This window comes from Myxococcus sp. AB025B, from assembly GCF_006518215.1.
In the GTDB taxonomy this organism is placed as follows: Bacteria; Myxococcota; Myxococcia; order Myxococcales; family Myxococcaceae; genus Myxococcus; species Myxococcus fulvus.
The window spans coordinates 1-41134 of sequence record NZ_SRLW01000053.1 but is presented as its reverse complement, the minus strand read 5'-3'; the positions used below and the strand labels follow the sequence as shown (position 1 = coordinate 41134).

General features: G+C 70.5%; 38 protein-coding genes. 21 read left to right on the top strand and 17 right to left on the bottom strand.

Translation table 11 applies throughout. The annotated features are described in order from the left end of the window. Positions 1–262: 262 nt before the first annotated feature. Both mutM and FL311_RS11575 read right to left on the bottom strand, forming a co-directional pair. A complete protein-coding gene (mutM, locus tag FL311_RS11580; protein ID WP_141325098.1) occupies positions 263–1084 on the bottom strand; it encodes a bifunctional DNA-formamidopyrimidine glycosylase/DNA-(apurinic or apyrimidinic site) lyase in 822 nt (273 codons plus the stop codon). Positions 1085–1153: 69 nt separating this feature from the next. After that, positions 1154–2161 carry a Ku protein gene (locus tag FL311_RS11575; protein ID WP_141325097.1) on the bottom strand — a complete coding sequence of 336 codons (1008 nt, stop codon included), beginning with the start codon at positions 2159–2161 and terminating at the stop codon, positions 1154–1156. 249 nt (positions 2162–2410) lie between these two features. Here FL311_RS11575 and FL311_RS11570 point away from each other — a divergent pair, with 249 nt between their 5' ends. Next, the gene (locus tag FL311_RS11570; protein ID WP_141325096.1) at positions 2411–3235 is read left to right on the top strand and encodes a M48 family metallopeptidase; all 825 of its coding nucleotides are present in this window, start codon (positions 2411–2413) and stop codon (positions 3233–3235) included. Between the two features lie 12 nt (positions 3236–3247). On the opposite strand, the gene FL311_RS11565 is transcribed toward FL311_RS11570, so the two are convergent. After that, positions 3248–4294: a YihY/virulence factor BrkB family protein gene (locus FL311_RS11565; RefSeq protein ID WP_141325095.1), complete on the bottom strand. Its 1047-nt coding sequence runs from the start codon at positions 4292–4294 to the stop codon at positions 3248–3250. Positions 4295–4384: 90 nt separating this feature from the next. Then, on the bottom strand, positions 4385–5272 hold the full coding sequence (locus FL311_RS11560; protein ID WP_141325094.1) for an MTAP family purine nucleoside phosphorylase: 888 nt from the start codon (positions 5270–5272) through the stop codon (positions 4385–4387). Positions 5273–5365: 93 nt separating this feature from the next. Between FL311_RS11560 and FL311_RS11555 the strand changes: the two genes are divergently transcribed. Then, a complete protein-coding gene (locus FL311_RS11555; protein WP_141325093.1) occupies positions 5366–6178 on the top strand; it encodes a hypothetical protein in 813 nt (270 codons plus the stop codon). A 163-nt stretch (positions 6179–6341) separates the two neighbouring features. Then, entirely contained in the window at positions 6342–7844 is a 1503-nt protein-coding gene (locus tag FL311_RS11550; RefSeq protein ID WP_141325092.1) for an endo alpha-1,4 polygalactosaminidase, read from the top strand. A gap of 58 nt (positions 7845–7902) precedes the next feature. On the opposite strand, the gene FL311_RS11545 is transcribed toward FL311_RS11550, so the two are convergent. From FL311_RS11545 to FL311_RS11525, 5 genes are all read right to left on the bottom strand, one after another. Then, positions 7903–8100 (bottom strand): helix-turn-helix transcriptional regulator, encoded by a 198-nt coding sequence (locus FL311_RS11545; protein ID WP_255653279.1) that lies wholly within the window; start codon positions 8098–8100, stop codon positions 7903–7905. Positions 8101–8107: 7 nt separating this feature from the next. Beyond that, positions 8108–8548, bottom strand: a complete 441-nt coding sequence (locus FL311_RS11540) for a hypothetical protein (protein WP_141325091.1) — start codon at positions 8546–8548, stop codon at positions 8108–8110. Positions 8549–8669: 121 nt separating this feature from the next. Next, positions 8670–9626: a DMT family transporter gene (locus tag FL311_RS11535; RefSeq protein ID WP_141325090.1), complete on the bottom strand. Its 957-nt coding sequence runs from the start codon at positions 9624–9626 to the stop codon at positions 8670–8672. Continuing rightward, positions 9599–10612 (bottom strand): tRNA epoxyqueuosine(34) reductase QueG, encoded by a 1014-nt coding sequence (queG, locus tag FL311_RS11530; RefSeq protein ID WP_141325089.1) that lies wholly within the window; start codon positions 10610–10612, stop codon positions 9599–9601. Before queG ends, FL311_RS11535 begins: the two co-directional genes overlap by 28 nt. Positions 10613–10630: 18 nt before the next feature. Further along, complete coding sequence (locus FL311_RS11525) at positions 10631–11194, bottom strand: cob(I)yrinic acid a,c-diamide adenosyltransferase (RefSeq protein ID WP_141325088.1); 564 nt, start codon at positions 11192–11194, stop codon at positions 10631–10633. A 140-nt stretch (positions 11195–11334) separates the two neighbouring features. Between FL311_RS11525 and FL311_RS11520 the strand changes: the two genes are divergently transcribed. From FL311_RS11520 to FL311_RS11500, 5 genes are all read left to right on the top strand, one after another. Further along, positions 11335–12129: a thymidylate synthase gene (locus FL311_RS11520; RefSeq protein WP_141325087.1), complete on the top strand. Its 795-nt coding sequence runs from the start codon at positions 11335–11337 to the stop codon at positions 12127–12129. Continuing rightward, positions 12126–12605, top strand: a complete 480-nt coding sequence (locus FL311_RS11515) for a dihydrofolate reductase (protein WP_141325086.1) — start codon at positions 12126–12128, stop codon at positions 12603–12605. The genes FL311_RS11520 and FL311_RS11515 overlap by 4 nt, the downstream gene beginning before the upstream one ends. A gap of 80 nt (positions 12606–12685) precedes the next feature. Beyond that, entirely contained in the window at positions 12686–13093 is a 408-nt protein-coding gene (locus FL311_RS11510) for a hypothetical protein (RefSeq protein WP_141325085.1), read from the top strand. A 63-nt stretch (positions 13094–13156) separates the two neighbouring features. Continuing rightward, the gene (locus FL311_RS11505) at positions 13157–15010 is read left to right on the top strand and encodes an FTR1 family protein (RefSeq protein WP_141325084.1); all 1854 of its coding nucleotides are present in this window, start codon (positions 13157–13159) and stop codon (positions 15008–15010) included. 37 nt (positions 15011–15047) lie between these two features. Continuing rightward, complete coding sequence (locus tag FL311_RS11500) at positions 15048–15818, top strand: GlsB/YeaQ/YmgE family stress response membrane protein (protein ID WP_228556819.1); 771 nt, start codon at positions 15048–15050, stop codon at positions 15816–15818. Here FL311_RS11500 and FL311_RS11495 read toward each other — a convergent pair. Beyond that, on the bottom strand, positions 15815–17347 hold the full coding sequence (locus FL311_RS11495; RefSeq protein ID WP_141325082.1) for an MBL fold metallo-hydrolase: 1533 nt from the start codon (positions 17345–17347) through the stop codon (positions 15815–15817). The genes FL311_RS11500 and FL311_RS11495 overlap by 4 nt on opposite strands. Next, positions 17344–18639 (bottom strand): HD domain-containing protein, encoded by a 1296-nt coding sequence (locus FL311_RS11490; RefSeq protein ID WP_141325081.1) that lies wholly within the window; start codon positions 18637–18639, stop codon positions 17344–17346. The genes FL311_RS11495 and FL311_RS11490 overlap by 4 nt, the downstream gene beginning before the upstream one ends. Before the next feature lie 147 nt (positions 18640–18786). On the opposite strand from FL311_RS11490, the gene FL311_RS11485 reads away from it, so the two are divergent. The 3 genes from FL311_RS11485 to FL311_RS11475 all read left to right on the top strand — a co-directional run bounded on the left by FL311_RS11485 (position 18787) and on the right by FL311_RS11475 (position 21826). Continuing rightward, entirely contained in the window at positions 18787–19866 is a 1080-nt protein-coding gene (locus FL311_RS11485) for a D-alanine--D-alanine ligase (RefSeq protein ID WP_141325080.1), read from the top strand. Then, entirely contained in the window at positions 19778–20245 is a 468-nt protein-coding gene (locus FL311_RS11480; protein ID WP_046718419.1) for a GNAT family N-acetyltransferase, read from the top strand. Before FL311_RS11485 ends, FL311_RS11480 begins: the two co-directional genes overlap by 89 nt. A 63-nt stretch (positions 20246–20308) precedes the next feature. After that, positions 20309–21826: a transglutaminase family protein gene (locus FL311_RS11475; protein WP_194869167.1), complete on the top strand. Its 1518-nt coding sequence runs from the start codon at positions 20309–20311 to the stop codon at positions 21824–21826. A 25-nt stretch (positions 21827–21851) separates the two neighbouring features. On the opposite strand, the gene FL311_RS11470 is transcribed toward FL311_RS11475, so the two are convergent. Beyond that, entirely contained in the window at positions 21852–23945 is a 2094-nt protein-coding gene (locus FL311_RS11470; protein WP_141325078.1) for a thioredoxin domain-containing protein, read from the bottom strand. 124 nt (positions 23946–24069) lie between these two features. On the opposite strand from FL311_RS11470, the gene FL311_RS11465 reads away from it, so the two are divergent. The 4 genes from FL311_RS11465 (at position 24070) to FL311_RS11450 (ending at position 27731) form a co-directional block, all read left to right on the top strand. Next, positions 24070–25440 (top strand): glycosyltransferase family 39 protein, encoded by a 1371-nt coding sequence (locus tag FL311_RS11465; RefSeq protein WP_194869166.1) that lies wholly within the window; start codon positions 24070–24072, stop codon positions 25438–25440. An 84-nt stretch (positions 25441–25524) separates the two neighbouring features. After that, complete coding sequence (locus tag FL311_RS11460) at positions 25525–26223, top strand: peptidoglycan-binding protein (RefSeq protein ID WP_141325077.1); 699 nt, start codon at positions 25525–25527, stop codon at positions 26221–26223. A gap of 69 nt (positions 26224–26292) precedes the next feature. Next, entirely contained in the window at positions 26293–26835 is a 543-nt protein-coding gene (locus tag FL311_RS11455) for a DUF350 domain-containing protein (protein WP_046715833.1), read from the top strand. A 23-nt stretch (positions 26836–26858) separates the two neighbouring features. Beyond that, on the top strand, positions 26859–27731 hold the full coding sequence (locus FL311_RS11450; protein ID WP_228556818.1) for a transglutaminase-like domain-containing protein: 873 nt from the start codon (positions 26859–26861) through the stop codon (positions 27729–27731). Here FL311_RS11450 and FL311_RS11445 read toward each other — a convergent pair. Further along, positions 27728–28498, bottom strand: a complete 771-nt coding sequence (locus FL311_RS11445; protein WP_305036146.1) for a tRNA(His) guanylyltransferase Thg1 family protein — start codon at positions 28496–28498, stop codon at positions 27728–27730. The two genes, FL311_RS11450 and FL311_RS11445, sit on opposite strands and share 4 nt — an antisense overlap. Further along, the gene (locus tag FL311_RS11440) at positions 28485–28958 is read right to left on the bottom strand and encodes an ATP-binding protein (RefSeq protein ID WP_141325076.1); all 474 of its coding nucleotides are present in this window, start codon (positions 28956–28958) and stop codon (positions 28485–28487) included. The genes FL311_RS11445 and FL311_RS11440 overlap by 14 nt, the downstream gene beginning before the upstream one ends. 315 nt (positions 28959–29273) lie before the next feature. Between FL311_RS11440 and FL311_RS11435 the strand changes: the two genes are divergently transcribed. The 6 genes from FL311_RS11435 (at position 29274) to FL311_RS11410 (ending at position 39765) form a co-directional block, all read left to right on the top strand. Beyond that, on the top strand, positions 29274–31586 hold the full coding sequence (locus tag FL311_RS11435) for a S8 family serine peptidase (protein WP_141325075.1): 2313 nt from the start codon (positions 29274–29276) through the stop codon (positions 31584–31586). Positions 31587–31805: 219 nt separating this feature from the next. Then, entirely contained in the window at positions 31806–33719 is a 1914-nt protein-coding gene (locus FL311_RS11430; RefSeq protein ID WP_141325074.1) for an AAA domain-containing protein, read from the top strand. Between the two features lie 218 nt (positions 33720–33937). Continuing rightward, positions 33938–34117 (top strand): hypothetical protein, encoded by a 180-nt coding sequence (locus FL311_RS11425; RefSeq protein ID WP_223748455.1) that lies wholly within the window; start codon positions 33938–33940, stop codon positions 34115–34117. Positions 34118–34154: 37 nt separating this feature from the next. Next, complete coding sequence (locus FL311_RS11420; RefSeq protein ID WP_141325072.1) at positions 34155–35015, top strand: alpha/beta fold hydrolase; 861 nt, start codon at positions 34155–34157, stop codon at positions 35013–35015. A gap of 220 nt (positions 35016–35235) precedes the next feature. Next, complete coding sequence (locus FL311_RS11415; RefSeq protein ID WP_141325099.1) at positions 35236–38244, top strand: choice-of-anchor D domain-containing protein; 3009 nt, start codon at positions 35236–35238, stop codon at positions 38242–38244. Between the two features lie 108 nt (positions 38245–38352). Then, a complete protein-coding gene (locus FL311_RS11410) occupies positions 38353–39765 on the top strand; it encodes a serine/threonine-protein kinase (RefSeq protein WP_228556817.1) in 1413 nt (470 codons plus the stop codon). Positions 39766–39793: 28 nt separating this feature from the next. On the opposite strand, the gene FL311_RS11405 is transcribed toward FL311_RS11410, so the two are convergent. The 3 genes from FL311_RS11405 to FL311_RS11395 form a co-directional block, all read right to left on the bottom strand. Next, entirely contained in the window at positions 39794–40048 is a 255-nt protein-coding gene (locus FL311_RS11405; RefSeq protein ID WP_141325071.1) for a hypothetical protein, read from the bottom strand. A 139-nt stretch (positions 40049–40187) separates the two neighbouring features. After that, a complete protein-coding gene (locus FL311_RS11400) occupies positions 40188–40550 on the bottom strand; it encodes a GFA family protein (protein WP_141325070.1) in 363 nt (120 codons plus the stop codon). A gap of 85 nt (positions 40551–40635) precedes the next feature. Continuing rightward, a partial coding sequence (locus FL311_RS11395) for a phosphate/phosphite/phosphonate ABC transporter substrate-binding protein (protein ID WP_141325069.1) occupies positions 40636–41134 on the bottom strand: 499 nt, incomplete at its 5' end.

The following is a 41134-nucleotide window of genomic DNA, read 5'->3' as shown; positions in this document are numbered from 1 at the left end:
CTCCACGGCCACCGCCCAGGTGCCCGCCGGGGGCACGCCTCCGCGGGCGCGGGCGGAGGCGTGCCCCCGGCGGGCACCTGGGCGGTGGCCGTGGAGGAAGCGACGAGCAGCGCCGCCAGCAGGACGTGAGACATGGGCAACGATCTCCAGGGCCGCTCGGGGCGGCCGGGTCGGAAAGGCGGGCGATTCAAGCCATGGGACAGGGGGGTGTCAACGCCAACCGGGACGTCGGTTCGCGCCGTTGACGACAGGACGCCCGGGGTCATTTCCCTGCCCTCCCCCGGGGTTGGCACTTCGGACAGGCGTAGGTGGTGCGCCCCGCCTGGGTGAAGGACTCCACCAGCGAGCCACACCTGGAGCACGGGCCCTCACCGCGGCCGTACACCAGGAACGGGTTCTCCGAGCCACCCTCCTCCAGGTACACGGGCTCCTCGCCCTGCTGCTCCTCGAGGCCGAAGTCGATGCTCTCCCGGATGGCCTGGACCAGGCGCTTCCAGTCCTCCGGAGTGAGGGTGGAGGGCTTGCGCGCGGGGTGCAGGCCCGCTCGGAACAGGGCCTCCGCGGCGTGGATGTTGCCCAGGCCGGCGATGCGCCCCTGGTCCATCAGCGCCACCTTCAGGTCCTGCTTCGAGGACGCCACGGCCTGCTCCAGCTGGCCGGCGGTGAGGCCGTCCGCCAGCGGGTCCCTCCCCAGGGCCTTCACCACGTCGAGCGAGCGCAGGCCCGCGGCGGGGGTCGGCTCCATGCGCCCGAACATGCGCGCGTCGGCGAAGTGCAGCACCTGGCCGTCGTCGAGGTGGAAGCGGGCGCGGCTGTAGGGGACGACGTCGGTGGGGGCGCGGCGCACGAACTTGCCCGTCATGCCCAGGTGGCCCAACAGGCCCCGGCCTTCCTCGAAGGAGAAGAGCAGGTACTTGCCCCGGCGCACGAGCGACTCCAGCCGCCCCTGCAGCTGCGCGAAACGCGCGCGCTCTGCGCCGCGGAAGACGCGGGTGTCATCCGCCTCCGCGCGCACGAGTCGACGGCCCGTGAACCAGCGCACCAGATTGCGCCGGGCGATCTCCACTTCGGGTAACTCGGGCATCCGCCCGGGCACATAGCACCGGCCCCAAGCCCGGCCCACGCATTAATTGCGGAGGGCCGATGGACGCGCTCAGCCGCGAGGCTTCTTCGGATCCGGCGCCCCCAGGCCACCACTGCCCTCCGGTGTCGCATAGGGCGTCGCCGGCCCGGGCGACTCGTGGGGCCAGGGCGTCGAGGCCACTGGTGGATCATCCAGCGCCCCACCCTCCCCTGGCTCCACCCGGAACGGCTTCGAGCCGAGCCCTCCCGAGTCCTCCCGAACCTCCCGCGCCGCCAGCCGTGGACGCAGCCGCAGCGAGCCTTCCACCGGCGTCGCCTCCAAGCCTCGTACCTTGGCGCCTGCTGGAGCACCCACCTCCGGCGCCGTCCGGGGTACACGCTTCGACTTCGCCTGCGCGCGCGCCCTTCGCTCCAGGAAGGCCATCACCCGCTGGCGGTGCTCATCCGGATGGCGCCGGGGATCGAACGTGGTGGAGCGGGACTCGATGAGCCTGAGCGCGGCCTCCAGCTCGGCCGGTGCCACGCTCGCGCCCGTCAGCTCCAGCTCGGAGAGCTGCTCCTGTGAGACCACCTCGTCCACGGCGTGCAGGGTGGACAGCACAAGCCCCCGCGCGTGGGGCCGAACCAGACACAGGTGGCCCTTCTGATACAGCACCACCCGCCCCACGCCCACGCGTCCCGACACGCGCAGCGCCTCCGTCATCAACGCATACGCCTGCTCCACGCCGCGCGCCGGCACCAGGTGGTACGACGTGTCCAGCAGCAGGGGGTCCACCTCCGCCGGGTCCACGAACTCCTCCAGTGCGATGACCCGGCTCGACACCGGGTCCAGCGCGTCCAGCTCGCCGCTCGTCACGGTGACCTGCCGGCCGTCCTCCAGCGTGTACCCCCGCACCACGTGCTCGAGCGGCACCTCCTCGCCATCGGCGGAGCACACCCGCTTGTTCTGGATGCGGGCGCCGTCCGCGTCGTGAATCAGGTGGAAGCGGGCCTGCCGGGAAGAGACGGCGCCGTGCAGCCGTACCGGGAGCGTCACCAGCCCGAAGCTCAGCGAGCCCACCCAGACCGGACGAGCCATGACGACCTCCTCGCGGTGTCACCCACGACCGACACCGCACGCTTCAAACGTCGATGGCCCCCGGCACCGCCGCAAGGCTCGCACGCACCACCGGAGGGCACGCGAGCCGCGCGACGCCCGAGCGACGCGGGTCCGCTGTCGGTCGGAAGCGTCACGAGGGGCTTGCCGTGGAGGCGGACGCTGCCCAAGAGTCCGGGCAGTCAGTCGCTCTCTCAACGCATCAACCGGTCAAGAAAGGCGCATTCGGTCATGCAGCGGATTCTCTCGGCGGTATGGAGCCTCGCCCTCGTCATGGGCGTGACGGCGGGCTGCACCACGCAGCGCGTCCAGGCGGAGAAGGCTCTCGCGAAGACCTTCATCTCGGATGAGCAGGAGGAGGAGATCGGTCAGCAGGTGAAGAAGGAGCTCGAGCAGAAGGAGAAGATCAAATACGTCGAGGACCCAACCATCGTCGAGTACGTGCGGGGCCTGTCCGCGCCCATCCTCAAGCAGGCCACCAAGGACCGGCCTGGGGTGAAGTGGAAGATCAACGTCATCGACGACCCGAAGATGGTCAACGCCTTCGCCACGCCCGGCGGCTACCTCTACGTCTACACGGGCCTCATCCTCGCCTCGGACACGGAGGCGGAGCTGGCGGGCGTCATGGCCCATGAGGCCGGCCACGTCGTCGGCCGCCACTCGGCGCGAGCCATGGTCAACCAGATGGGCATCCAGACCGTCACCCAGCTCGCCCTGGGGCAGAACCCCGGCGCCGCCGCGCAGGTGGCCGCGCAGCTGGTGGGCGGTGGCGCGATGCTCGCGCACAGCCGCAGCGAGGAGCTGGAGGCGGACGAGTTCGGCGCGCGCTACTCCTCCGGCGCCGGCTTCGACCCCAAGGGCCTCATCACCTTCTTCCAGAAGCTCCAGGCGCAGGGCGGTGACACGCCGGGCGTCATGAAGTGGCTGAGCACCCACCCCACCAACCGGCAGCGCATCAGCGACCTGGAGAAGTACATCAAGGAGAAGAACCTGCGCGGAACCAACAACAGCCCGGGCCAGCTGCCCGCCATCAAGCAGAAGCTGGGCGCGCGCTAGCCCCGGGCGTCGTCAGTGCAGCGTGGAGGGCGGAGGCTGCTGCTCCGCCGCGGAGGGCTCGGGGGACTTCCCCCGGGCCACGCGCCGACGCCAGCGCCAGAAGGCCATCTTCGAGCGCTTCGCGCTGGCGGCGCTCTTGGCGGCCCCCGGCGTCTTGATGGGCGGCTCGGCGGGCGCGGGCTCGTCGAAGTCGCGCGCGCCCTTCTCCTTCCCCTCCGCGGAGGCGTGCTCGAGGATGGCGTTGATCTCCCCGCCCAGGATGAACACCAGCCCGGAGATGTAGAGCCACAGCAGCAGCACCACCACGCCACCGATGGAGCCGTAGGTGACGTTGTACTTGCCGAAGTGCTCCACGTACTGCGTGAACCCCCACGTGCTCCCCATCCACGCCAGCGTGCCCAGGGTGGAGCCGGGGGTGATGTACTTGAAGCGCTGCTTCACGTCCGGCAGCAGGTAGTAGCAGATGGACACCACCAGCATCACCAGGCCCGCGGTGAAGGGCCAGCGCGCCCAGGACCAGACCAGGTGGAACGCCTCCTCCACCTGCAGCCGCGTCGCGAGCCACGCCCCCAGCCGCCCGCCCAGCAGGAACACGGCGAAGGACAGGGGAATCAGCAGCGTGCCCACCAGCGTGACCACCACCGCCAGGCCCTGCGTCTTCCACACGGGCCTGGACTCGGGCACGTCGTAGGCCAGGTTGAGCGCCTTGCGCAGCGCGTCCGCGCCGCGTGACGCCGACCAGAGGGCGAGCACGAGGCCCACCGTGAGCAGCCTGGGCCGGGGCTGGTCCACCAGCGACGTCAGGTGCTGCGTCACCAGGCTGAGCGCGTCGCCAGGCACCAGCGGCTGGATGCGCGCCAGCATCGCGTCCACCGCGCCGGGCGCGAACGGCAGGTACGCCACCAGCGTGACGAGGAAGAACAGGAAGGGGAACAGCGAGAACAGCAGGTAGTAGGAGAGCTGCGCCGCGATGTCCGTGACGGTGTCTTCCTGGAACTCCTTCACGAAGCGCCGCGCGAACTCGCGCCACGTGAGGTACTTGAGCCGTGGCAGCCGCATCCTTCCCTCCTCGCTCCCCACTCTCGGGTAACGGAAGGTGGGGTGCGTGACGCCTTTCGGCAGCAGGCGGCCGGCCGAGCCCTCGCCCTGCTAGACGACGTTCGGCGGGAGGTATCTGCCCAACAGTGGACGAAGCCGCGCGCGGACCTCGTCGGGGATGCGGGAGCGCTCGGTCCACAGCGCCATGGCCAGCGCGGAGTCACACCGGCAGGTGACGGGCGTCTCGGCGATGCGTGAGAGCGCGCGGCGGATGAGGGCGGCGCCCTTGGAGGTGACGGCCTGCACGTTGTGCGACAGCCGCGCCAGGAGGGCCTCGTGCTCCTGGCCCTCTGGAGGGGACTGCCAGGAGTCGTAGTCGGTGGGCAGCGCCACCAGGGCGTAGTGCAGCTCCGCCTCCCGGGCGAGCCGCGCCTCGGGCATGGCCGTCATGCCCACCAGGTCCCCGCCCCAGGTGCGGTACAGCAGGCTCTCCGCGCGCGTGCTGAGTGAAGGTCCCTCGATGCAGACATAGGTGGCCTGGGTGGCCACCACGGCCTGGGTGGCGAGGGCGGCGTTGGACAACGCCTGGCGCAGCGTCGCGCAGAAGGGCTGGCCCAATTCCACGTGCACGGCCACGTCGTCGTAGAAGGTGCAGGGGCGCCGGTAGGTCCGGTCGATGACCTGGTCGGGCACGACGAGCTGCATCGGCGGCAGGTGCTCCTGGAGGCTGCCCACGGTGCTGGTGGAGAGCACGTGGGTGACGCCCAGCTGCTTCAGCGCGAACAGGTTGGCGCGGTAGGGGGCGCGGGTGGCGTTGAACAGGTGGCCCTGGCCGTGGCGTGGAACGTAGACGACGGAGACGCCGTCCAACTCCCCGGAGAACAGCGGCCCCGCATGGGGACCGAAGGGCGTTTCGAGGGTGTGGGTCTCCAGACGACCATTGAACCCCAGGAGGTGTTCCAGACCATGGCTCCCGATGATGCCCACCCTGACAGCCATGTTCCTCCTTGGGCGCTCCGGCCGCGCTCCCCGGACCATACCGCGCCCCCCTGGCGCCGGGAGGCACGAAGACTGGTAGTTTTCGCAATTGCCATGCGTTCCCTTCCCGTCCTGCTCCTGGTGCTCGCCGCCAGCCCCGTCAGCGCCCAGCGCGGCACCGTCCCCTCCGGCTGTCAGGAGGACTACGCCACCTGCAAGGAGGACTGCTCCATCGAGTACGGCGGCAGCGGCCGCACGCTCAAGAAGCTCACCCAGTGCCTCTCCATCTGCACGGAGAACCGGGAGGAGTGCAGCGACCGGCACTCGGCGATTCGAGGGCTGCCGTCGGGCGTGGTGGCGGACGAGCCGCGTCGCCCGTCGCGCCGTCCGGGCAAGCCGGTGAACCGCGACGAGGACCCGTTCGGTGACGCCAACTCCAGCTCGGAGCCGCGGCGCACCACCAACCGCGAGGAGGACCCGTTCGGCGACGCGCGTCCGGAGCGTCCGCCCGGGCCGCGAGGCGCGTACCGCTCGCCCGACGAGATTCCCGCCGAGGACACGAGCCCGCCCAAGGAGGCGACGCCCGCGCCGCTCGACACGTCGCCGCCTCCGCCGCCCGTGTCGCGGCAGGGGGTCTATCGCGCGTCGGACTCCGGGCCGAAGCCCGCGCCGGAGCCCTCGGCGAACATCCCCGATGACCTGGAGCCGCTGGACACGCCGCCCGCGCCCACGCCCACCGCCGCGAACAAGCCGTCGCCGCGCTCGGAGCCCGCCCGGACCGAGGAGAAGAAGGACCCACCGCTCGACGACGCGCCCGCGCCCACCGCGAAGAAGGCACCGCCTCCCGCGCCCGCGGCGCCTCCGCGCCCCAAGCCACCGCCGGAGCCCAAGTACGACATCTCCGAGTGGGACCCGAACGGGGACTGATTCAGACCTCGGGTTCGTGTCCACGTCCAGGCTCGGACGAATGTTCCAGCGATGAAGGGGAGTCCGTGCGCATCGACGACGTGCGCACAGACTTCACGTTGCTCGCACACGTCGCGCGGCGTTAAGGCCGGCTCGCTACTCCACACCCCTGAGGAGCCGTTGCATGCGAGTCGCGATGAAGTGGTTGTTGGCTTGGACCTGGATGGCCCTGCTGGCCGCGTGTGGCGACAAGGCCACGCACGATGATTTCGACACGGGACAGGACGCCATCCTGCCCGACGCGCGGACCCTGCCCTGCGCCACGCTCCAGTTCGAGCGCGGCGCCCTCCCCTCGGGCCAGAGCGTCCAGGGGCTCAACACCCAGACGTTGTCCGGAACGCAGGACCGCTGGGCCGAGTACGTCGAGTTCGCGCCGAACAGCTCCGCCACGTGCACCTATCCGCTGCCCACGGGCGTGAGCGCGGACAGCGTCGTCGCGGCCGAGGTCGGCGTGAACTACCGGGGCCCCGCGAAGGCGCAGATGCGGTGGCTCATCGAGGCGTGGGACTACTCGACGAACAGCTGGGCCCTGGTGGGTGACAATGCCTTCGCGCAGTCATGGCGCTGGACGGCCACGTCGCTGGCCCTGCCCACACCCGCGCGCTTCCTGTCCGGCGGTCCGGTGAAGCTGCGCTACCGCACGGACTCCACCGCGGATGCGTCGCTGCTGGACCTGCTCGTCGTGCGCGTGCAGGTGGCGGCGAGCGACGCGGGCACGCCCACCGACGCGGGGACTCCGACGGACGCGGGCACTCCCACCGACGCCGGCACGCCCACCGACGCGGGCACTCCGACGGACGCGGGCACGCAGGTGCCCTGGTCGAACGTGAAGAGCTTCACGTACCAGCTCACCAACTATCCGCAGGGCAAGCTCGACGCGATTGCCGCGTCGAAGTTCGACCTGGCCATCATCGAGCTCGTGCGCGACGGCTCCAGCGGCTACTTCACCGCGGCGGAGATTTCGGCGCTCAAGGCCCGGGGCAAGCAGGTGCTCGCCTACTTCGAGATTGGCGCCATCGAGGAGTACCGCCCCGAGTGGAGCCAGGTGCCCGCGGACCTGAAGCTCGGTCCCGTGTCCGGCTGGCCCGACGAGCAGTACGTGAAGTACTGGGACGAGCGCTGGTGGCCCATCGTCCAGGGCCGCATCGACCGCGCGCTCGCCGCGGGCTTCAACGGCTGCTACCTCGACATGGTCGTCACGTACGAGGAGATTCCCGCCAACTCCGCCGGCACCAACCGCGCCGACCTCGCGCGGAAGATGGTGGCCCTCATCGCGCGCATCAACACGTACGCGAAGGCGCGCAACCCGGACTTCAAGGTGGTGCCGCAGAACTCACCGGAGCTCGTCGATGACCCGGCCTACCTGCCCGCCATCGACGGGCTGGGCATGGAGGACATGTACTGGTCCGACGACGTGGCCTGCGACGAGGGCTGGTGCGAGGAGAACCGCACCAACGCCGCTCGCGTGCGCGCCGCGGGCAAGCTGGTGCTGTCCACCGACTACGCCACGCAGTCCGCCCACATCGCGGATGCATACACCCGCTCGCGCGCCGCGGGCTTCGTGCCCTACGTCACCGTGCGCGCGCTGGACCGCGTGACGGTGAACGCAGGCTGGGACCCGCAGTAGCCCGCCCCAGTGGGAACACCGCGCCTCGGGAAGTGCCCACGAGGCGCGGTGCCCTGCTTCAGCGCTCCCAGCGGAACACCGCCTCGAGCGGCTTGCCGAAGACCTCCGCGATGCGGAACGCCGTCTCCAGGCTGGGCGAGTACTTGCCCGCTTCAATCGCGGCAATCGTCTGACGCGTGAGGCCCACCTTCTCGCCCAGCGCGGCCTGCGTCATCTCGCCCGCGAGGAAGCGCAGCGTGCGGATTTCGTTGGTCAGCCGAGGCTCAGGCACGCAAGCCCCTGCGGTAGCCCGACACAGTCAGGCCCGTGTGCACCAGCTCCGCGATGACGATGGCGAGAATCGCCGCGTTCGCCACCTTCCAGCCACTGGCGCCGAACGGCATGATGCAGCCGACGAGAATCATCCCGCCCATCAGCACGTAGTACGCGACGGACGCGGAGCGATGCGCGATGGCCCGGTCGCGCTCGTCGGGCTCGGTCCTCTCGCCCGGTGCCCGACGCATCCGGCCGACAATCGCCGAGACACCGAGCACCACGCCCTGGAACACCGCCGACGCGGTCAGCATGATGATCTGCGACCAGAACGTGAGCTCACCCCGCGCGTCCAGCACCGCGACCGCGGTGAAGTACGTCCCGTAGCTGACGACGAGCAACACCAGGAACACCCACGCGAACCGCTCCCGGGACGACATCTGCGTCTCCATGAACCGCTCCCTTCACGTACCGCACAATGTTAAGCATGCCCGACTCCATGTCAAGAATGCTTAACATTCCTCCAAAGGCCCCGTCGGCACCGCGAAAGCGAGGCACGAAAGAAAAAGGTCCTCAGGTCGCGGGACGGTCCGCCGTGGGAGCGAGGACCGGCGGCTTCGTCACCACGGTCTGCGTGAGCCGCACGCCCGCGAGCACCAGCACGCCGCCCACGGCGATCTCCCAGTGCAGGGCCTCATCCAGCAGCGCCCACGCGGCCAGCGCCGTGGCGGCGGGCTGGAGGTTGGAGAAGATGGCCACCTTCGACGCCGACACCTTCGACAGCGCGTAGTACCAGAGCACGTACGCGACCACCGACGTCAGCAGGCCCAGGTACACGATGCAGCCCTTCGCGAGCGTGCTCGTGGCCACGAGCGCCTGCGGGTTCGCGACGAACGGCGCGAACGGCAGCATCATCACCGTGGCCATCGTCATGCACCACGCGGTGGCGCGCAGCGGCCCATGGATGGCGACGAAGGGCTTGCCCTCCGTCGTGTAGACCACCCACGCCATCACCGCGCAGAGGATGAGCAGGTCGCCCGTGAGCGAGCCGCGCGCCTCCGCGAGCCCTCGGCCGAGCAGCAGCACCACCACGCCCACGAAGGCCACGGCGATGCCCGCGAGCGTCCGCGTCGAGGCACGCTCCTGTCCTCGCGCGAGGCTGAGCACGTACACGCCCAGCGGCATGAGCGAATACAGGAGCGCGCCGTGCGCGGCTGTGGAGCGCGACAGCCCCGTGAAGAAGAACAGCTGGTTCACCGGGCCCGCCATCAGCCCGAGGAACAGGATGCGGCCCCAAGCGTTTCGCGGAGGAAGCTTGGGCCCGGGCACCAGCGCCAGCAGCGCGACGAACACGAGCCCGCTGAGCATGAAGCGCCAGAACACCACCGTGAGCGGCGGCAGCTCCGCCATGGCGCGCTTCGCGGCGAGGTACGTCCCCGCGCTGATGAGCACCTGGATGAGGAGCGCGGCATAGACGCCGCGCAGCGAAGGCGTGGAGGAGTTCAGGGGACCAGCTGGCGCAGTGCCCATTGCGCCGCGCTACGTACCAATTCGCTCGAATCGTCGCTGAGCTTTTCGAGCAGGTGCCGCGCGTCCGCCTGCCTGGCCACCCCCAGCGCGTACACGGCGTTGCGGCGCAGCACGTCGTAGCGTGCGCGCGCCAGCGCCGTCCCCGGGATGAGCTGCTCGTACTGCTCCGTCGTCAGCCCCGCCAGCTCCAGCGTGCCCAGCTCCGCCACCGCGCGAGGCGCGAAGCGTGGGTGCTCCGCGAACACGGGCTTGCGGTTCAACGGACACACCTGCTGACAGATGTCGCACCCGAAGATGAGGTTGTTGAACTTGAAACGAAATGGCTCGGGCACCTCGCGCTCGCGGTTCTCGATGGTCTGGTAGGACAGACACGCTCCCGCATTCACCTGGCTGTTGCCCACCAGCGCGCCCGTGGGACACGACACGAGACACCGACGACACGCGCCGCACCGGTCCGCCGTGGGGCCGTCCGCGTACTCGTCCACCTCCGCGTCGATGACGAGCGTGGCCAGCAGCACCCACGAGCCGAAGGGCTCGGTGATGAAGCATCCGTTCTTGCCCACGTAGCCCAGGCCCGCGCGCGCGGCCCACACCTTCTCCATCAGCGGGCCGCTGTCCACGCTCCCGTACGTGCCCAGCCCCGGGGCCCTCTGGATGATGGCCTTGCGGAACGCCTTCATCCGGTCGCGCAGCGTGGAGTGGTAGTCGCGCCCCCGCGCGTACCGGGCGATGGGCGAGCCCTTCGAGGGCTCCTCGTCGCGGTAGTAGTTGTTGACGAACGAGATGACCGTCTTCGCGCCCGGCAGGAGACGGCCGACGTCCAGGCGTTCCTCCGCCCGCTCGCCCATCCAGTCCATGTCCGCCGCGTAGCCCGCCTCCAGCCAGTTCAGGAGGAAGCGCGGCTCGATGGGCTCCGCGCGGGCGAAGCCCACCAGGTCGAAGCCCACCGAGCGGGCGAGGTCACGAAGCGGAGCGGTGGGGAGCAAGAAGACGCCTTGAAGAGACTAGGGCTCGGACGGCTTCTCCGGAATCCACTTCACGTCCTGCACATTCGCGCGGTGGTTCGCCACGCGCGCCATGACGAAGAGCAGGTCGGAGAGCCGGTTGAGGAAGATGACCACGTCCTTGGGAATCGTCCCCTCGCGCAGCAGCGGGACGGCGCGGCGCTCGGCGCGACGGCACACCGTGCGAGCCAGGTGCAGCGCGGCCGCGGCCTGCGTGCCTCCGGGCAGGATGAAGTGCGTCATCTTCGGCAGCTCGCTGTCGAAGCGGTCCATGGCGTTCTCCATGTCCGTCACCCAGCTCTCCTTCAGCGGAGGCAGGTGCGAGGCGGCCTTCGCGTCCATGGGCGTCGCCATCACCGCGCCCACGGTGAAGAGCTGGTCCTGCAGCCGGTGGAGCATCGCGTCCAGCTCCGGCGGCGGGGAGAAGCCGCGCACCAGGCCCAGCGTCGCGTTCAGCTCGTCCACCTCGCCGTAGGCATCCACGCGCACGTCATCCTTCGGGACTCGGCCGCCCCCGAATAGACCGGTATCTCCGGCGTCTCCGCGCTTCGTGTAGATTTTCATGTCCCGGCTTCTACCGGCGGGACGCGCCGCGCGTCCAATCCGAAGGACGTGTGTGGACCCAAGTGAGATTGCAGGGTTGCGGGCACTGCGTTTCTTCGTGCTTGCCACAGGGGGCAACGACGCCTAGACGGCTGGGCCCCATGCAGCCCTACCTGAACCTGCTGGACCACGTGCTGAAGCACGGGACGAAGAAGGGCGACCGCACCGGCACGGGCACGCTGAGTGTCTTCGGCCCCCAGCTGCGGTTCGATTTGACGCAGGGGTTTCCGCTCGTCACCACGAAGAAGCTGCACGTGAAGTCCATCCTTCACGAGCTGCTGTGGATTCTCGCGGGTGACACCAACGTGCGCACGCTGCAGGCGCAGGGTGTCACCATCTGGGATGAGTGGGCCGACGCGGAGGGGAAGCTCGGCCCCGTGTATGGACACCAGTGGCGCTCGTGGAGCGCGCCGGACGGGGGCCACATCGACCAGATGAAGGCGCTGGTCGACGGGCTGAAGAAGAACCCGGACTCGCGCCGACACATCGTCAGCGCGTGGAACGTGGCGGACCTGCCGGGCATGAAGCTGCCGCCGTGCCACGTGCTCTTCCAGTTCTACGTGGCCGACGGGAAGCTGTCCTGCCAGTTGTACCAGCGCAGCGCGGACCTGTTTCTCGGGCTGCCCTTCAACATCGCCTCGTACTCGGCGCTGACGATGATGGTGGCGCAGGCGACGGAACTGGTCGCGCACGAGTTCATCCACACGATTGGCGACGCGCACCTGTACCTCAACCACGTGGAGCAGGCCCGCGAGCAGCTCTCGCGCGCGCCGCGTGCGCTGCCGCGCCTGAAGCTCAACCCCGAGGTAAAGGACCTCTTCGCGTTCCGGTACGAGGACTTCACGCTCGAAGGCTACGAGCCCCACCCCGCCATCAAGGCGCCCGTCGCCGTATGAAGCTGTCGGCCATCGTCGCGCTGGCGTCGAACCGGGTCATCGGCGCGGACAATCAACTCCCGTGGCGACTGCCCGCGGACCTGGCGCGCTTCAAGCGGCTCACCATGGGCCACACGCTCGTGATGGGCCGCAAGACCTACGACTCCATCGGCCGTCCGCTGCCGGGGCGTACGTTCATCGTCGTCACGCGGCGGAAGGACTTCGCGCCGCCGGGAGTCACGGTGGCGCACTCAGTGGAGGAGGCGCTCCAAATTGCCGAGGCCCGAGGCGACGACGAGGTCTTCATCGCGGGAGGCGCGGACCTGTACGCACAGACGATGGACCGCATCCAGCGGCTCTACCTCACGCGAATCGCGCGCGACTACCCGGGTGACACATTCTTCCCCGAGGTGGACCTGTCCGGCTGGCGGCTCATCGAAGAGGAGCCGCATCCGGAGTCCGAGCCTCCGTACGCGTGCCTCACCTACGAGCGCTGACGCCGCTGCTCCCTCGTCGAGCAGCGCGGCGTTCCACGTCGGCTTTGTCTCGCCCCCGCGCCGTGCGCACCTGGAACGGCATGCGCCTCCCTCTCATCCCCGGACTCACGCCGAGCCCCTGGCTCCCCGCGCCCCGCCTGCCCTGGCGCGCCGCCTCCCTGCTCGGCGCCACGCTCACCCTCGCCAACACCACCACGCTCGCTCGCCTCTCACGGCAGCTCGAGGCCCAGCAGCGTCAGCGTCGCTTCCGCCCACGCGCCCTGCGCGCGCTTGCCGTCGGAGCCACCGCCATCGGCGCCACCGGCCTGGGCGCGCTCGCCATCGGCGCCGTCTCCATCGGCGCGCTCACCGTGGCCTCGCTCGCCCTCGGCCACCTGCGCGGCGGCGACTGGCGCATCGCCCGGCTCCGCATCCACTCGCTGGAGGTCGAACGGTGGACAGCCCTGGGCAACCCCGCCCCCATTCCGGGCCTTCCGACTCCCGCCTGAAGCCCCATCTTGAGATTGAGTCGCAGAATTGAAACGACCGGGCCCCGCTGGTAGACGGGACGCATGAATCATGTGGTCCGCGTCGTCCTCGTCCTGCTCTTCATGGTGCCTGGGTCGGCCTTCGCCGCCGAGAGCGGCGCGGAGGAGCGGACCTGGCATCGGCTGGTGGGAATCCTCCAGTACCTGGAGGCGGACTACCCGGCCGCCATCGAGTCCCAGTCCGCGTTCGAGCTGGAGGAGCAGAAGAGCTTCGCGGCGGAGGCGGTGTCCGCGGCGCAGGAGCTGGGCGCGCAGGCCTCGGTCTTCGTCCCCCGCGTGAAGGCCATCCAGGCGCGCGTGGACCAGTCGCAGGACCCCGAGGGCGTCAGCCGCGACTGCGGCGCGCTGGTGCAGGACCTGGTGCTCGTCGGTGGGCTCGCGCGCAGCCCCCGTCACCCGCCGGACCTCCAGCGCGGCGCCGAGCTCTTCCAGACGAACTGCGCGGCCTGCCACGCCGCGGACGGCAGCGCCAACCTGCCCATCGCCGCGACGATGGAGCCCGCGCCCGCCAACTTCCAGGACGCGGAGCTGATGGGCGGCCTCACGCCCTACAAGGCGTTCAACACCACCAGCTTCGGCGTGCCGGGCACCGCCATGCCCGCCTTCCCCACGCTGACCGAGGACGAGCGCTGGTCGCTCGCGTTCTTCGCCTTCACCCTGCGCCTGCCCCCGTGCGAGGGGACGCCTCCGCGCGCGTCGCTGGAGCGGCTGGCGAACGCCACCGACGACGAGCTGGTGAAGGACTTCGGCGCCGACAAGCTCGCGTGCCTGCGTCGGAAGCTGCCCCAGGTGGACGAGGAGCGCTCGCTGATGGCGGCGCGCGACGGCGTGCAGGAGGCCATGCGCCAGGGCGCCGCGGGCAACCCGTCCGCCGCGAAGGCCGCGCTCCTGGATGCGTACCTGAACGGGCTGGAGCCGGTGGAGCCCAAGCTGACCTCGCGCGACTCCGCGCTGGTGCTCAAGCTGGAGCAGGGCTTCCTCAAGGCGCGACTGGCGGCGGAGACCAGCAGCCCCAGGTTGCAGGACGAGGGGCGCGAGCTGATTGCGCTGCTCGACCAGGCGCGCCGGGACAGCGGCAGCGCGGCGGACCTGGTGTCCACGCTGTGGCTCACCGTGTTCATCCTGCTGCGCGAGGGCTTCGAGGCGGCCATCATCGTCGCCGCGCTGCTGGCGGCCCTGAAGAAGATGAAGGCCACCGAGCACGTGCGCGTGGTGCACGCCGGCTGGATGTCCGCGCTGGTGGTGGGCGCCGTCGCCTATGTGCTGGGCCGCCACCTGCTGGCCGGCGCCGAGCGCGAGTGGATGGAGGGCGTGGCCGCGCTCGTGGCCGTGGGCATGCTGCTGTACGCGGCGCTGTGGCTCAACGCGCGCTCCAACATGAGCCAGTTCATGGGGGAGCTGCGCGAGAAGATGAAGGGCGCGCTGGGGCGAGGCAGCCTGTTCGGCCTGTTCCTCATCGCCTTCACGGCCGTGCTGCGCGAGAGCTTCGAGACCGCCATCTTCCTCCAGGGCCTGGCGCTGGACTCGCCCGCGGGCGTGGCGTGGGGCGCGCTGGTGGGCTCGGTGGCGCTGGTCATCCTGGTGCTCTTCATCAACCGGCTCGGCTTCCGGCTGCCCATGAAGACGCTCTTCAACCTCTCCACGGTGGTGCTCGTCGTCACCGCGGTGATGCTGCTGGGCAAGGGCCTGCACTCGCTGCAGGAGGTGGGCGCGCTGCCGCTCTATCCGGTGAGCTTCGTCACCGTCGATTTGTTGGGCATCTATCCGGACCTGCTCTCGCTGGTGCCCCAGGTGCTCCTGGCCGCCGCGCCGCTGGCCCTGGTGCTGCTGCGTCGGCGGGCCCGCCCCGAGCGCGTCACCGAGGTGTCCGCCAGTTGACGCGACGAGTACCCCAGCCTTGCGGTAGCGTGTGCGGGTGAGGCTTTCGCGCGCGCATCCTGTCCTCCTGGTGGGCCTGCTCCTTCTGAGCACGGGCCCCGCGTGGGGTCAGCACGTCTCCGAGGACGAGCCCGCGAAGCGCCCCGCGCCCGAGCTGACGCCCCCGCCGCTCGTCCCCGTGTCCCCTGGCGACAGGACCGACTCGGACGAGGAGGACGACGACGAGGGCTCGAGCGGACAGACGCAGGACACGCCCCCGGACGACGCGGGGACGCAGGTGGCGGAGGAAGCCCGACCCAGCCGCAAGGCGGCCGTGGAGGACCCGGTCCCGCGCATCGCGGTGGAGTTCGTGGGAGGCACCGCGGGTGGCATCGCGGGCGGCGCGGTGGGGCTCGTGGTCGGCTACCTGCTGGGCGCACCCACGGTGGGCTGTGACGAGTGCAATGTCGTCTCGCTGGTGGGCGGGCTCACCGGCGTTGTCATCGGCGTGCCCGCGGGGACGTGGGCGGGCGGACGGCTGATGGACGGCAAGGGCACCATCCTCGCCACTGTCGGCGGGAGCCTCGTGGGCTGGGGCGGCGCGCTGCTGGGCTCGCTCGTGCTCGGGGCCGACGACGACAAGGCCGTCTCCGCCCTGCTGCTCTTCCTGCCCGTCATCGGCGCCACCACGGGCTACGAGCTGTCGCACCAGTCGCACTCGGCCGTGAAGCCCGTGGCACCCACGCGCGCGGACACCGGCGTGCGGCTGATGCCCGTGGCCGGGATGACCGAGCACGGCCCGCGCTTCGGTCTCATCGGGCGTTTCTAGCTCCCCTGCCGGAAGTAGCGAGTCGACTCCTCGCGCACGCGGCCCTCGGCCACCAGCTTCTCCAGCGTGGCCAGCGCGCTGCGCTCCGCCACCGGGTGCATCACCGGCGGCGTATCCGCGTACGCGCGCTCCACCACCTCGGCCAGCGAGACACCGTCCGTGGGCACCGCCTCGAAGATGAGCGCCTCACGCTGCGCGCGGTGGTTCAGGTACTCCTGGAGCTTCGCGGGACCATCCGGCAGCGGCTGCCCATGCGCCGGGTACAACGTCGTGACGGGCCAGTCGCGAAGCCGGGCGAGCTGCGCCAGGTAGTCGCGCATGTTGCCCTCGGGCGGGTCGATGACGATGGAGCCCACGCCGGCCACCATGTCCCCCACCACCGCCGAGCGACTGCGCTCGTCCACCAGACACAGATGTCCCCGCGCATGCCCCGGCGTGTGCAACACGCGCCAGCGCTGCGGCACGTCCCCGGCCAGCTCCAGCACCTCGCCATCCTCCAGCAGCCGCTCGACGGGGAAGTCGAGCCACTCCGCCGTCTTCGCATGACACCAGAGCGGAATCCCCAGTCGCTCCTTCACCGCGCGCGCCCCTCCCACGTGGTCGCCGTGGTGATGCGTCAGCACCACCGCCACCGGCTTGCACCCCTCCGCCTTCAGGCTCGACACCAGCGACAAGAGCTTCGCGTACTGCTTCACGTCCCCGGAGCCCGGGTCCACCAGCAACAGCTCGCCGTTGCCCAGCACGTACGCGTTCGTGTGCGTCGCCGGAGGCAGCGTGGCCGTCTCCAGCGCCACCACGCGCACACCCTTCTGGAACTCGATGCGCTGCGAGATGTACCCAGGGCAGTACGGCGGCGTCAGCAGCCGCGCCCGCGCATCCGCCTCGTCCTTGAACGTGCCCAGCACCTGGAGCGCATGCACCGCCGGAGGATGCAACAGCGCCGTGCCGTCATTCCACCGAGCCAACGCCGCCTCTGGCGCAATCCACGCCCCCTCCGACAGCTCGCCCGGCCACAGCTCCGCGCGCGCCCTGGGCGGCAGCTCCACCAGATAGAAGTGCGTGTCGAAGCGCACCGGCACCGACGGCGGCGTGATCCACCGCCCCGCGCCCCGGAAGTCGTCCGCGCGCAGCGCCAGTCCCTCCGCGTGCAACAGCTCCCCCCACCCGAGCTTCCCCGCGAGCAACGCCTTGCGCAGGGCGTCCAGCTTCTCCTGCGAGAGCGCCTCGGCGCCCTCGGCCACCAGCACGCCCGCCTCCTCGAACAGCTCGCGCGCCGCCGCCGAGCGCAGCGCGGCCTCCTCGCCCGTGACACCCCGCACCGGCACCTGCGCGTCCGCCGCGTCCAGCTTCCCACCCGGGAACGCATAGAAGCCGCCGGCGAAGGCCAGCGCCTTGCCGCGCTTCACCCAGTACACCTCCACGCCCGCGCCCACGCGGCGGTACAACAACGCCACGGCCGAGCCCCTGGGCTCACTGGGGACATGCTGCAGGTCCAGGCCGAGGCCCAGACCGGGGAGTCGCTCGCTCATGTTCGCACCGTCTGGCCCAACAGCTGGCCCATCAGCTCGTGCGCCGCAGCCGACTGGTCCGGCCTCACATACAGCCGGGTGAGGCGCACCGCGCCACTGTAGCGCTGATACAGCGGCGTGTAGCGCGCCACCTCCGTCAGCCGACCCGTGGAGGCGTCGACGATGAAGAGGCTCGGCCCCGTGCTCGAGGGCCCCGAGGCGTACTTGCTGAGCACATTCACCGACTCGACGACGTAGTGCTCGAAGCCCGACGAGACGAGTGCGCTCCTCAGCACGTCCAGGTCATACCCGGCGTCGCGCTCGGTGAACTGCGCCAGCAGCTTGAAGCCCTGCCGCGTGATGATGCGCTGGGCCCACCGGTTGCGCGAGCGGCGCAGCGTGTACCAGAGCGCCGAGTCGTCACAGAGCAGGAACGCCTCCGGGTCCGAGGGAATCTCGAACTCGCCCGGCGACTCCTCGTAGTAGCGCCGCAGCATGTAGTCGAAGCTCACCGACGTGTGGTGCAGATAGACCGACACGAACATGTGGTAGCGGCTGAGCAGGAAGTCCTCGAAGGCGAACGCCGCCGCCCGGCTCAACGCCAGATAGGCCCGCCCGTCCTTCACCGCCGGATTGAGGTTGTTGATGATCCAATCCATGTCGTACCGGCCGTAGTTCACCCCCGTGTAGAAGGAGTCACGCAGCAGGTAGTCCATGCGGTCCGCGTCCAGCTCGCCGGAGACGATGGCGCGCAAGAGCGGCGCCCAGTCCACACCCTGCCAGGTGAAGCCCGGGTCCTTGGGCGGGCGCGCGCCCGTGATCAGCGCCACCGCCGCCATGGGGGTGATGCCCAGCCGCCCGAACTCGCGCTCGAGGATGGGCGTCAGCGAGCTGTCGAGCAGGATTTTGGCCGTGTAGTCCTCGTGGGTGGCCTGCTCGCCCTCGGCCGCCGAGTCCAGCCAGCCGGGCAGCCGCAGGAGCGAGCGCTTCGGAGCGATGCGCTCGGAGGCATGCGACAGCGGCATGTGCCCCAGGTCATGACACAGCACGGCCAGACGCACCGCGGTGCAGAAGCGCTCGCGCACATCCTCGGGCAGCGTGGACCGCGAGGCCACCGCGGCGAACACCCGCGCGGCCACGTGCATGGCGCCCAACGAATGGATGTGACGGGTGTGCGTGGCCCCGGGGAAGGCCAGGTCGCCGAAGCCGAGCTGCCGCACATAGCGAAGCCGCTGGTAGTGCCGGCTGTCGATGACCGCCTTCTCGGCGTCGCTCACCGGGATGGTGCCGTGGATGGGGTCGCGGATGCGCATGATGCCCTTTCCATACTCCTGGATACCCCCACCGGAGGTATTCCACCGTACTTCAAGCCCTGGCGGGAGGTAGCCCAGGAGGTAACCAACCGTCACCTGCGGACTGGGCGAGGACCGAGGGACGTGCTAACCCTCGGCCACCTCCGAATGCACATCATTCTGCTGCACAACCGCGACCACGAGCTCCTCCAGGATGACCCGGGCCGGGAAGCCCGCGAGGACGTGGTGCGGGTCGCCGCGGCGCTCGCCGAGGCCCTCACGAAGGGCGACACCCTCGCCGAGCCGCTCGCCATCGAGGGCGACCGGCTGGACTTCGTGGACACGCTGCGGCGGCGTCAGCCGGACCTGGTCATCAACCTCTGCGAGTCGCTCGCCGCCGACAGCCGCGGGGAGATGGCCGTCCCGTGCCTGCTGGACGCGCTGGGCCTGGCCTATACGGGCTCGTCCGCCCTCTCGCTGGGCCTCGCGCTGCACAAGCCCAAGGCGAAGGAGCTGCTCTATGCGCGCGGCGTGTCCACCCCGGGCTTCCGGGTGGTGGAGCGGCTGGAGGACGCGCTGGCGGTGGACCTGCCCTGGCCCCTCATCGTGAAGCCCGCGCGCGAGGACGCCAGCATGGGCATCAGCGGGGACTCGGTGGTGCACGAGCGGGCGGCGCTGGTGCGCGCCTGTGAGCAGGTGCTGCGCGAGTTCCATCAGCCCGCGCTGGTGGAGCAGTTCATCGCCGGCCGCGAAATCTACGTGCCGCTGCTCGGCAACCAGCCGCGCCGCGCGCTGCCGTTGACGGAAATCCACTTCGGTCGGACCTTCGAGGACCGGCCGAACATCGTGTCGTACAGCGCCAAGTGGGAGGCGGGCTCCGAGGAGTATCGGGATACGCCCGCCGGGCCGTGCCAGGTGGATGCGGCGCTGGAAGCTCGTTGTGTGCAGGTCGCGCTGGAAGCCTTCGCAGCACTCGATTGTCAGGACTATGGCCGGGTCGATCTCCGGGTGTCTCCGGAGGGCGTGCCCTACGTCATCGATATCAACCCCAACTGCGACCTCCATCCGGGAGCCGGGTTCGCCAGGGCCGCGGCCGCCGCGGGCCTGGACTACGCCGCGCTGGCCACCCGGCTGGTGGAGGTCGCTACCGAAAGAGCCCATGGACATCCGTCCCATCGAAGAAAAGGACCGGGAGCCCCTCGCCGCGCTGATTCGAAAGATCGAAACCTTCTCGCCGCAGGAGGTTGAGGTCGCCATCGAGCTGGTGGGCGAGGCCCTGAAGTCGGGCAACACGGACTACGCCATCATCGTCGCGGACCGGGCCGGTCAGCTGGTGGGCTATGTCTGTTACGGCCCCACGCCGATGACGGAGGACACGTACGACCTGTACTGGATTGCGTCCGCCACGGAGGTGCGTGGCCAGGGCGTGGGCGCGGCGCTGGTGTCCGGAATGGAGGGCGACCTTCGCCGTCGCAACGGCCGGCTCATCCGCGTGGAGACGAGCGCCACGGAGGCCTACGGCCCCACGCGCGGCTTCTATGCGTCCATGAAGTACGGCGAGGAGGCGCGCATCCGCGACTTCTACAAGGTGGGCGACGACCTCATCATCCTCACCAAGCGGCTGTAGTCCACCGCACGGGGTGTGGGGCGGGTGAAGACTTTGCCCGCCTCCCCCGTTAGAAGGGGCGTGATGACCCGCACGCTCCGACCGATGTCCCTGGCCCTCGTGGCCCTGTGCGCCCTCTTGACGGGCGCGCCCTCCGCGAAGGCCGCCGCGCCCGCCAAGGCCGCGGCGCCCGCGAAGTCCGCCTCCCTCCCCGCCGACGCGTCCGACGTGCTGAAGGCGCCGCGCCCCCAGGGCGGCGAGTTCTTCGGCCTGTACCTCATGGACAAGAAGGTGGGCTGGCTGTTCACGGACCTGGTGCTGGTGCCCGGGGCGGTGCCCCAGGTGAAGAGCGTCAACCAGCTGGTGTTCAAGGCGCTGGTCGGCACGCGCCTGTCGGAGCGCAACCACCGCGAGGAGCGCGTCTACGAGGCGAAGGCCGGCGGACGGCTCCTGTCCTTCACGGTGACGCAGCGCGGGGATGGTGGCGACCAGACGCTGGAGGGCACGACGACGCCCGACGGGAAGCTGCGCGTGGTGCGCAAGCGCGTGGGCTACGCGGACGAGGTGCTGCCGCTGTTGCCCGCGCCGAAGGAGCACGTGGAGGACGCGGACCAGGCGCGCGTGGCGCTCTTTCGCAAGGCGAAGGTGGAGGGCTTCTCGCTCGACGGGATGGACCTGGAGACCTACGGCCTGTCGACGACGGTGGAGGCCCCGGAGCAGCGCACGCTCAACGGGGTGAAGGTGAAGCTGGGCAAGGCCAGCAGCCTGTCGCAGAAGGAGAAGGTGCCGGTGGACTCCTACGTGACGCAGCGTGGGGAGATGGTGCTGGTGGACTTCGGCAAGACGATGCAGGCGCGCAAGGAGACGGAGGCGGTCGCCAAGCGGATGGACCTGGTGGAGGTGTTCGGCCTCACGCGCGTGGTGCTGCCCAAGCCGCTGCCCGAGGCGGCGCGCGCGGTGCCCGGCAACGTGAAGCTGGTGGTGCAGGGGCTGCCGGAGAAGTTCCGCGTGGAGACGTACCGGCAGAAGTTCACGGCCCGGCCGGATGGCGGCGTGGACGTGACGCTCCTGGCCGCGGCGCCCGCGACGGCGAACCGCAAGCCCCGGCCGCTGACGGACCCGGACGGCGGGGAGAACCTCAAGTCCACGCTCATGGTGGAGAGCGACGCGCCGGCCATCCGCGAGCAGTCCAAGAAAATCATCGGGGACGAGAAGGACGCGTACCGCGCCGCACAGAAGGTGAACACGTGGGTGGCCACACACCTGGAGAAGGACTACGGCGCCAGCGCGGACCGGGCCACGGATGTGCTGCGCCAGAAGCGCGGTGACTGCACGGAGCACTCGCTGCTGAGCGTGGCGCTGCTGCGCGCGGCGGGAATCCCGGCGCGGCGCGTGGACGGTGTCATCTACATGGTGAACCAGGACGGCGTGCCCGCGCTGTACTGGCACGAGTGGGTGGAGGCGTTCGTGGGGGAGTGGACCCAGATGGACCCCACGTTCAACCAGCCCGTCGCGGACGCCACGCACTTCGCGTTCGGCTACGAGGGCAACGCCGAAATCACGCCCCTCATCGGCACGCTGAAGGTCGTCGAGGTGAAGTAACGCGGCGAACCTCCGGGGGACGTGCTCACGCCCCCCGGTGCGCCAGCGCCAGTCGCTCGACGAGCTCCTTCGCGTCCGTGCGAGGCACCTCGCACGCGAAGCCCCGGCACAGGTACGCGGCGCCCTTGCCGCCCACCGGCTCGCGCCCCTCGAACAGCTCCTTCAGGAGCGCGGGCGCGGGCCTCCCCTCCTCCTTCCAGCCGAACGCGAACGTGGGCGCGTAGACGCGGTTCGCCGCGCTCAACAGCGGCGCCACCGCCTCGCGCGAGCCGCTGAACGTCACCCCCGCCGCGCCCTCCAGCAGCGCGTCCGCCGCGAGCCCCAGGTAACCGTAGCCCATCGCGTTGGCCACCAGCCCCTCGCGCATCTTCCCCACGTACTTCATCGGCAGCTCCAGGTGGTGCTCGTGGCCCGTGAGCGCCGCGAGCGCCACCTGCGCCTCCGTCAGCGTGGAGGCCCCCGAGGGGAACGCGTTGTCAAACAGGCCATACGTCGCCACCACCAAGTCCTTCTGACCGCGCGGCGCCGTGAAGTACGCCCGCTTCTCCTCATCCCAGAACAGCTCCACCGCGCGCTTCACCAGCGCCTCGGCCGCCTCCAGGTACTTCACGTCGAACGTGGCCTGGTACAGCGCCGTCAGCCCCGAGGCGAGGTTCCCGTAGTCCTCCAGGAACCCGTCGATGCGCGCCTGCCCCTCCTGGTACGAGCGCGAAAGCCGCGTCCCATCCCACAGCTTCGCCAGCACGAAGTCCGCCGCCGCCACCGCGAGCCGCGCCCAGTCCGGCCGCTCGAAGACCCGCGAGGCCAGCGCCAGCCCGCGAATCATCAACCCGTTCCACCCCGCGAGAATCTTGTCGTCCCGCCCTGGCTTCACCCGCTGCTCGCGCGCCTCGAACAACACGCGCCGCGCCTCGACGAGCTCGCGCTCCACCTCCGCTACCGGAAGCCCCCGCTCCCGCGCCAGCGTGTCGGCGGGCACCACCACCTCCAGCACCGTGGCCCCGTGCTCGAAGTTCCCCTGCGGCGTGACGTGGAAGTGCCGCATCACCAGCTCCGCGCGCTCGGGCGACAACAACCCGTGGAGCTCGTCCGGACGCCACACGAAGAACTTCCCCTCCTCGCCCTCGCTGTCCGCGTCCTGCGCCGCAAAGAAGCCGCCGCCCGCGTCCGTCATCTCGCGGCGCACGTACTCCACCGTCTCCTCCACCACCTTGCGCCACAGCGGACGCGACTCCACCTGCTCGGCCTCCGCGTACAGGTGCACGAGCTGCGCGTTGTCGTAGAGCATCTTCTCGAAGTGCGGCACCAACCAGCGCGCATCCACCGAGTAGCGATGGAAGCCTCCGCCCAGCTGGTCGTAGATGCCCCCCAGCGCCATGCGCTCCAGCGTGAGCAGCACCGCGTCCTTGAGCGGCGCGCCACCGCCCCGCCGCCACGCGCGCAAGAGCAGCGAGAAGTTCATCGGGTTGGGGAACTTGGGCGCGCCACCGAAGCCGCCGTGCACCGGGTCCACCTGCTGGACCATGCGCTTGCCCATCGTCACCACGTCCTCCGCGGACAGCACGCCGGGCGCCGCGTCCAGCCCATACGCGGCCAATTCCCCCAGGCCTTCGGCGAACTGCTCGGACTGCCGCAGCACCTCCTCGCGCTTGTTCGCCCACGCGTCCCGCAGCGCCATCAACAGCCGGGGGAAGCCCGGCCGGCCATAGCGGTCCTCCGGCGGGAAGTACGTGCCGCCGAAGAAGGGCTTCAGGTCCGGCGTGAGGAACACCGTCAGCGGCCACCCGCCGCCCTGCCCCATCAGCTGCACCACGCCCTGGTAGATCTGGTCCAGGTCCGGCCGCTCCTCGCGGTCGACCTTGATGTTGATGAAGCCCTCGTTCATCAGCCGCGCGGTGTCGGGCGACTCGAAGGACTCGTGGGCCATCACGTGACACCAATGGCACGCGGAGTAGCCCACCGAGAGCAGGATGGGCTTGTCCTCGGCGCGCGCGCGAGCGAGCGCCTCATCGCCCCAGGCGAACCAGTCCACCGGATTGTCGGCGTGCTGGCGCAGGTACGGCGAGGGCTCCTGGGCCAGACGGTGGGTGGAGCCGGACGACGGAGGGTGGGTGGCCATGGGGTCTCCGGGCGGGAACTGCCGGACCCAGGGCATATGGAGCCCCGCCATCCGGAGCAAGTCCCAACGGCGCGACCCTCCACTGTCGAACGCGAGCAGGGTACGCTGTCGACAAGACGTGAGCATGGCTTCCCTCGCCCCCGCCCCGCCCAACCCCGTCGGCCTCGGACTGAAGACGTGCATCGCCCTGGTGGGCGTGGCGCTCATCGTGAGGCTCCTGCTGGCGTTCGGCACCGACGTCTACTTCGACACCGCCTACTACTGGCAATGGTCGCGGCGGCTCGACTGGGGCTACTACGACCACCCTCCGCTCGTCGCGTGGCTCATCGCGCTGCTCGGCATCCACGCCACCGCGCTCGTGTGCGGCGCGGGCACCATCGCCGCGGTGTGGGGCCTGGCGCGCGACGTGTACCAGAGCCGTCAGGCCGCCTGGAGCGCCGCGGCCCTGTGGAGCGTGGTGCCCGGCGGCATGGTGGCCGGCGTCTGGGCCACGCCGGACTCGCCGCTGCTCCTGTTCTGGACGCTGGCCCTGTGGGCCCTGTGGCGCGAGCGCTGGGTGTGGGCCGGCGTCGCGTCGGGGCTCGCGCTGCTCGCCAAGTTCCCGGCGGTGCTCCTGGGCGTGGCCTTCCTCGTCACCGCGATGAAGGTGCGCCGCCTGCCCAAGGGCGCGTGGGGCACAGGCGCGCTCGCGGCGCTGTGCCTCCTCCCGGTGCTGCTGTGGAACGCGCGCCATGACTGGGTGGGCATCGCGTTCCAGTTGCGTCACGGCCTCGAGGGCAAGGGCGGCTGGGGCACGCTCGGCGAGTTCATCGCGGGGCAGCTCGCCTTCGGGGGACTGGTGATTCTCCCGCTCGCGTTCGTCTATGCGTTCAAGGGCCCGCGCGAGCAGTTCCTCCTGCGCATGGCCGCGCTCGTGCCGCTGCTGTTCTTCGGCTACGCGGCGTCGCGCGCGCGCGGCGAGGTCAACTGGACCACCATGGCCTATGTCAGCGTCTGCGTGGGCGTCGCGGGCATGCGCAGGCCCTGGCAAATCGCGGCGGCCTCCTCGGGGCTCGCGGTGGTGCTCGCGGTGACGCTGCACCTGTTCTTCCCGGTGCTGAACTTCAAGCGCGATACAGCCCTGTGGCGCACCCACGGCTGGGACGTGCTCCGCCAGCTGTCCACGCCCGAGAAGCTCTTCCCGGGGATGAAGCCAGACAGCGTCGTCGCGGTGTTCGCCGGCAACTACCAGCTGGCGTCACAAATCGCACACTACGCCCGCGTCCCCGTGGGCACCGCAGGCCCCGTCCGCTTCAGCCAATATGACGTCTGGGGAGAACCCCCCATCCCGCCTGGGAAAGATGTGCTCTGGGTGGAAGAGGATGGCCCGTTCGCCCCCGCCGCCCTCACGGACCGCTTCGAAATCATGGACGAGCACGTCGAGCTGGTTGGAACTTTCCAGGGACGTCGTCTGCATTTCTTCCGGGTGTGGTGGGTCCGCAATGCCAGACCCTGACGTGCCCGGGAGGGCATGACAACTTTCAAAGCCTCTCACCGACAACAAGGGAAACCGTTTTTGCCCATTAAACAGAGGTCCCCCATGTCGACTGTCTCCTCTGCGGGTTCGCGTCGAGTCTCCACCTCCGCCACCGCGGCCGCCGCCACGCCCCCCACCGTGAAGAAGGGCTCGAAGGGCCCGACGGTGACGACGCTGCAGAAGAAGCTGGCCGCCGCGGGCTTCAACCCCGGTCCCGTGGACGGCATCTTCGGGCCGAAGACGCAGGCGGCGGTGTTGTCCTTCCAGAAGGCGAAGGGCCTGGTGCAGGACGGAATCGTGGGCCCGAAGACGTGGGGCGCGCTGAACAAGACGGGCGGAGCCAGGCCGCCCGCGCAGCAGCCGGGCACGAAGGGCAGCGCGGAGACCTTCGTGCAGAAGGCGCTCGCGCAGCGCGGGGACCGCTACGTCTTCGGCGCGGAGACGAAGATGAGCGACAAGAACCCGTCGAAGTGGGACTGCTCGGAGCTGGTCGAGTGGGCGGCCCACCAGGCGGGCGTCAAGGTGCCCGACGGCACGATGAACCAGCTGCCGTACTTCAAGCAGAAGGGCACCACCATCTCCGTGGACGAGGCCCTGCGCACGCGCGGCGCGCTCCTGTACCGCCCCGGCCACGTGGCCATCAGCCTGGGCGACGGGCGCACCATCGAGGCGCGCGGCTCCGCGTACGGGGTGAACATCTTCAGCGCCCACAACCGCGGCTGGACGGCCGGTGCGCTCATCCCGGGCCTCAAGTACGGGTGAGCCGCTGACGCCCCACAGGGTGTAGAGTCCGGACGTGGCGGCGCGGGTGACGCGTCGCTCGCGCTCCCCATGGACTTCACCCTCTTCGTCGTCGGGCTCATCAAGGTGGTGCTGGGCGGCCTCGTGGCCGCGCTGGGCATCTGGCTGGCGTTGCGCGGGCTCAGCCGCATCCTCGGCTCGCGGCCGGAGGAGGAGCTGCGCCAGGGCAACGTGGCGGCGGGCCTGGTGCACGCCTCCAGCCTGGTGTCGCTGGGGCTCTTGGTGCAGCACGCGGTGCAGGCCACGTCGGACGCGGTGGACCTGGCCGTGCGCGCCCCGCACTTCCAGGGGTCGATGGTGCCCGGGCTCATCGCCGTGGCGGCGCTGCACGTGGGCCTGTCGCTCATCGTCGGCGTCACCGTGCTCGCGCTGGGCATCCTCCTGTTCGACCGGATGACGCCGGGCATCGACGAGCTGGCCGAGGTGCGCAAGGGCAACGTCGCCGCGGGGCTCATCCTCTCCGCCATCCTCCTGGTGCTCGCGCTCTTGACGGCGCCCGGGCTCCAGGCGGCCCTCAACGGCCTCATTCCCTTCCCCCAGCTCCCCGAGGGGACGCTGGTGGCGCCGGCCTGACACGGGAGGCAACGGGCGAGGCCATGTCCACGAGCGCCGGACTCAAGACGGCCCTGAAGCTGCTGCTCGCCGGGTTCACGCTGACCAGCGTGCTGTGCTGCCTGGGCGTGGGCATGGTGGGGCACCTGGTGGACACGAAGGCGCCGCCCGTGGAGCCGGGCCTGCCCCCGAGCGCGGACGTGGTGGACCTGGGCCTGGTGCTCATCCCCGCCGACACGTCGCCCTCGCGCGCGCTCACGTACGACTGGAACACGGAGGGGCTGCGGCCGCCGGGCAGCCGGCTGGGGTACGGCCTGGGTGAGCTCTTGGACGCGTGGCTGGAGGACCAGCACAAGGTGCTCGGGCGCAGGCTGCGCTACCGCTCGCTGGGCCAAGAGCGCTTCACCTACCAGCCCCCGAGCGGCTGCTCCGCGGACATGCGCTGCATCTACGAGGAGCTGATGCGCGGCAACGCGGGGCCCGTGGAGGCGCTGGGCGAGCGCTTCATCGTCGCCATCCGCGAGCGCGGGCTGGACTCGCAGCAGGCCGCGCGGCTCATCCTCGGCTTCGTGCAGCGCATCCAGTACGAGGTGCCCACCGATGAGCCCTTCGGCATCATCCCCCCGGCGCTGGTGCCGGCGAGGAACCGGGGGGACTGCGACTCCAAGGCGCTGCTCGCGGTGATGCTCCTGCGGCAGGTGGGAATCGAGGCGGTGATGCTCTACTCGGACCCGCTGGCCCACGCGGCGGTGGGCGTGGGCCTGCCGGGCACGGGCACCCGCCTGCGCCACGGCGGGCGCAGCTACCAGTACGCCGAGGTCACCGCCGAGGGCTGGCCGCCGGGCATGATTCCGCCCAAGTACGACAAGCCCCGGCTGTGGCGCGTGATGCCGCTGGACGCCGCCACCTCCGGCTAGCGCGGCTCCGGCGTGGACCGCGCGAGCACGGCCTGCAGGTAGCGCTCGTAGGCCTCCTTCATCGGCAGCTCCGAGTCCACGCCCAGCCGGCGGCGCGTCGTCTGGTGCAGCGAGCCGTCGCGCGGGTCCACGCCCTCCTTCACGTAGCGCTCCCAGAAGATGGCGGAGCCCCGGCGCTGCCACAGGGGCAGCTCGTTGAAGTGGATGCCGCGCTGGAACAGCAGCTCGTTCTTGAAGGCCACCGGCTTGCCGTCCAGCTCGCGCGTGGCCTGCGCCGCGCTCAAGCCCTCCTTGCGCAAGGTCCAGTAGCACCAGCCCTGCAACGAGCACCGGCTGCCGTCCGCCTGTCGCCACGTGAAGTAGTCCAGCACCGCCCGCTCGTCCGCGCCCAGCCACACGCGCCCGTCGAACACCGCCGGCACGCCCGCCGCGTGCGTGAAGGTGGCGCTGGCGAGGCCCGCCGACAGCGACACCAGCTTCTCCACCTCGCGGTCGAAGAGCGACGCGTCCGGCCGCAGCAGCACGGAGATTTCGTCGCTCTGCGTGTACGCGTACACGCCCTGGAGCTCCTCCAGCAGCGTGCTCGCGGTGCGGACCATCCACCGGTGGAAGAGCGGGTCGAAGGGCTTCTCGAAGCGCTCCTGCGTGAAGCGCGAGAAGCCCCGCCCGTCCACGCGCAGCACCGCCCAGGCTCCCGGCAGGAGGCGCAGCGCGTGGAACCACTCCCCCTGTCGCATCCGTCCGGCCAGCTCGTCAGCGTCCATCATCCGTGTCCTCCTTCCAGTCCTCGACGACGAAGCCGCCCTCGGCGGCCCAGCGCACGTGGTACAGCGAATCGAAGCCCTCTTCGCGGCGCGGCCGGCACAGCCGCTTCACCGTGGCGTACAGCGCCACCTCCGGCACCCGCGCCCGCCCCTCGCGCCGGGCGTTCCGGGCGAGGCAGTCCTCCAGGCGCGACTCGAAATAGAAGCCCACCACCCGCGCGCCCAGCTCGTGCCCCAGGGCGATGAGCGGAGCGCGCTGCTCACAGTCGGGGTGCGTGTTGTCCACCACCACTGAGCGCCCGGCCACCAGCGCCTCGGTGACGAGCCGACGCTGACGCGCCTCCTTGCGACGCGCGTGCGGCCACAGGTCCTTGCTCACCAGCACGTGCGTGTCCGCGAAGCGCTCGCGGAAGAAGCGGCTCTTGCCGGAGGCCTGCAACCCGATGAAGAGGATGAGTTCCATGACGGAAGCCCTCCGGACGCGGCGCCGACAGACCGGCTGACGCTCGCCCCCGGGCCACTGCGCGCGAGACACGCACGCGCCACTCATCACGTCGCGCGAGCGTGCCGCCTCGCGTCTACCCGGATTCGCTCGCGATGTACGCCGCCGCACAGCTCGCGCGCCTTTCGCGGCGAATGTGTTGATTCAACTCGCTTTGCTCGATTAACAATTAAGTCTCGAATTACTGTTTTTTAAGAGATGTCGTAATCCGCCGCCCGGACTGGAGTCCGGAAGCGGCGGCCGCAGCACGAAGCGCAACCCGAGCAGGAGACACCCATGAAGACCTCACTCTCGTCGTATGCGTTACGTTGGCGTCGGCTCTCCGTCATGGCCCTGGGCCTGGGGATGGTGGCCCCCGTTCCGGTCCTCGCGGCCTCGAAGTCCCCCTCGCGCGTCGAGCGCGCGTCGATGCTCCCCGCGCGGGTGGTGGACGCGGCGGCGGTGGGCTCGGCGAAGCCGGCCACGGGCCTGGTGGCGACGGCGGGCGGACGTCACGCGCTCGTCACGGGCGCGGGCCGCGTGCTGCACCGCACGGACAACACCATCCAGTCACTGAGGACGCTGGCCGTCCCCAAGACGACGCTGCAGCTGCACGTCTGGGAGGAGACGGGCGCGGACGGCAAGCGCCAGGACTTCTTCGCCTACAGCCGCGGCGGCACGGAGCTGCTCGGGCGCGCGCAGCCCACCTCGTACCAGGTGCGACTGGCGCACGTGAGCTTCGACCCGGTGCGCCAGGGCGCGCCGCTGGTGGCCGACACGCTGGCCGCGGACACGGGGAACACGCTCTCGCTGGTGCAGCTGCAGGCCACGCCGCTGCCGGAGCTGCGCGAGGCGCTGGAGCGCGAGGGCAAGGTGCTGCGCTTCCTCACGGACCACACGTACCTGGTGGAGCTGGACGCGGACGCGCGCAAGCGCGTGGCGGAGCTGCCCTTCGTGCGCTGGGTGGGGCCGTACCATCCCGAGTACCGCGTGGAGGACGTGCTGCGCGAGTCGCTGACGGGGCGCGCGGCGAAGCTGGAGCCGCAGCGCTACTCCATCATGGTGGGCGAGCGCGGCAGTGCGCGTCAGGACGAGGTCGCCGAGGCGGTGCGCAAGCTGGGCGGCACGGTGGAGCTGGTGGAGGCCGGCGGGCTGCGCGTGGAGGCCACGCTCACGCAGGACCAGCTGGAGCGGCTCGCGCGCTCCAACGCCGTCCAGTACATCGACCGGTGGGGCGGCCCCGGTGAAGTGGACATGAACAACGTGCGCGAGGTCGGCGGCGCCAACTACATCCAGACGGCCGAGGGCTTCACGGGCCAGGGCGTGCGCGGCGAAATCTTCGACACCGAGCTGCGCACGACGCACCAGGAGTGGGCGACGCCGCCGCTCATCCACAGCACGTCCAGCGCGGGCAGCGCGCACGGGACAAGCTGCTACAGCATCAACTTCGCCAGGGGCGTGGACGCCACCGCGAAGGGGCTCCTGCCGGACGGCCAGGGCATCTTCTTCCTCTACAGCCAGTCCAGTCAGTTCGGCGGCCCCAAGTCGCGCTACGACATCAACCGCGAGCTGACGGACCCGGCCGGCCCCTACCGCGCCGTGTTCCAGACCTCCAGCGTGGGCAGCACGCTGGGCACCGCGTACACCACCATCTCCGCCGAGGTGGACGACTACCTGTTCAAGCACCCCATCCTGAGCACCCAGTCGCAGAGCAACTCCGGCACGCGCAACTCGCGGCCCCAGGCGTGGGCGAAGAACATCGTGTCGGTGGGCGGCTTCTACCACTACGACAACGCCAACCGCGACGATGACCGCTGGAACGGCGGCGCGAGCATCGGCCCCGCGGCCGACGGGCGCATCAAGCCGGACCTGTCGTTCTTCTACGATGCGGTCCGCTCGGCCAACAACTCGAGCAACACGTCGTACTACAACTTCAGCGGCACCAGCGCGGCCACGCCGCAGACGGCGGGGCACTTCGGCCTGCTGTTCCAGATGTGGCACGAGGGTGTGTGGGCGGGCTTCGGCGGCGGCGCGGACGTGTTCGCCAGCCGCCCGCAGATGGCCACCGCGAAGGCGCTGATGATCAACCTGGCGCACCGCTACAACTGGAACGTCACGGGCAACAACGCGGACCTGACGCGCGTGCGCCAGGGCTGGGGGACCGCGGACCTCAAGCGGCTGCATGACCGCTCGGGCTCCACCAGCATCATCAACGAGACGGACAACCTGCTGCCCCTGGGCGTCAACGAGTACAAGGTCAGCGTGACGGGCACGGAGAAGGAGCTCAACGTCACCCTCGTCTACACGGACCCGGCCGGCACGGTGGGCGCGGCCCAGGCGCGCATCAATGACCTGTCGCTGCGCGTGACGTCGCCCTCGGGCGTCGTCTACTGGGGCAACAACGGCCTGTCCGCGGGCAACGTCTCCACGTCGGGCGGCGTGTCCAACAAGGTCGACACCGTCGAGAACGTCTTCCTCGTCTCGCCCGAGGCGGGCAGCTGGAAGGTGGAGGTGCTGGGCGACGAAATCGTCCAGGACGCCGACCTCTCCACGCGCGTCATCGACGCGAAGTACGCGCTGGTGGTGAGCGGCGGCCTCATCGTCCCGTAACACCTTCGCGCCGGGGCCGGGAAGCGGGCCTCGGCGCGCGTGCCCGAACACATCGTCCGTGAGCGCATGGCTCACGCGACACCACCGGGGTCGGCCCATCGGCCCCGGTGGTGCATCGAGGTCGGGCCCCGAGCCCTCCTCCCGCTCCGCCCTCCGGGCGACACGGGCGCACCCAAGACACTGGCCGCCCGACTCGCCCGCGTGGCATGACTCGGCGCCATGGCCCGTGACGTCTCCTTCTTCGACCAGCTCGGCTCGCTCCTCGCCAAGGAGCGCGAGGCCGAGAAAGCCCGCCTGGCCACCCTCGCCCAGGGCCTGTCCCTCCACGAGCGCGAGGAGCAGGGCCTGTCCGTCCTCGACCTGGAGACGGTGGAGGAGGCGGTCGGCCTGGGAGGCCGCGTCCTGTTGACGCTCGCCCGCGCCGACCGCGCGCGCCTGCCCGCCCGGCTCCACAACGGAGACCTGGTCGCCGTGCTCCCCCGCCGCGCCGAGGTGAGCGAGCCCGCGCGCGCCCTCGTCTCCCGCGCCAGCGCCACGCGCCTGCAGCTCGCCTTCGACCGCTCTCCGCCGCCCTACGTCCACGAGGGCCTCCTGCGCCTGGACGTCGTCCCCAACGACATCACCTACGAGCGCATGCGCGCGGGCCTGCAGCGCGTGAAGGCCATGGACAAGGGCCTGGAGCGCCGCAAGCGCGAGGTCCTGCTGGGCAACGAGCCCCCGCGCTCCGACACCCCCAGGGACCTCGAGCCGAGCCGCCCCCTCAACCCCGAGCAGCTCGACGCCGTGAAGCGCGCGCTCGCCGCCGAGGACTTCTTCCTGGTCCACGGCCCCCCGGGCACCGGCAAGTCCACCGTGCTCGCGGAGGTCGCCGCCCAGGCCGTGGCCAAAGGCCAGCGGCTCTTGTGCACCGCCGCCAGCAACGCCGCCGTGGACCACCTGTTGGACCTGTGCCTCGCCAAGGGCCTGCGCGCCATCCGCGTGGGCCACCCCGCCCGCGTCGCGGCCCGACTCCAGGAGCACACCCTGGACATCGTCGTGGAGGAGCACCCCGACCGCGTCATCTCCCGAGACCTCTTCGACGAGGCGTTCTCCCTGCTCGGCTACGCCCGGCGCCAGCGCACCCAGGGCCGCAGCCGCGAGCGCTTCTCCAACGCCCGCGCCTCCACCACGGAGGCCAAGGCCATGCTCGACGAGGCCCGCGCGCTGGAGAAGAAGGCCGTGCGCTCCGTGCTCGCCAACGCGGACGTCGTCTGCGTCACGCTCGCGAGCCTGGAGTCCAGCGTGCTCGCCGGCGAGAAGTTCGACCTGGCCCTGCTCGACGAGGCCACCCAGGCCACCGAGCCGCTCGCCCTCCTGGGCTTCCTGCGCGCCCCCATCGTCATCCTCGCCGGAGACCCGCAGCAGCTGCCGCCCACCGTGCTCTCACAAGAAGCCGCGCGCGCGGGCCTGGCGGTGAGCCTCTTCGAGCGCCTGCTCGAGGACCATGGCGACGGCGTCAAGCGCATGCTGCGCGAGCAGTACCGGATGAACGCGCGCATCATGGACTTCCCCTCGCGCGAGATGTACGCGGGCCAGCTGCGCGCGCACCCCTCCGTCGCGGACCACACGCTCCAGGACGTGCTGCCCCCGGGCACCGAGGTCGACGCCCCGCCCGTCCTCTTCCTCGACACCGCCGGCAAGGGCTTCGACGAAGAGGTCGAGCCCACCACCCACAGCCTCTTCAACACCGGCGAGGCGGACCTCATCGAGGCCCGGGTGCGCGCGCTGCTCGGCCACGGCCTGGACCCGCGCGAGCTCGCCGTGATTACGCCCTACAGCGCCCAGGCCCACCGCCTGCGCGAGCGGCTGGAGCCCTTCGCCCCCGACGTGGAGGTCGACACCGTGGACGCCTTCCAGGGCCGCGAGAAGGACGCCATCCTCGTCTCCCTCACCCGCTCCAACAGCGAGGGCCAGGTGGGCTTCCTCAACGATTTGCGCCGCATGAACGTCGCCCTCACCCGCGCCCGCCGCCACCTCTTCGTCGTCGGCGACTCCGCCACCCTCAGCGGCCACCCCTTCTACGCCCGCTTCATCGAAGGGACTCAAACGAGCGCCGGCTACCGCTCCGCCTGGGAGTGGCCCGACGCCCCCTGAGCGCAATGCCTCACATCGGCAGGTCCACGCCGACCCAGCCCTGGGGTACTACGCAAGGACTGTCGGGGTCAGCCTCCAAAAATTGTCGCAACGGCGAACCAAATTTGTCACCTCCACCCACCTGTGCGGGGGAGCGCACCCGGATATCAGGTATTTGGCTCAAGCCCTGTTGTCGGGCATGAGACATGCTTACCGCCGTGGCGGGGAGGAACCGCCACATGTCTCAACGTCCGAACGTGACGAAGGAAAACGACGTCTGGGTTCTCCGTATCGAAAAGGAGAACGGCAAGGTGCAGGAGTACCGGTGCGCCACCGAGAACCAGGCCCGGCAGCTGGCCATGGTGATGTCCAAGCCGGACACGGGTGGGCCACCGCGTCCGCCGTCGCCGGTCCGCTAGGCCGGCCATGAGATAAGGCACGGGTCAGGAGCCGCCCGTGTCCCTCTCTCTCGAATCCCGCTTCGTCGACGCCCAGGGCCTGCGACTGCACGTGCGCGTGCGTCCAGGCGCCCCCACCCGGCCCGCCGTCCTGTTCCTCCACGGCTGGCTGGACCACTCCCACAGCTTCGACGCCGTGCTCGAGCACGTGCCCGCCGACTGGCGCGTGGCGCTGCTCGACTTCCGCGGCATGGGCCAGAGCGCCCACGCCCCGCCCGAGGCGAACTACCAGGCGGGAGACCACCTGCTGGACGTGGAGGCCGCGCTGGACGGGCTGGGCTTCGAGCAGGCCCACCTGGTGGGCCACTCGCTCGGCGGCATCATCGCGCTGACGTACGCCGCGGTGCGGCCCGAGCGCGTGCTGGACGTGGCGCTCATCGAGAGCCTGGGCCCCACCGGCGGCCCGCCCGAATACGCGGTGGAGCGGCTGCGCGCCTTCATGAACGACGCGCGCCGGCCGCCGAACTCCAAGCCCTATCCGGACGTGGAGGCCGCCGCCGCGCGCCTGAGGGAGAACAACCCCACCCTGCCCCCGGCCGCCGCCTTGCACCTGGCCCGGCACGGCACCCGGCCCCATGAGAAAGGAGGCGTGGTCTTCACGTTTGATCCACGACACCGCCGCAGGTTCGCGCACGGACACGACGAGGCGCAGTGGCTGGCGCTGCAGGCCGCGGTGACGTGCCCGGTGCTCCTCATCCGGGGCCAGGACGGGCTGTGGCCGGACGCGGCGAAGCTGGACCGGCGGCTTGAGGCGCTGCGTACACTTTCGGGCCCTCCGCTCGTGCTCCCGGGTGGGCATCACGTCCACATGGAGCGTGCCCAGGATGTCGCCCGCGCGCTCGCGGACTTCATCCGCTGAAGGGCGTCACCCGGTCAGAACGCCCGGAAAACTCTTTCCCAGGCGTGGGCAAATCGGTTCCACCCCAGGCTCCTTACCGCCACTGCGCATCCCAACCCCTTGAATTCAGGACAGCGTCCTCGTCCTTTCGGTTGGTATGCGATTTGGATTACCGCGCCTCGGCGGATCACGCACCGGACCCATCCGGGGGCGTGTGGGGAGAAGGGTGAGGGAGCGGACAATGGGGATGGGGTTGAGGGGGCGAGTCCTCGCGTTGGCGGTGCTCGTCACCACCACGATGGCGTGTCACGAGGGGAATGAAACCCGCTCGGTGCAGGCCACCGCGGTGGTGGACATGGACGTGCTCGACTTCGGCGAGGTGCCGGTGGGCGAGTGGCGGGAGCGCGAAGTGCGCATCCGCAATGTCGGCTATGTGCCCTTCTTCGCCATCGAGGCACTGGCCATCATCGGCAACCCCTCATACGAGGTGGAGCTGACGGACGGTGGCGGCCGGGTGATGCCCGGTGAGTCGCACCTGGTGAAGGTGCGCTTCCATCCGCTGGCCGAGGGCGTGACGGAGGAGACGGTGTTCGTCTCCACGGACGCCAACCAGGGCGCGCAGGCGCAGGTGCGCGTCACCGGCCTGGGCACGCCGACGCAGATTGGCCTGTTTCCGCCGGTGCTCGACTACGAGACGCTGGAGGTGGACAGCGAGCGCAAGCTGACGGTCACCATCAACAACCCGGTGGACCTGCCGCTGACGCTCGCGGTGCGCGGCGACTGGCCGGACCCCTTCACGCCCGACACGATTACCATCCCGCCCAACTCCACCGTGGAGGTGGGCACGCAGTACCTGCCGCGCGCGCTGGGCGCCATGGACGCCCAGCTGGAGGTCCGCTCGTGCGAGGCGTGCACGCCGTCGGTGGTGGAGCTCAAGGGCAACTCGGTGGCGAGCGCCTTCGTCTTCGACCCGGCGCCCGTGCCGTTCGACTTGATTCCGGTGCACGAGCGCACCAAGTCCTTCACCCGCGCGCGCAACATCACCTGGCGGCCGGTGACGATTTCGCAGCTCATCACCAGCGACCACGCCTTCGTGCCGCTCTCCAAGCCGGAGGGCACCACGGTGGCGCCGGGCGAGGTGGTGGAATTGCCCATGGAGTTCGCGGCGCGCTTCTCCGGCCCCAACGTGGGGGACCTCAAGGTGCAGTACGCGTCCGACAAGCCGCGCCAGTCGGAGGTCATCCTGGACGCGCGAGGCGGCCGGCCCACGCTGGCGGTGACGCCCGTGGCGCTGGACTTCGGCGAGCTGCCGGTGGGCGGCAAGGTGGAGCAGGTCATCCGCATCACCAACGCGGGCACCAACGGCTCGCTGCGCTTCATGGGCGTGGCGTCCGACGGCGACAGCAACCAGTTCAACGTGGACGTGCCCACGCGCGGCACGCAGCGGCTGCCGTGGGCGTCGGGCGCGTGGCCCACGCTGGAGTCGGGCGGGCTGGAGATTGCCCCGGGCAACGACGCCCTGGAGCTGAAGGTCTACTTCGAGCCGACGGTGGAGGGCAGCTTCCGGGCCCGGCTGCGCGTGCGCTCGGATGACCTGTTCAACGCGGAGCGCGAAATCATCCTCACCGGTCGCTCGCGCACCAGCGGCCCGTGCGTGTACGAGCTGTCGCCGCAGCCGATGATGGACTTCGGCAACGTGGTGCCGGGCCGCGGCGCGGTGCTGGGCTTCCGCTTCAAGAACCCCGGCCGGGCCGAGTGCGCGGTGAAGGACGTGCACCTGTCCAACGACGCGGGCGGCGCGTTCTTCATGCCGGGCGGCCGGCTGACGGGCGGCGTGGTGCTCTACGACACGGCCTTCAGCGCCATGGTGGCCTTCCGGCCGCGGACGGAGGGCGAGTACTCGGGTGAGCTCAAGCTCACGGTGAACAACCCCGCGGCGCCCACGGTGACGCTGCCGCTCAAGGGTGTGTCGCGCCAGAGCTGCCTGGTGGCCACGCCGTCCTACGTGGACTTCGGCCCCATCCGCTACGACTGCGCCGCGGCGCCTCGCAAGACGTACATCTCCAACCGGTGCAGCGAGCCGCTCACGGTGACGGGCACGGACATCGGCCAGGGGACGAGCACGCAGTTCTCGCTGCTGACGCCCATCACCCAGCCACGCACGCTGCAGGCGGGTGAGGGCTTCGAGCTGGAGGTGGACTACTCGCGCACCGTGCTGGGCCAGCACTACTCGCCCCTGTACCTGCGCACGGCGACGGACCCGACGCCCTTCATGGTGCCGCTGCTCGGCGAGACGAACCACGAGGGCATCCAGGTGGACCGCTACACGCAGGGCACCGACAGCCAGCTGGACGTGCTCTTCGTGGTCTCCAACACGACGACGATGGACCCGTACCAGGAGCGCCTGAAGGCGGCGATTCCGGGCTGGCTGGACTACGCGCGGCAGCAGAACGTGGACGTGCGCATGGGCGTCACCAGCACGGGCCTGGTGCAGCGCGGGCCGCAGTGCGGCGGCGGGGCCAACGGCGGCGAGGCCGGGCGCCTGTTCCCGGTGGACGGCAACCGGGCGCGCGTGCTGTCCAGCGCCAGCCCCAACGCGGCGGCGGGCCTGCAGGCGAACATCGACGTGGGCCTGTGCCACAACCTGGTGCAGGGCCTGGAGACGATGCGGCAGGCCCTGTCAGCGCCCCTGTCCGAGCAGACGGATGACCCGCGCACCGCGCAGCCCAACGACGGCAACTGGGGCTTCACGCGGCCGGCGGCGCGCATGGCGGTGGTGGTGCTGGCGGACGAGGACGACAACTCGGGCTTCGCGCCGGACAGCTACATCCAGTTCCTCCAGACGCTGAAGGGCACGGGCATGTCGCACCGCAGCCAGCTCTACGCGCTGGTGCCCACCGACAACCGCTGCACCACGGCGGGCAGTGACGCGGACCGCTTCGTGGAGGTGGCGCGCGGCACGGGTGGCCGGGCGGAGTCCATCTGCGAGGGCAACTACCGGCCGCTGCTCGACTCGGTCATCCAGCGCGCTGGTGATTTGCAGGCGGACTTCCCGCTGACGACCACGCCCACGGGCCAGGCGGAGATGTCCGTGTACGTGCAGGGCCAGCAGGTGCCGGAGAGCCAGTGGGCGTACGACGGGGCGACCAACTCCATCGTCTTCGGCGGCGCGGCGGTGCCTCGTCCCGGGCAGGCGGTGGAGGTGCGCTACCGCAGCGTGTGCAAGGCGCCGCCCACCTCGAGCCCCTGAGTGCGGGGGGCCCCACGTCCTCCGAGAGGTGGGGCCTTTCGCGTGGCGGGGAAATGACGCGCCGCGGGCTTCCTCAGTTGGCCCCGGCGCGGCTATCGTGGCGTCGACGTGGAGACATTCGGCCGCTACGAGCTGCTCCGGAAGATCGCCATCGGCGGCATGGGCGCCGTCTATCTGGCCCGGCAGAAGGGGCCGGTGGGCTTCCAGAAGCTGCTGGTGGTGAAGCGGCTGCTGCCCCACCTGTCCGAGGACGATGAGTTCATCGAGATGTTCCTGGACGAGGGGCGCATCGCCGCGCACCTGAACCACCCGAACATCGCGCAGATCTACGACCTGGGCGATGTGGACGGGCAGTACTTCATCGCCATGGAGTACGTGCACGGCGAGGCGGTGGGGCCGCTGGGACTCAGGGCACAGCAGCGCAAGCTGACGATTCCCCTGGGGCTCAAGTGCCGCATCATCGCGGACGCGGCGGCGGGGCTGGATGCGGCGCACAACGCGCGCAGCCCGTCGGGGCGCAAGCTGGCGTTGATCCACCGGGACGTGTCGCCGCAGAACGTGCTCGTCGGCTACAACGGCGGCGTCAAGCTCATCGACTTCGGGGTGGCGAAGGCGTCGGGGAAGTTCTCCCAGACGGTGGTGGGCACCATCAAGGGCAAGCACGCGTACATGTCCCCGGAGCAGGCGCGGGGCGAGCCGTTGGACCACCGCTCCGACATCTTCGGACTGGGGACGGTGTTCTACGAGCTGCTGACGCACCAGCGGCTGTTCAAGCGTGACACGGAGATCGCCACGCTCAAGGCGGTGGTGGGGACCAAGATTGTCCCGCCGTCCGAGGTGATGCCGGACATCCCCAAGGCGCTGGACGCCATCGTGCTCAAGGCGCTGGCGCGCAAGCGCGAGGAGCGCTTCGCCTCGGCGGGCGAGGTGCAGCTCGCGCTGGATGAGTTCCTGGTGCAGCAGAAGCTGCACGCGACGCCCGCGCACCTCGCGGCGTTCATGCAGGACGCGTATTCGGAGGAGCTGGAGGAGGAGCGGCTCGCGGCCGAGCCCACCGTCATCCACTACGACCCGAGGCTCGCGGCCCGTCAGCAGGCCGCCGCGGCGGCAGCGGCCGCAGGTGACACGGCGGGCTCCGGGCAGCGGCCCACGGCGCGTCCGACGCCCGCGGGGACGCCGGCGCGCAAGCCAGGAGGCTCCTCGGCCTCGGCGCCAGCGATGGTGAAGGACCCGGGCGGCGTGTCCGCGTCGTCCACGTCGCCCATGGCGCCCGCCCGGCGCGCGCCCACGGGGTCCTCCGCGGCTGCGGCGCCGGTGGCCGGACGAAGCGGGACAAGTGGTGGCTCGGCGGCGCCCGGACGAAGCGGTGGCTCGACCTCGTCCGCCGCGCCGATGCCCGCCAAGGGTGGCACGGGCTCCAGCAAGGCGCCCTCACCGCCTCCGGGCAGGACAGCGGGCTCGGCGCCCAAGCGCGTGCCCACGCGGACTCCCGAGCCGCCCGAGGAACCCGAGGAGCCGTAGCCCCGGCACCCTCGCGTTCGGCTCGACCTCAGTCGACATAGAACCCGGCATCGCTCCAATACACTTCATCCAGGTCGGCATCCCGAGGCATCCACGTCTTCAGCGGCCCGCCCACGAGCCGCTCGACCTCGGCCTCGGTCATCCCCCGGCGAATCCGCCAGAACTTGAAGGCCGAATAGCCGGGCGCGAAGACGGTGTCCTCCCTGAAGGCGAGCGAGGCCAGCTCCCCCAGGTATCCGTCGAGTGGACGGAACACGTAGAGACACAGCAACGCACTGGCCACGACCGCGAGGACGCGGGCCCACCTCGAGGTGCTCGAAGTCCGAGGTGCTGGTGTTTGCATCACATCCCCCGCCCCGCGTCGGAACGACCTCCCACGCCCCCCGGGACACGGCGACCTCGTGTCCCGGAGGCGCGGTGACTCACTTGCTGCGGCCGTCGTACTGGAACGTCTTCACCGTGTTCAGGTCGACGCCGTCCAGGCAGCGCACGTTGATGGCCGCCATCTCGGAGCCGTCCGGGCCCTTGCCGCGCGCGAAGGAGCGCACGCCGCACTTCGAGCAGAACAGGTGGTGGATGATGTTCTGGTTGAACTGGTAGTCCGTCAGGACGCCCTCGCCCGAGCGCAGCGTGAACTGCGACACCGGCGTGAAGCTCAGCATCGTCCCCGTCTTCTGACAGATGGAACAGTTGCACTGGATGGCCGGCTGGGACAGGTCCAGCTTCACCTCGTAGCGCACCTGCCCGCAGTGACAGCCACCCTCGTAGCTCTTGAGCTCGCTCATGCGCGACATCCTGCATGCGCTCGCACGGACGTCCACGCGAAAACGCGCGCCGCGGCGCGGCATGCGGCCCACCCCACGCCAGGCGCTACAGGCTCGCGAGCGCCACGCGGTACAGTGCGCGGTAGCCCATGCGCGGCGCGGCCTCGAAGCGCTCCGCGTTGAAGATGTCCTTGAGCAGCGCCACGCCCTCCGGCGAGGACTGCAGCCCCTGCAGCGTCGTCTCCAGCGCCGTCACCAGCTGCGGCTGCAGCCCCATGGCCACCGGCACGCCGTCGTTGGGCGCCTCGTCCGTGTACGCGATGAGCTCGAAGCGGCGCCCCGCGCCCGCCCCCAGCACATCCTCCACGCCCGTCGTGTACGTCAGCCCCGTGGAGGCCGGCGGACAGAACACGCTCGTCACGTCCGCCTTGCCGTCCAGCACCGACTCCAGCGCGCCCCGGTACGAGCCCGTGAAGTGCTGCGCGAAGAAGGCCCGCGCCGGCTCCAGGCCCTGCGCCTTCAGGTACGCGGTGGGGAGCAGGAACCCCGCCACCGAATCCCGGTCCACCCACGCCGCCGTGGCGCCCTTGAGCCGGTCCACCGAC

Coding starts and splice junctions, on each gene's coding strand:
- mutM (WP_141325098.1), bottom strand. CDS start 1,084: ATGCCCGAGTTACCCGAAGTGGAGATCGCCCGGCGCAATCTGGTGCGC.
- FL311_RS11575 (WP_141325097.1), bottom strand. CDS start 2,161: ATGGCTCGTCCGGTCTGGGTGGGCTCGCTGAGCTTCGGGCTGGTGACG.
- FL311_RS11570 (WP_141325096.1), top strand. CDS start 2,411: ATGCAGCGGATTCTCTCGGCGGTATGGAGCCTCGCCCTCGTCATGGGC.
- FL311_RS11565 (WP_141325095.1), bottom strand. CDS start 4,294: ATGCGGCTGCCACGGCTCAAGTACCTCACGTGGCGCGAGTTCGCGCGG.
- FL311_RS11560 (WP_141325094.1), bottom strand. CDS start 5,272: ATGGCTGTCAGGGTGGGCATCATCGGGAGCCATGGTCTGGAACACCTC.
- FL311_RS11555 (WP_141325093.1), top strand. CDS start 5,366: ATGCGTTCCCTTCCCGTCCTGCTCCTGGTGCTCGCCGCCAGCCCCGTC.
- FL311_RS11550 (WP_141325092.1), top strand. CDS start 6,342: ATGCGAGTCGCGATGAAGTGGTTGTTGGCTTGGACCTGGATGGCCCTG.
- FL311_RS11540 (WP_141325091.1), bottom strand. CDS start 8,548: ATGGAGACGCAGATGTCGTCCCGGGAGCGGTTCGCGTGGGTGTTCCTG.
- FL311_RS11535 (WP_141325090.1), bottom strand. CDS start 9,626: ATGGGCACTGCGCCAGCTGGTCCCCTGAACTCCTCCACGCCTTCGCTG.
- FL311_RS11525 (WP_141325088.1), bottom strand. CDS start 11,194: ATGAAAATCTACACGAAGCGCGGAGACGCCGGAGATACCGGTCTATTC.
- FL311_RS11520 (WP_141325087.1), top strand. CDS start 11,335: ATGCAGCCCTACCTGAACCTGCTGGACCACGTGCTGAAGCACGGGACG.
- FL311_RS11515 (WP_141325086.1), top strand. CDS start 12,126: ATGAAGCTGTCGGCCATCGTCGCGCTGGCGTCGAACCGGGTCATCGGC.
- FL311_RS11510 (WP_141325085.1), top strand. CDS start 12,686: ATGCGCCTCCCTCTCATCCCCGGACTCACGCCGAGCCCCTGGCTCCCC.
- FL311_RS11505 (WP_141325084.1), top strand. CDS start 13,157: ATGAATCATGTGGTCCGCGTCGTCCTCGTCCTGCTCTTCATGGTGCCT.
- FL311_RS11495 (WP_141325082.1), bottom strand. CDS start 17,347: ATGAGCGAGCGACTCCCCGGTCTGGGCCTCGGCCTGGACCTGCAGCAT.
- FL311_RS11490 (WP_141325081.1), bottom strand. CDS start 18,639: ATGCGCATCCGCGACCCCATCCACGGCACCATCCCGGTGAGCGACGCC.
- FL311_RS11485 (WP_141325080.1), top strand. CDS start 18,787: ATGCACATCATTCTGCTGCACAACCGCGACCACGAGCTCCTCCAGGAT.
- FL311_RS11480 (WP_046718419.1), top strand. CDS start 19,778: ATGGACATCCGTCCCATCGAAGAAAAGGACCGGGAGCCCCTCGCCGCG.
- FL311_RS11475 (WP_194869167.1), top strand. CDS start 20,309: ATGACCCGCACGCTCCGACCGATGTCCCTGGCCCTCGTGGCCCTGTGC.
- FL311_RS11470 (WP_141325078.1), bottom strand. CDS start 23,945: ATGGCCACCCACCCTCCGTCGTCCGGCTCCACCCACCGTCTGGCCCAG.
- FL311_RS11465 (WP_194869166.1), top strand. CDS start 24,070: ATGGCTTCCCTCGCCCCCGCCCCGCCCAACCCCGTCGGCCTCGGACTG.
- FL311_RS11460 (WP_141325077.1), top strand. CDS start 25,525: ATGTCGACTGTCTCCTCTGCGGGTTCGCGTCGAGTCTCCACCTCCGCC.
- FL311_RS11455 (WP_046715833.1), top strand. CDS start 26,293: ATGGACTTCACCCTCTTCGTCGTCGGGCTCATCAAGGTGGTGCTGGGC.
- FL311_RS11450 (WP_228556818.1), top strand. CDS start 26,859: ATGTCCACGAGCGCCGGACTCAAGACGGCCCTGAAGCTGCTGCTCGCC.
- FL311_RS11445 (WP_305036146.1), bottom strand. CDS start 28,498: ATGATGGACGCTGACGAGCTGGCCGGACGGATGCGACAGGGGGAGTGG.
- FL311_RS11440 (WP_141325076.1), bottom strand. CDS start 28,958: ATGGAACTCATCCTCTTCATCGGGTTGCAGGCCTCCGGCAAGAGCCGC.
- FL311_RS11435 (WP_141325075.1), top strand. CDS start 29,274: ATGAAGACCTCACTCTCGTCGTATGCGTTACGTTGGCGTCGGCTCTCC.
- FL311_RS11430 (WP_141325074.1), top strand. CDS start 31,806: ATGGCCCGTGACGTCTCCTTCTTCGACCAGCTCGGCTCGCTCCTCGCC.
- FL311_RS11425 (WP_223748455.1), top strand. CDS start 33,938: ATGTCTCAACGTCCGAACGTGACGAAGGAAAACGACGTCTGGGTTCTC.
- FL311_RS11415 (WP_141325099.1), top strand. CDS start 35,236: ATGGGGATGGGGTTGAGGGGGCGAGTCCTCGCGTTGGCGGTGCTCGTC.
- FL311_RS11400 (WP_141325070.1), bottom strand. CDS start 40,550: ATGAGCGAGCTCAAGAGCTACGAGGGTGGCTGTCACTGCGGGCAGGTG.